Origin of the sequence: Streptomyces sp. PsTaAH-124, from assembly GCF_000373685.1 — a bacterium.
Taxonomy (GTDB): Bacteria; Actinomycetota; Actinomycetes; order Streptomycetales; family Streptomycetaceae; genus Streptomyces; species Streptomyces andamanensis.
This window is the reverse complement of the sequence record NZ_KB892208.1, coordinates 171,594-227,006: the sequence shown is the minus strand read 5'-3', so window position 1 is coordinate 227,006 and position 55,413 is coordinate 171,594. Positions and strand designations below refer to the sequence as shown.

Below are 55,413 nucleotides of genomic sequence, written 5' to 3'. Positions count from 1 at the left end.
AGCGCTCCAGGGTGCGCACGCCCGCCTCGCGGGTGTACTCGCCCGCCAGCCTGCGCAGCGCGCCCTCCTCGATGGTGACCTCGTCGGCGCCGAGACCGGCCCGCTCCAGCTGGCGCGGGAGCAGGTGGTCGCGGGCGATGACGACCTTCTCGTCCTCGGTGTAGCCGTCCAGGCGCACGATCTCCATCCGGTCGGCCAGCGCCTCCGGGATCGCCTCCAGGACGTTGGCCGTGGCCAGGAAGACCACGTCCGACAGGTCCAGCTCGACCTCCAGGTAGTGGTCCCGGAAGGTGTGGTTCTGCGCCGGGTCCAGGACCTCCAGCAGGGCCGCCGCCGGGTCGCCGCGGTAGTCGGAGCCGACCTTGTCGATCTCGTCGAGCAGGACCACCGGGTTCATCGAACCGGCCTCCTTGACGGCCCGCACGATCCGGCCGGGCAGCGCGCCGACGTAGGTGCGGCGGTGGCCGCGGATCTCCGCCTCGTCGCGGACGCCGCCGAGGGCGACGCGGACGAACTTGCGGCCCATCGCGTGCGCCACGGACTCGCCCAGGCTGGTCTTGCCGACCCCGGGCGGGCCGACGAGCGCGAGCACGGCACCGCCGCGCCGCCCGCCGATCACCCCGAGGCCGCGGTCGTCGCGCCGCTTGCGCACCGCCAGGTACTCGGTGATGCGCTCCTTCACGTCCTTCAGGCCCGCGTGCTCGGCGTCCAGCACGTCCTTGGCGCCCTCGATGTCGTAGGCGTCCTCGGTCCGCTCGTTCCACGGCATCTCCAGGACCGTGTCGAGCCAGGTGCGGATCCAGGAGCCCTCGGGCGACTGGTCGGAGGCGCGCTCCAGCTTGTCGACCTCCTTGAGCGCCGCCTCGCGCACCTTCTCGGGCAGGTCGGCGGCCTCGACGCGGGCCCGGTAGTCGTCGGACTCCTCGCCCTCGCCGCCGCTCTCGCCGTTCAGCTCGCGCAGCTCCTTGCGGACGGCTTCGAGCTGACGGCGCAGCAGGAACTCGCGCTGCTGCTTGTCGACGCCCTCCTGGACGTCCTTGGCGATGGTCTCGGCGACGTCCTGCTCGGCGAGGTGGTCGCGCAGCTGCCGGGTGGCGAGCCGCAACCGGGCCACCGGCTCGGCGGTCTCCAGCAGTTCGATCTTCTGTTCGGTGGTGAGGAACGGCGAGTAGCCGGAGTTGTCGGCGAGCGCGGAGACGTCGTCGATGGCCTGGACCCGGTCGACGACCTGCCAGGCGCCGCGCTTGCGCAGCCAGGCGGTGGCGAGGGCCTTGTACTCCTTCACCAGCTCCGCGACCTGGCCGGGCAGCGGCTCCGGGACGGTCTCGTCGATCCGGGTGCCCTCGACCCACAGCGCGGCGCCCGGCCCGGTGGTCCCGGCGCCGATGCTCACCCGGCCCCGGCCGCGGATCAGCGCGCCCGGGTCGCCGTCGGCCAGCCGTCCTACCTGCTCGACGGTGCCCAGCACACCGGTCTTGGCGTACGTCCCCTCGATGCGCGGCACCAGCAGCACCCTGGGCTTGCCCGGCTCCGACCGGGCGGCGGCCTGCGCGGCCTCCACCGCGGCCCGTACCTCGGCATCACTCAGGTCCAGCGGAACCACCATGCCGGGCAGCACGACCTCGTCATCGAGCGGCAGCACAGGCAGAGTGAGCGGTGTGAACGCCGTGGACTCAGCAGCCATGATCTCCCCTTCGGCAGTCAAGTTGAGCTATGCCGACTCAATGCTTGGGAGCGGGCGATTGTTCCCCGGTGCTTGTTCGCCGTCAGCGATCAGTCAGCGATCACGGGGAGCGGGATATTCCGCGGGGTGCGGCGCGGGCCGGTGCGCAGGCGCCGGACCAGGGAGATCCCGCGCGGCGGGCCCGATGTCAGTGGCACCTGTCACGCTGCCCGGACATCACCACAGCCGGGAGAGACACATGGGCACCTGGGACATCGGACCCTTCGACAACGACACCGCGGCGGACTGGAGCGGCGCCCTGGACGACGCCTCCGCCGACGCGCGGCGGGACCTGGTCCTCGCCGCGCTGACCCGCGCGGCCGACACGACCGGCTTCCTCGACTCGGAGATCGGCGAGGAGGCCGTCGCGGCGGCGGCCCTGGTCGCCGCCCAGTGCCCCGGCGGCGACCCCGCGGACTCCGCCTACGGCCCCCGGCAGCCCGTCCCCGACCTCACCGGCCTGCGCGCCCCCGCCCTGCGCGCCCTCGACCGCGTCCTCACCGAGGAGTCCGAACTCCTCGAACTGTGGGCAGAGTCGGACAGCGCCTCCTGGAAGGCGGCCATGGACCGGCTGCGCGCCGCCCTCGCGGGCCGCCCCGCGGCGGACAGCCCCACCCCGGCCTGACCGGCCCCACCGGACGGCTCGGCCGGAGCGGACGGCCGGTCAGTAGGCGCGGGGCCCGTTCTCGGTGGCGCGGACCGGGGTGCCGTACCCGAGCGGCTTCTTCCCCTTGTCGACCGGCTCGCAGGTGTAGGCGGACTTGGCGTTCAGCGGTGCGAGGACGGCCTCGGGGATGTCGTTGCACAGCAGATAATCGGGGCTGAAGTTGCCGTAGAAGAGACGGGCCACGCCGTCCCGGGTGAGGATTCCCGTACGGGGAAGCGCCTTGTAGGACACGTAGTCACCGGAGACCGACCAGGGGGCCTTGTCGCCGAGGGTCACGTCCCAGCGGACCTCCAGGCCCTTGTAGGTGGTGGTGCACGTGACCTTCGCGCCCTTCTTCGAGACCGCGGTCCTCGGGCACTTCCCGGTCGTGCTGCCGGGGGCGGCGGCCATTTCGAGCGTCCTGGAGCGCAGTTCGTACGCGAGCTGCTCGGCGAACGGCGCACTGGCGGCGGGCGAGGGGGACGGTTCCGGGTCCGGGCTCTCGCCCGGCCGCGCCAGCCGCTGCGCCATCGCCGCCGGACCGGGAGCCGACGCCGACGCCTTGGCACCGGCGTCCCCCGGACCGGAATTCCCGTTCCCGCCGCATCCCGTGGCCAGCAGACCGGCCACGGACAGGATGATGACAATCTTCGGTCGCATGATGATCACATTACGCAACCGGGGGCTGCTGCCTGTCATCGCTCCAGAGCCCCGGCCCGCGCCGCAGCACCGGCCAGCAGCCCACCCCCACCGCCAGCGCGATGAGGTGGCCGCAGGAGGTCATCGGGTCGGTGAAGGACGCCAGGTCGTCCAGCAGCATCCCGGCGAACACCGTCAGCGCGGGCCAGCGCAGCCAGGGGCGCAGCAGGCCGCAGAGCGCGCCGACGCTGGCGGCGACACCGAAGCTGATCCCGTAGTCCAGGCGGTGCAGCGACCCGGCCGGGAGCCGCCCGGCCAGCACCGCGAGCCCGACCGGCACCTCGGTGGCCAGGGTGGCGACCACATGCCCGAGCAGGAACACCCCGGCGGTGCGCCGCGCGCCGGTCCTGAGCTCCAGCGCGGTGAGCACCAGCAGGAAGCACAGGGAGTACGCCGACACGACCCCGCCCGCGATCCACAGCGCGCTCCCGGCCAGCACCCGCACCGGGTCCCGGACGAGGTGCGCGACATCCGTGCTGGAGCTGCGGTACAGCGCGTCCACCACGGCGGCGGGGGCGTACTCGGTGACGAGCGAGGTGAGGACCAGCACCAGCGCGTACCAGAACGTGAAAGGCGTACGGCGGGGGCCGGGCAGGACCCGGCGGAGCCCGCCCCACCGCACGCCCAGGGCAGCGGCGGCGGCACCCGGGCCCACGAGCGGCGGCGGGGCCGCCGGCGCGTCCGCGGGTGCCGCCGCCAGCCGGGGCCGTTGCCGCGGCACGCCCTCCAGAGGGCGCGGTGCGCCGTCCGGGCGGGGCGGGGCCGCGGCCTCGGGGTCCGCAGTCCGTTCCACGGTGGCGCTCCTTCCGTCGTGCCCCCAACCCTTCGCGTCCCGGGAGCGGCTGTCCATGACCGGCGCCACCGGGCAGCCGATTCACAGCAACCTATTAACTTCCTCCTGTGCACGGTTCTGTTCCCGGCCGGTGCGCGAACGGCCCGTCCTCGTACGGTGTTCGATCCGTGTCACCCGTAATCCAGGTGGCGGCAAGCCCCTGTTCGGGCAGGATGACCTCATGAACGCCTCGTACGAGACTCCCGTGGTGCTGGACCGCCGCGAGGGACCCCACGGAGAGGTCGTGCTGCGCCGGCACGGCGCGTTGCTTCAGATCATCGCCAACGGCTGCTTCCTGATGGACACCTCCGACGGCCGTTCCGAACGGCTGCTCGTGGACGCCGCCCTCGCCGCGCTGGACGGCCGCCCGGCACCGCGCGTGCTGATCGGCGGGCTGGGCGTCGGCTTCTCACTCGCGCACGCCGCGGCCGAGCCCCGCTGGGGCCGGATCACGGTCGTGGAGCGGGAGTCCGCGATCGTCGGCTGGCACCGCGGGGGACCGCTCGCCGCGCTCACCGCGCGGGCCCTCGCCGACGAGCGCACCGAGATCGTGGAGACCAACCTCGTCACTTACGTCAATGAGACTTCCGCCACGTTCGACGCGCTCTGCCTGGACATCGACAACGGCCCCGGCTGGACCGTCACCGAGGGCAACGGCGAGCTGTACGCACCGTCCGGACTGGCAAGCTGCGCACGGGTGTTGAGACCCGGCGGCGTCCTCGCGGTGTGGTCGGCGAAACCCTCTCCGGAATTTGAAGGAACCTTGTGGAATGTCGGGTTCCAGCAGGTGCGCACCGAAGAGATCCCGGTTGCCCGGGGCGTACCGGACGTCGTGCACCTCGCCGTCCGGGCTGGATAGCAAAGGCACCGTGACTCCCCGTACGCTGCTTCCCTGACGCCGATCATTCAAGCGTCGATCGCGACCACGCGCAGTCATGGAATCACCCCACATGATTCCGGAAAGCACACCTCAGGGGCGGGCGATGGAGCAGACACACACCGCGCAGGGCGGCACGACGGCCGGGCCGGGAGCCCAGCGCCGGGTCCTGGTGGTCGAGGACGACCAGACCATCATGGACGCCATCGCCACCCGTCTGCGCGCCGAGGGTTTCCTGGTGCAGACCGCGGGCGACGGGCCGAGCGCCGTCGACACCGCCGAGGCATGGCAGCCCGACCTGCTGATCCTCGACATCATGCTGCCCGGCTTCGACGGCCTGGAGGTCTGCCGCCGGGTGCAGGCCCAGCGGCCGGTGCCGGTGCTGATGCTCACCGCGCGCGACGACGAGACCGACATGCTGGTCGGGCTCGGGGTCGGCGCCGACGACTACATGACCAAGCCGTTCTCGATGCGGGAGCTGGCCGCCCGCGTGCACGTCCTGCTGCGCCGGGTGGAGCGGGCGGCGCTGGCCGCGGCGACCCCGCGCAGCGGCATCCTGCGCCTGGGCGAGCTGGAGATCGACCACGCGCAGCGCAGGGTCCGGGTGCGCAGCGAGGACGTCCACCTCACGCCGACCGAGTTCGACCTGCTGGTGTGCCTGGCCAACACCCCGCGCGCGGTGCTCTCCCGCGAGCAGCTGCTGGCGGAGGTGTGGGACTGGGCGGACGCCTCGGGCACCCGCACCGTCGACAGCCACATCAAGGCGCTGCGCCGGAAGATCGGCGCCGAGCGGATCCGTACCGTGCACGGCGTGGGCTACGCGCTGGAGACGCCCACCCCATGAGCGACGGGCCGGCGGCGCACGGGGACCAGCGGGACCCCTGGGGCGGTGGCGGGCGGGTCCGCCACCCCTTCTCGGTCAAGACCAAGCTGGGCGCGCTGGTCGTCATCGCGGTGCTGATCACCACCGGTCTGTCGATGATCGCGGTGCACACCAAGACCGAGCTGCGCTTCATCATGGTCTTCTCCATGATCGCCACGCTGCTGATCACCCAGTTCGTGGCGCACTCGCTGACCGCCCCGCTGGACGAGATGAACGCGGTGGCCCGGTCCATCTCGCACGGCGACTACACGCGCCGGGTGCGCGAGAACCGCCGCGACGAGCTGGGCGACCTGGCGCAGACGATCAACCGCATGGCGGACGAGCTGGCCGCCCAGGACCGCCAGCGCAAGGAGCTGGTGGCGAATGTCTCGCACGAGCTGCGCACGCCGATCGCGGGCCTGCGCGCGGTGCTGGAGAACATCGTCGACGGGGTCACCGAGGCCGACGCGGAGACCATGCGCACGGCCCTGAAGCAGACCGAGCGGCTGGGCCGCCTGGTGGAGACCCTGCTGGACCTGTCCCGCCTGGACAACGGCGTGGTGCCGCTGAAGAAGCGGCGCTTCGAGGTGTGGCCGTATCTGTCGGGCGTGCTGAAGGAGGCCAACATGGTGGCCTCCGCGCGCGCGGGCATGGCCTCGGGCTCGGGCAACCACACCCGCACCGACGTCCATCTGCGGCTCGACGTGTCCCCGCTGGACCTGACCGCGCACGCGGATCCGGAGCGGATCCACCAGGTGGTCGCCAACCTGATCGACAACGCGGTCAAGCACAGCCCGCCGCACGGCCGGGTGACGGTCAAGGCGCGGCGCGGGGCGCAGCCCCAGTCGCTGGACCTGGAGGTCATCGACGAGGGGCCGGGCATCCCCCGCTCCGAGTGGCACCGCGTCTTCGAGCGTTTCAACCGGGGCGCGGTGAGCCGGCCGCACGGCCCGGGGAGCGACGGCGGGACCGGGCTCGGCCTGGCGATCGCCCGCTGGGCGGTGGATCTGCACGGCGGCCGGATCGGGGTGGCCGAATCCGAGCGCGGTTGCCGGATCCGCATCACTCTTCCCGGGCTTCCCTCTCTGCCAAGTTGACGTAAAGTCGGAGCCGGAACCCCAAGATCCACGAGCATCCGCCCAGCCGGACACGTGTGATCAGGCAGGGGCCTGCCTCCGCGCCGGGTCAGGCCCGGATGGCCCCTTGCCCACGACAGGCGAACCACGCTTGTTTCCCGCCATTTCAAGCCCCGAAACACAGCTTTCGATGTGACTTACGCGACGATGAACCGGCTCGACCTGACCTTCACGGTCTTGGAGGCGTAGCCTTTATTCCCGCTGTCCATCACCTTGTGAAGCGGAAGAGGGCGGTTGCCGCCGTGTCGCCACAGTCCCCCAGTAACTCGAGCATCTCCACCGAGACCGACCAAGCCGGGAAGAACCCCGCGGCCGCGTTCGGTGCCAACGAGTGGCTCGTCGACGAGATCTATCAGCAGTACCTCCAGGACCCGAACTCGGTAGACCGTGCCTGGTGGGACTTCTTCGCCGATTACAAGCCGGGAGCCGCCGCCGCTGCCTCCACGGCTCCGGCGGGTACCGCGGCCGCGGGGGCCGCGGGCACCACCACGGCGCCCCAGGCGGCGCCCGCCGCCCCGGCGGCCCCGGCGAAGCCCGCGCAGGCCCCGGCCGCGCCCGCCGCCGCACACCCCGCCGCTCCGGCGCAGCCCGCCCCGGCCCCCGCCCCGGCGAAGCCCGCCGCGCAGGCCCCGGCCCCCGCGAAGGCCGCCCCGGCCCCCGCGAAGCCGGCGCCCGCCAAGGCGGAGCCCGCCGCCGAGGCACCGGCCGGTCCCGAGTTCGTGACGCTGCGCGGCCCCTCCGCCGCGGTCGCCAAGAACATGAACGCCTCCCTGGAGCTGCCCACGGCCACGTCCGTGCGCGCCGTCCCGGTGAAGCTGCTGTTCGACAACCGCATCGTCATCAACAACCACCTCAAGCGGGCCCGCGGCGGGAAGATCTCCTTCACGCACCTCATCGGCTACGCGATGGTCCAGGCCATCAAGGCCATGCCCTCGATGAACAACTCGTTCGCCGAGAAGGACGGCAAGCCGACCCTGGTCAAGCCGGACCACATCAACCTCGGTCTCGCCATCGACCTGGTCAAGCCCAACGGCGACCGCCAGCTCGTCGTCGCGGCGATCAAGAAGGCCGAGACGCTGAACTTCTTCGAGTTCTGGCAGGCCTACGAGGACATCGTCCGCCGCGCCCGCGACGGCAAGCTGACGATGGACGACTTCACCGGCGTCACCGTCTCCCTCACCAACCCCGGCGGCCTCGGCACGGTCCACTCCGTGCCGCGTCTGATGCCCGGCCAGTCGGTGATCATGGGCGTCGGCTCCATGGACTACCCGGCGGAGTTCCAGGGCACCAGCCAGGACACCCTGAACAAGCTCGGCATCTCCAAGGTCATGACGCTCACGTCGACCTACGACCACCGGGTGATCCAGGGCGCCGCCTCCGGCGAGTTCCTGCGTGTCGTCGCCAACCTGCTGCTCGGCGAGAACGGCTTCTACGACGAGATCTTCGAGGCACTGCGCATCCCCTACGAGCCGGTCCGCTGGCTCAAGGACATCGACGCCAGCCACGACGACGACGTCACCAAGGCCGCCCGCGTCTTCGAGCTGATCCACTCCTACCGGGTCCGCGGCCACGTCATGGCCGACACCGACCCGCTGGAGTACCAGCAGCGCAAGCACCCCGACCTGGACATCACCGAGCACGGGCTCACCCTGTGGGACCTGGAGCGCGAGTTCGCCGTCGGCGGCTTCGCCGGCAAGTCGATGATGAAGCTGCGCGACATCCTCGGCGTGCTGCGCGACTCGTACTGCCGCACGGTCGGCATCGAGTTCATGCACATCCAGGACCCCAAGCAGCGCAAGTGGATCCAGGACCGCGTGGAGCGCCCGCACTCCAAGCCGGAGCGCGAGGAGCAGCTGCGCATCCTGCGCCGGCTGAACGCCGCGGAGGCCTTCGAGACCTTCCTCCAGACGAAGTACGTCGGCCAGAAGCGCTTCTCCCTGGAGGGCGGCGAGTCCGTCATCCCGCTGCTCGACGCGGTCCTCGACTCGGCCGCCGAGTCGCGCCTGGACGAGGTCGTCATCGGCATGGCCCACCGCGGCCGGCTGAACGTGCTCGCCAACATCGTCGGCAAGTCGTACGCGCAGATCTTCCGCGAGTTCGAGGGCAACCTCGACCCGAAGTCGATGCACGGCTCCGGCGACGTGAAGTACCACCTGGGCGCCGGGGGCACCTTCACCGGCCTGGACGGCGAGCAGATCAAGGTCTCGCTGGCCGCGAACCCCTCCCACCTGGAGACGGTCGACCCGGTCATCGAGGGCATCTCCCGCGCCAAGCAGGACATCATCAACAAGGGCGGCACGGACTTCACCGTGCTGCCGGTGGCGATCCACGGCGACGCGGCCTTCGCGGGCCAGGGCGTGGTGGCCGAGACCCTGAACATGTCGCAGCTGCGCGGCTACCGCACCGGCGGCACGGTCCACATCGTCATCAACAACCAGGTCGGCTTCACCGCGGCGCCCGAGTCCTCGCGCTCCTCGATGTACGCCACCGACGTGGCCCGCATGATCGAGGCCCCGATCTTCCACGTCAACGGCGACGACCCCGAGGCCGTCGTGCGCGTGGCGCGGCTCGCCTTCGAGTTCCGCCAGGCGTTCAACAAGGACGTGGTGATCGACCTCATCTGCTACCGCCGCCGCGGTCACAACGAGTCGGACAACCCGGCCTTCACCCAGCCGCTGATGTACGACCTGATCGACAAGAAGCGCTCGGTGCGCAAGCTCTACACCGAGTCCCTGATCGGTCGCGGCGACATCACGCTGGAAGAGGCCGAGCAGGCGCTCCAGGACTACCAGGGGCAGCTGGAGAAGGTCTTCACCGAGGTCCGCGAGGCCACCTCGCAGCCGGCCGTCCCGCAGTCCCCGGACCCGCAGGCCGGCTTCCCGGTGCGGGTGAGCACCGCGATCTCCGCCGAGGTCGTCAAGCGGATCGCCGAGTCCCAGGTCAACATCCCCGACCACTTCACCGTCCACCCGCGCCTGCTGCCGCAGCTCCAGCGCAGGGCGGCGATGGTCGAGGACGGCACCATCGACTGGGGCATGGGCGAGACCCTGGCCATCGGCTCGCTGCTGCTGGAGGGCGTCCCGGTCCGGCTGTCCGGCCAGGACTCCCGCCGCGGCACCTTCGGCCAGCGCCACGCGGTGCTGATCGACCGCGAGACCGGCGAGGACTACACCCCGCTGCTGTACCTGGCCGACGAGCAGGCCCGCTACAACGTCTACGACTCGCTGCTCTCCGAGTACGCGGTCATGGGCTTCGAGTACGGCTACTCGCTGACCCGCCCGGACGCGCTGGTGATGTGGGAGGCCCAGTTCGGCGACTTCGCCAACGGCGCCCAGTCGGTCATCGACGAGTACATCTCGGCCGCCGAGCAGAAGTGGGGCCAGACCTCCGGCGTCACGCTGCTGCTGCCGCACGGCTACGAGGGCCAGGGCCCGGACCACTCCTCGGCCCGCATCGAGCGCTACCTCCAGCTGTGCGCGCAGAACAACATGACGGTCGCGATGCCGACCCTGCCGTCGAACTACTTCCACCTCCTGCGGTGGCAGGTGCACAACCCGCACCACAAGCCGCTGGTGGTCTTCACCCCGAAGTCGATGCTGCGCCTGAAGGCCGCCGCCTCGAAGACGGAGGAGTTCACGACGGGCGAGTTCCGCCCGGTCATCGGCGACGACTCGGTCGACCCGAGCGCCGTGAAGAAGGTCGTCTTCTGCGCGGGCAAGGTCTACTACGACCTCGACGCCGAGCGGAAGAAGCGCGGCGCGACGGACACGGCGATCATCCGCATCGAGCGCCTGTACCCGCTGCCGGGTGCCGAGCTCCAGGCGGAGATCAAGAAGTACCCGAACGCCGAGAAGTACCTGTGGACGCAGGAGGAGCCGGCGAACCAGGGTGCCTGGCCGTTCATCGCGCTCAACCTGATCGACCACCTGGACCTGGCGGTCGGCGCGGACGTGCCGCACAGCGAGCGGCTGCGCCGTATCTCGCGTCCGCACTCCTCCTCCCCGGCCGTGGGTTCCGCCAAGCGGCACCAGGCCGAGCAGGAGCAGCTGGTGCGCGAGGTGTTCGAGGCGTGAGCGCGTCCGCGGGGCCCCGCCGCCCCGCGGTTCGCGCCTGAGTGCCTGAGTGCCTGACCGGGCCGCATCCCCTCGCCGGGGGTGCGGCCCGGCCGTTTCCGCGGCCCCGCGGCGCCCTATCCTTGACCGCATGTACTTCACCGACCGTGGCATCGAAGAGCTGGAGAAGAGGCGGGGCGAGGAGGAGGTCACCTTCGAGTGGCTCGCCGAGCAGCTGCGGACCTTCGTCGACCTCAACCCGGACTTCGAGGTCCCGGTCGAGCGGCTGGCGACCTGGCTGGCGCGGCTGGACGACGACGAGGACGAGGAGTAGGTGCACAGCCTGCCCTGCCTCGCAGGCGCAGGCTTTCGAGCGGGGACCGGCTGTGGCCGGACCGGACGGGCGCCCCTTCGGGGGCGCCTTCCGCGTTTCCGGGAGGCCGCCTGTCGCGTTTCGGGGAGGCGCCCTGTCGCGTTTCCGGGAGGCGCCCTGTCGCGTTTCACGGTGTGTCTTGACTTTCCGTGTCCGCGATATATCGTGTCTAGGGAAGGACGCGATATGGCGTGTCGCGAGTCGCGCCGGTCGCGCCCGTCACGTCGTCGTTTCGGTCCCGTCTCCGGTCCTGCCGTCCCGCGTGGTCCGGTCCGTCCCAGGAGGTCTGCACCATGTCCGAGTGGTCCGTGGGCGAGCCCACCAAGCTCACCTTCGACGAGCCCCCGACCGAGCTGAACGTCCGCATCGTCCACGGCACGGTCAACGTCGTGGGCACGGACGACGGTTCCGCCCGCCTGGAGGTGTCCCGGATCGAGGGGCCGCCCCTGATCGTCACCCAGCGCGGCAACACCCTGACCGTGGCCTACGAGGACCTGCCCTGGAAGGGCTTCCTCAAGTGGCTCGACCGCAAGGGCTGGCAGCGCAGCGCCGAGATCTCCCTGGCCGTGCCGGCGAGCACCCGGGTCGAGGTCGGCGTGGTCGGCGCCGCCGCCATGGTCTCCGGCATCGACGGGCTCACCGAGGTGAAGGGCGTCACCGGCGACACCACGCTGGTCGGCGTCACCGGCCCGGTCCGCGCGGACACCGTCTCGGGGAACGTGGAGGCGCAGGCCCTCTCCGGTGACCTCCGCTTCAAGTCGGTCTCCGGCGACCTCACCCTGGTCGAGGGCTCCGGCTCCTCGGTCCGGGCGGACTCGGTGAGCGGGTCGATGATCGTCGACCTCGACCGGGTGGCCTCCCCGACCGACATCAGCCTGACCAACGTCTCCGGTGAGATCGCGATCCGCCTCCCCCACCCCGCGGACGCGGAGGTGGAGGCCAACACCGCGAGCGGCGCGGTCTCCAACGCCTTCGAGGACCTGCGCGTCAGCGGCCAGTGGGGTGCCAAGCGGATCACCGGCACGCTGGGCACGGGCCGGGGCCGGCTGAAGGCGACCACCGTCTCCGGTTCCATCGCCCTGCTGCGCCGCCCGCCCGCCGAGGAGGGCGCCTGGGACCCCGAGCCCGGCGACAGCGGCACACCCGACGGACCGACCGACGGACCGACCCCCGGCCCGACCGACAAGAAGGTGCTCTGACATGCCTCCCGTCTTCGCCCACGGCCGCCTTCGTCTGTATCTGCTCAAGCTCCTCGACGAGGCCCCCCGCCATGGATACGAGGTGATCCGCCTCCTGGAGGAGCGCTTCCAGGGGCTGTACGCGCCCTCGGCGGGCACCGTCTACCCCAGGCTGGCCAAGCTGGAGGCCGAGGGCCTGGTCACCCACACCACCGAGGGCGGCCGGAAGGTGTACGCGATCACCGACGCGGGCCGCGCCGAGCTGGCCGACCGCAGTGGCGAGCTGGCCGACCTGGAGCTGGAGATCCGCGAGTCGGTCGCCGAGCTGGCCGCCGAGATCCGGGCCGATGTGCGCGGTGCCGCGGGCGACCTGCGGCGCGAGATGCGCGCGGCGGCCTCCCAGGCCCGGCAGGGCGCGACAGGCGGCGCGTCCGCCCCGGGCGGCGACAGCGCGGCGGACGACAAGGAGTCCTGGCGGGCCGCCAAGGAGGAGATGCGCCGGGTCAAGCAGGAGTGGAAGGAGCAGGCACGGCGTGCCAAGGACGAGAGCCGCCGGGCGCGCGAGGAGGCGCAGCGGGCCAGGCGCCAGGCCAAGGAGGCCCAGGAGCGGGCGCGGGAGCAGGCGCAGGAGGAGTTCCAGCGCATCGCCCGCCGGGTCCAGGACCAGGTGCAGGACCACTTCGCGCGCGGCGACTGGCCGACCGGGGTGCGCGAGGGCCTGACCGAGCTGACCAAGGAGTTCGGCGACTTCGGCAAGGAGTTCGGCAAGGGGCTGGCCAAGGACTTCGGTTTCGGCGCCCCGGCCGGGGGCGGTCCGGCGCACCGCCCCGAGTACTCCGAGACCCCGAAGGAGTTCCCCGCCGTCTACGAGCCGTCCTGGGCGCACGACCACTCCACGGGCGATCCGGCCCGTGATCTGGACCGGCTCCTGGACCGCTTCCGCGACGACATCCGGGACGCGGCCCGCGACCACGGCGTCACCACCGACCAGGTCGACGCCGCCCGTCGCCATCTGTCGGCGGCGGCGGCGCACATCGGGGCGGTGCTGCGCGGCCCGAAGGTCTGAGACACCGGGCGCGCCCGCGCCGTGGAGGCGGGCGCGGGCGGCGGGCGCGGGCGGCGTGCGGCGGACGCGCGGCGCGGTCAGCCGGCCGCCCGCGCGCCGTCCTCCCCCTCGCCCTCGCCGTACAGCACCCGGGTCAGCGCCGTGTAGGTCACACCGTGGTCGGCGAGGAGCTCGCAGGGCACTCCGGGGCGGGCGGCCAGGGCGAGCAGGAGGTGCTCGTCGCCGATGCGCCGGTCACGGCGGGCCACCGCCATGCGCAGCGCCTTCTCCAGGGCCCTCTTGGCGTCGCGGCTGAAGGGGCGGCGCCCCGACCACCAGCCCTCGTCGTCCCGGTCCCCCGACATGGCCCCGACGCCGTGCGCCGCCTCCACCCGGGAGACGATCGCCAGGACGTCGATGCCCAGGTCGGCGAGGGCGTCGGTGTCGGCGCGGGAGAGACCGGCGCGCCGCCGGGCCTCGCCCAGTTCCCGGCGTACGTCCTCCTTGTGCGCGTCCAGTCCGAGCGCGGCGAGGGCGAAAGAGGCGCGGCTCCCCTCGCGGTCCAGCAGGGCGAGCAGCAGATGCTCGGCGTCCACGGACCGCGCGCCGCCGCTCTCGGCGTGTCCGACCGCCCCTCGCACGACGGCGCGGGCGTCCTCGGTGAACCGTTCGAACATCACTGCCTCCCGTACTTCTTGTGCACAGCCTGCCTGCTGACGCCGAGTTCGGCGGCGATCTCCTGCCACGACCAGCCCTGGTTGCGCGCGCTGCGCACCTGCACCGCCTCCAGCTGCTCCAGCAGCCGGCGCAGCGCGGCGACGGCCCGCAGCCCGACCCGCGGGTCGCGGTCACCGGCGCGTTCGGCGAGATCCGTTGCTTCGGTCATGATGTCAACGTACGTTGACAGCCGTGCCGTGTCAACCGCAGTTGACGGAAGGGGTCCGGGCACACGAACGGCGGGCCCGGAACCCGGACCCGCCGCCATGCCGCCCCCAGGGGCGGAAGGAACCACGGAAGGAACTCAGGAGGTGGTGAGCACGATCTTGCCGAACTGCCCGCCGGACTCCATCCGTTCGAAGCCCTCGCGGGCCCGCTCCAGCGGAAGCACCTCGTCGATGACCGGGCGCACGCCGGTGGTGGCGCAGAAGGAGAGCAGGTCCTCCAGCTCGTCCTTGGTGCCCATGGTCGAGCCGACCACCTTCAGCTCCAGGAAGAAGATGCGGGTCAGCTCGGCGTGCGAGGGACGGTCGCCGCTGGTGGCGCCGGAGATGACGAGGGTGCCGCCGGGCCGCAGCGACTTCACCGAGTGGGACCAGGTGGCCGCGCCGACGGTCTCGATCACCGCGTCCACCCGCTGCGGCAGCCGGGCGCCCGGCTCCAGCGCCTCCACGGCACCGAGCTCCAGCGCCCGCTTGCGCTTGCCCTCGTCACGGCTGGTCGCGAAGACCTTGAGCCCGGCCGCCCGGCCGAGCACGATCGCGGCCGTGGCGACCCCGCCGCCGGCGCCCTGCACCAGCACGGAGTCCCCAGGCCGCACCCCGGCGTTGGTGAAGAGCATCCGGTACGCGGTGAGCCAGGCCGTGGGCAGGCAGGCGGCCTCCTCGAAGGAGAGCCCCCTGGGCTTGGGCAGCAGGTTCCAGGTGGGCACGGAGACCTGTTCGGCGAAGGTGCCCGGGTAGCGCTCGGTCAGGATCGAGCGGGGCTCGGCCGGACCGACGCCGTGCCCGCTCTGGCCGATCACGGAGTGCAGGACGACCTCGTTGCCGTCCGCGTCGACCCCGGCGGCGTCACAGCCGAGGATCATGGGCAGCCTGTCCTCGGACAGGCCCACGCCCTTGAGGGACCAGAGGTCGTGATGGTTCAGGGAGGCGGCCCTGACGTCGACGGTGCTCCAGCCGGGGCGGGCCTCGGGGGCCGGGCGCTCCCCCGTCTCCAGACCGTTCAGCGGCCGGTCGCGGTCGATTCGGGCGGCGTAGACAGCGAACATGACCCTGACGATAGGGGCGGCCCGGACCCGGCGGAACCACGCGGTGCTGTGACACACGCCCTCTTGCCAACGGGCGCCGCCGGGCGGCGGACACCCGCGCGCCCACGGGAACGCGAAGCGGCCCCGCCCGGAAGGGGGCGGGGCCGCTTCGATCACGCCGGACCGCGGGCCCGGGTCGGATCGGCTGCCGGGCTCAGCGCCGGGCCACGCCCTCCGCGCGCGCCGCCGCCGCGACGGCCGCCGTCACGGCCGGGGCGACCCGCTCGTCGAACGGCGAGGGGATCACGTAGTCCGCGGCGAGGTCGTCGCCGACGACCCCGGCGAGCGCCTCGGCCGCCGCGATCTTCATGCCCTCGGTGATCCGCGACGCCCGCACCTGGAGCGCACCGGCGAAGATGCCGGGGAACGCCAGGACGTTGTTGATCTGGTTGGGGAAGTCGGACCGTCCGGTGGCCACGACCGCCGCGTACTTGCTCGCGACGTCCGGGTGGACCTCCGGGTTCGGGTTGGCCATGGCGAAGACGAAGGCGCCCTTCGCCATCGAGGCCACCGCGGTCTCGGACACCGTGCCGCCGGAGACGCCGATGAAGACGTCGGCGCCGGACAGCGCGTCCTCCAGGGAGCCGCTGAGGCCCGCCTTGTTGGTGAACTCGGCCAGCTCCCGCTTGACCGGGGTGAGGTCCGCCCGGTCCGCGGAGACGATGCCCTTGCGGTCGGCCACCGCGACATCGCCGATGCCGGCCTCCACCAGCATCTTGGCGATGGCGACACCGGCCGCGCCCGCGCCCGAGATCACGGCGCGCAGCTCACCGATGCCCCGGCCGCTGAGCCGGGCCGCGTTGCGCAGCGCGGCCAGCGTGACGACCGCGGTGCCGTGCTGGTCGTCGTGGAAGACCGGGATGTCCAGGCGCTCCTGGAGCTTGCGCTCGATCTCGAAGCACCGGGGCGCCGAGATGTCCTCCAGGTTCACCCCGCCGAAGGAGGGCGCGAGGCGCGCCACGGTCTCGACGATCTCGTCGGCGTCGGTGCAGTCCAGGGCGATCGGCACCGCGTCCACGCCGCCGAACTGCTTGAACAGGATCGCCTTCCCCTCCATCACCGGAAGGGAGGCTTCGGGGCCGATGTCCCCGAGACCGAGCACGGCCGTGCCGTCGGTCACGACGGCGACCACGGACGATTTCCACGTGTAGTCGTGGACCAGTTCCGGCTGCTCGGCGATCGCGGTGCACACCCGCGCCACGCCGGGCGTGTAAGCCAGGGACAGGTCGTCCTTGTCACGGACGGGAACGGTGGCCTGCACGGCCATCTTCCCGCCCCGGTGCAGCGCGAAAGCCGGGTCGAAGGAATCCAGCGGCTCTGCCCCGCCGTCCTGATCCGTACTGCTGTCGCTGCGAGGATTGACGATCTCCGCTGCCACTTGGTTTTACCCCTTAATTGTTCATGGTTTGAGGGTGGCCACTCCTGGTGAGGGGTGGGCGGGACCGCGCACAGCCCGTGAGTGATGCGTGCGTGCCGTACGCGACGGGCGCGCCGCACACGCACCCTGAGCCCCGGATGAGGGGTGTAAAGAACCTTCTTACCGGACGGATGGCGTCGGCGACGAGTCCATAACGCCAAGGTCACATGACGACGGCGTGACACGTGGCCCAATATGGGGACAAGTCCTCGCCGAACCCTTGACAAGACCTCGAATTCGCCCATAAGCCGTCCGCCGCCGAGGTGCCGGCCGGGCCGGGCCGGAGATTCTCCGGCCGGAAGAAGTCATTCCCGTCGAAGGTCCGGTCCAGCGGATCGGCCGGTCGGGCTCCGCGGATCACCCGTTATCCGATTTTGACATCGGGATTGCCCTGAACGGCGCAGTCCGAATGGCAAGATGCGTCAATCACACGAGGTCGCGACACCCGAAGGTGTGTGTTCTCGTCGACCCATCGGCATCTCCACCCATCCGCCGGAGGAATCCACCATGACCGCACGCTCCACCCGTCGTACGACCGCCGCGCACTCCCGTCTGGCCGCGGCGGGCGCGATCGCGGTCGCAGGCGCCCTGCTGCTCACCGGCTGCGGTGACCAGACCAAGGACAAGGACAAGGACACGTCCTCGGGGAACTCCTCCTCCGCGAACTCCGCGCCGCTCGCCGCCAAGCTCCCGGCGGCGATCCGCGACAAGGGTGTCGTCAAGGTCGGTTCGGACATCGCCTACGCGCCGGTCGAGTTCAAGGACAAGTCCGGCACGGTCGTCGGGCTCGACCCCGATGTCGCCGCGGCGCTCGGCAAGCAGCTCGGGGTGACCTTCGAGTTCGAGAACGGCACCTTCGACGCCCTGCTCACCGGCATCCGCTCCAGCCGCTACGACATCGCGATGTCGGCGATGACGGACAACAAGAGCCGCCAGGACGGTGTCGACCCGACCACGGGCAAGAAGGTCGGCGAAGGGGTCGACTTCGTCGACTACCTGACCGCCGGTGTCTCCATCTACACGCGTAAGGGCGACACGGAGAACATCACCTCCTGGTCCGACCTGTGCGGCAAGAAGATCGCGCTGGAGCGCGGCACCGTCTCGCAGGACCTCGCCAAGGCCGAGGCGAAGAAGTGTCCGAGCGGCAAGAAGCTCACCATCGAGGCGTTCGACGACGACCAGCAGGCCCAGACCCGCCTGCGCTCGGGCGGCGTGGACGCGGCCTCCTCCGACTTCCCGGTCGCCGCGTACGCGGTGAAGACCTCGGGCGGCGGCAAGGACTTCCAGGTCGTCGGCGAGCAGGTCGAGGCGGCCCCGTACGGCATCGCCGTCGGCAAGAGCAACACCCAGCTGCGCGACGCCCTCCAGGCCGCGATGAACGCGATCATCAAGAGCGGCGAGTACCAGAAGATCCTGGAGAAGTGGGGCGCCCAGGACGGCGCCGTCAAGGAGTCCGTCGTCAACGGCGGCAAGTGACCGCGCCGAGCGGCCGCTGAGAGGCGACATCCGTGACTGCTGACATCGACAAGACGGCCGGGCCCGGCGACGCGCCCGCCACCGGCCCCCAGCCCGTCAAGGCCATCCCCGTGAGGCACTACGGGCGCTACGTCACCGCGCTCGTCGCGATCGCCGCCCTGGCCGCGATCATCTACGCGTTCGGCCAGGGCAAGATCAACTGGCACGCCGTGCCGGACTACTTCTTCGACGACCGGATCACCACCGGCGTCGGCAAGACCCTCCTGCTGACGGTCCTGTCGATGCTCATCGGCATCGTCGGCGGCATCGTCCTCGCGGTGATGCGCCTTTCCAAGAACCCGGTGACCTCGGCGATCGCCTGGTTCTACATCTGGTTCTTCCGCGGCACCCCGGTCCTGGTCCAGCTGTTCCTCTGGTTCAACCTCGGCCTGGTCTTCGAGTACGTCAACCTGATGCCGTTCTACAAGGACTACTGGTCGAACTTCATGACGCCGCTGCTGACGGCGCTGCTCGGCCTGGGTCTGAACGAGGCGGCGTACATGGCGGAGATCTGCCGCGCCGGCCTGCTCGCCGTCGACGAGGGCCAGACCGAGGCGGCCCACGCGCTGGGCATGAGCCACGGCAAGACCCTGCGGCGCATCGTCATCCCGCAGGCGATGCGGGTGATCGTGCCGCCGACCGGCAACGAGGTCATCAACATGCTGAAGACGACCTCCCTGGTGGCGGCCGTCCAGTATCCGGAGCTGTTCCGCTACGCCCAGGACATCGGACAGGTCTCCGGCGCCCCGGTGGAGATGTACTTCCTCGCCGCGGCCTGGTACCTGATCATGACCTCGGTGCTGAGCGTGGGCCAGTACTACATCGAGCGGTACTACGCCCGCGGCTCCAGCCGCAGCCTGCCGGCCACGCCCTGGCAGAAGGTCCGAGCACATCTGACGTCCTTCTCCAGCAGGAAGGTCACGGCATGACCGACAAGCTCACCAAGCAGGACCTCGCCGCGCCCGGCACCGGCGTGGCGATGGTGAAGGCCGAGGGCGTGCACAAGTCCTTCGGCCAGGTCGAGGTGCTCAAGGGCATCGACCTGGAGGTCAGGGCGGGCGAGGTGTTCTGCCTCATCGGCCCCTCCGGCTCCGGCAAGTCGACGTTCCTGCGCTGCATCAACCACCTGGAGAAGATCAACGCGGGCCGGCTCTGGGTCGACGGCGAGCTGGTCGGCTACCGCCAGCACGGCGACAAGCTCTACGAGCTGCGCGACCGCGAGGTCGCCATGAAGCGCCGCGACATCGGCATGGTCTTCCAGCGCTTCAACCTGTTCCCGCACATGACCGCCCTGGAGAACGTCATCGAGGCGCCGGTCCAGGTCAGGGGCGTGAACCGGGGTGAGGCCCGGGACCGTGCGGTGCAGCTGCTGGAGCGGGTGGGCCTGGCCGACCGCGCGGGGCACTACCCCTCGCAGCTCTCCGGCGGCCAGCAGCAGCGCGTGGCCATCGCCCGCGCGCTGGCCATGGACCCCAAGCTGATGCTGTTCGACGAGCCGACCTCGGCGCTCGACCCCGAGCTGGTCGGCGACGTCCTCGACGTCATGCGCGACCTCGCCGAGTCCGGGATGACGATGGTCGTCGTCACCCACGAGATGGGCTTCGCCCGCGAGGTCGGCGACAGCCTGGTCTTCATGGACGAGGGCGTGGTGGTCGAGTCCGGGCATCCGCGCGAGGTGCTGACCGACCCGCAGCACGAGCGGACGCGCTCGTTCCTGTCGAAGGTGCTGTAGCCCCGCCGTACGGCGCACATGTGTGAGGGGCGGTACGGGTTCGTCCCGTACCGCCCCTCACACATGTGCGCGCCGCGGCCCGCGCTACTTCAGGGCCAGCAGCAGGGTGTCCGACGGCGAGCACCACACCGGGCGGGCCTCGGCGAAGCCCTTCTCGCGCAGCACGCGCGCGTGCCAGGCGGCGGAGGGCATGTCGCCGTCGGCGTGCTCCCCGTAGATCTCGAAGCGGCGGGCGGTCGGCCCGGCCAGCACCGGGTCCTCCGCGGCCACCTGCCACCAGGCCGCCCAGTCCAGGGCGCCCTCCTCCTTGGCGCGTTCCATGCGCTCGTGGCGCTGGGCGCGCTCGGCCGCGTTGATCCGGGGCGTCGACTCGTCGATCATGTGGTCCGCGTTCATGAAGACACCACCGTCGCGGACGAGTCCCGCGACCTGACCGTAGAGGGCGGCGAGGGGTTCGCTGTGCAGCCAGTGCAGGGCCGTGGCGGTCAGCACGGCGTCGTAGGAGCCGTACGGCAGCTTCGCCGTCCAGTCGGGGTCCTTCAGATCGGCGGTCACGAAGGAGACCCGCTCGTCACCCGCGAAGGTGCCCTCGGCGATGGCCAGGAGCGCCGGGTCGAGGTCGACGCCCGTGCTGGTGGCCGCCGGGAAGCGGTCGAGCAGGCGGGCGGTGATGGTGCCGGTGCCGCAGGCCAGGTCCAGGACCCGCGGCGCGGCGCCGACCAGGGCCTCCACCATGTCGAGCATGATGCGGAAGCGGTCCTCGCGGTCGGGCATGTACCACTCCTGCTGCCGGTCCCAGCTCTCCTGCCAGGCCCGCCAGTCGGTGCCCGCCGCCGTGACGTCCGTGCCCGTGCCGGTCATCGCCGTCTCCCTCACTCAGGTCGCGTAATACCCTGGAACCACGACCGGCTGTTACCGACCGCACCCAAGACCATAGAGTGCCCTCGTAAGGACTACAAGTGGAACTGGCCTATTACTCGGACTACGCCGTACGTCTCGTCAACAGCGAGGAACCGGGGCGCGGCAAGGACGTCCTGACCTCGGTGGAGGCGGTCCGCGACCTCTTCGGCGCCAACGGCTCGGCGGCCCGGCGCGCCACCGAGGCCGACGTCACGCGCTTCCGCTCGGTCCGGGGGCGGCTGCGGTCGGTCTTCGAGGCGGCCGACCAGGGCGACGAGACGCTGGCGGTGGCCCTGCTGAACTCACTGCTGCTGGAGTTCCCGGTGAGCCCGCAGATCTCCGGGCACGACCACCGCGACGAGGACGGCCGGCCGCTGTGGCACATGCACCTGGCCGACCACCCGTCCAACGCCACCGCCGGCTACGCGGCGATCGCGGCCATGGGCCTGGCCTTCCACCTCACCGAGTACGGCGTGGACCGCCTCGGCCTGTGCGAGGCCGCGCCCTGCCGCAACGCCTATCTGGACACCTCGACCAACCGCTCCCGCCGCTACTGCTCCGACCGCTGCGCCACCCGCGCCAACGTGGCCGCCTACCGGGCCCGCAAGCGCCTGGAGGCCGACCGGTCGGCGAGCACGGGCCTGACCGCCGACAGCGCCCAGCGCACCAGCGCCAGCGGCGAGCGCTGACCCTCCCGGCGCGGCCGGTAGCGCAGCCACACCCTGCCCAGCACCAGATCCTCGGGCACCGTGCCGTAGTCGGTGCTGTCCCCGCCCGCGTACGCGTTGTCGCCCAGCACCCACCAGCCGCCCTCGCGGCGCTCCGCCGCCCGCTTGACGACGAGCAGGTCCTGCTGGAACGGATGGCGCAGCACGATCACCTCCCCCGCGCGGACCCGGGCCCCGTACTGCACCACCAGCCGGTCCCCGTGGTGCAGCGTGGGCACCATGGACGGACCGGTCACCTCGGCCAGCCCGAAGGGCAGCACAGCGCCTCCGCGCTCGGTCTCCTGCAACAGCTCCGGCATCCCCGGCACCTCCCCGGTCCGTTCCTCCACCAGTCCCAGTCTGACCCTGGACTTTTGTCCTAAGCCCCTGGGGGCACCCGCGAAAACAGGCTTTGCAGGGAGTAATGTCCCCCCTGAGAAGACGATCACGAGGAAGGAATGCTCCATGCTTTCCCGCCTGTTTGCCCCCAAGGTCAAGGTCAGCGCGCACTGCGACCTGCCCTGCGGTGTGTACGACCCCGCCCAGGCCCGCATCGAGGCGGAGTCGGTGAAGGCCGTCCAGGAGAAGATGGCCGGCAACGACGACCCGCACTACCAGGCCCGCGCCACGGTCATCAAGGAGCAGCGCGCCGAGCTGGCCAAGCACCACGTCTCCGTGCTCTGGAGCGACTACTTCAAGGCCCCGCACTTCGAGAAGTACCCCGAACTGCACCAGCTGGTCAACGACACGCTGAAGGCCCTCTCCGCCGCCAAGGCCTCCACCGACCCGGCGACGGGCCAGAAGGCGCTGGACCACATCGCCCAGATCGACAAGATCTTCTGGGAGACGAAGAAGGCTTGATCTTGAATCATGCCGTCTGACCTGCGGTTTCCTTGATCGCACGGTCTTCCGGTCCGCACCCGGTCCGCAGGCCGCCGAGCACGGCGTCTATGACGGACCGGGTGCGGTCTTCTTCACCCGGCCACAGGTGGGCGTAGATCCGCAGCGTGATGACGGCGGACGCGTGGCCGAGGACCAGCTGGACCTGCTTGACGCTCGCTCCGCCGGCGATGAGCGCAGAGGCGAAGAAGTGCCGCAGGTCGTGGGTCACAATGTGCGGCAGCTCGACGGGCTTGCGGCCCTCGCGCTCGGCTGCCTCGTTCTCCGCTGCTTGGAGCGTCCTGCGAGCGCAGTTCCACTCCGTCTTCCAGCGGCGGTAGTTGAGCGGCTCTCCCTCCTCCATCGTGAACAGCCACTCCCTGGAGGGGCGTGCCGCGAGGTGCGTGAGGAGAGCGTCCGTGACGACCTCGCCGACCGGGACCGTACGCCGGGACTTGGCGGTCTTCGGCGGGCCAATCTTCCCCGACTGGAGGCGCTGACGGTCGACGCGGATAGCGCCCGCCTTGAAGTCGACATCCGACACCTTGAGGCCGAGCAACTCGCCTATTCGCAAGCCTGATCGGGCAAGTGTGACAATCGCCGCACGGATGTACGGCGGCATGACTCGGGCCATGGCCTCGACCTGGGCGACCGTGGGCGGGGTGACCTCCTCGTCCGGCATGGGCGGGAGGATGATCCGGCGGCACGGACTGGAGGCGATGACCTTGTCCTCCACGGCTGCGGTCATGAGGCGTACGAGGACGTCGTAGATGTTGCGCACGCTGCCGGGGCCAAGCAGCTCGGACAGGCTCTTGAAGAGCACCTGGAGGTCGTTGCGGCGTATCGCCGCCATGGCACGGGAGCCGAGCGCCGGGACGAGGTGGAGCCGGAGCGCGTTGTCGGTGATGCGCTCGCCCGCCTCGCTGGCGATGAGCGACTCCTCCCACTTCTTCGCGTACTTCTCGAACGTGATCCGTCCGGCACGGGGGTCGACGTACTGGCCCGTGACGATGCTGGCCGTGGCCTCGTCGAGCCAGCGCTGGGCGTCGATCTTGCGGTCGAAGTGGCGGGCGTGCTCCTTACCGTCAAGGTCTCGGTAGCGGGCCCGCCATTTGCCATTGGGGCGCTTCTGAATGTTCGCCAAGTGGCTTCTCCCTTGGGTTGGCTATCGGTGGTAGCCGCCGCCCTCGATGTGCTCGGTGAGGGTGCGGGCGTCGCGCTCGTCGCCCATGAGGCGAAGGCACTGTTCGTGGATGGCCCGTGAGCTGTCCGGGTGGGCCTGGATGTGCTCTGCGATGCCGACAACGGCGTGGTGCAGGCGGTCTTCTGCGTCGCGTGTCTCGTAGTACGCCTCGACGGCTTCCTGGACGAGCCGTCTGCTGTTGAGGTCCAGCCCTTCCAGCGGCGGGGACATCAGCTCTTCGAGGGGCAGCTCGAAGACGCGGGCGAAGGCGAGGGCTTCGTCGACGTTGATACGGCGGCGTGGGGTGCCGTTCTCGATGCGCCAGACGGCGGTCTGGTTCATCTTGACGCCGGCCTTGGACACCCGGTCCGCCAGCTCGATCGTGCTCCATCCCCTGACTTCGCGCTCCAGCGCCACCCGCGCGGCGATGTTGCCCTCGCTGTAGAGCAGCGGCACCTCACCGCCGTCGGCCTTGTCGCCTGCCATCGAACCTCCATCCCGACCGTTGCTTTCCCAATTGAAACACACGCTTGCCGATTTGGTTGACCGGCGATCGTTCGGGTACAACCTATGCAGATCGGATTGCCGACTAGTCGATTGGGAATGCATGCGATACCTGACCACCACCGAGGTCGCCGAGCGCTACCGCACAGCGGAGAGCACAGTCCGCTACTGGCGCCAGATCGAGAAGGGCCCGCGCGGCATCAAGATCGGCAAGCGGGTGCTGTACCCCGAGGCCGAGCTGCTGCGCTACGAGCGGGCGCTGATCGAGGGCCGAGACGAGTGGGGTCTGGCCTCCTGAGCCGCCGGAGGCCCGGGACACGGAAACGGCCCTCGGCGCGCCAACGCCGAAGGCCGGAGAGTCCCCCGCACACCGCCCATCCCTGAACGAACAAGCCGACGAGGGGCTGGACCTTGCCCGTCCTGCCCCTCGTCTGAGAGGAACGTCTATGGAGGACTCTACGTCCCCCACCAACCCGAACACGGTCCCCAAGGTCAACTGGCCCGAGGTCGCGGTCCCCGGCCAAGGTGTCCCCGGACGCCGCGAAGACGAGCATTCTGCTGCTGCGGCATCAGGGGACCGTCCCCGCGATACATCCGGTCCCCTGTCGGCGCGAACCACGGTCCCCATATCCAATTCCGTTGGAGACGTGCAGGTCAGTGGCATCGGCACGCCAACGGGGACCGGTCCCCAAGACTCTGGAGTTGCCCCAGGGGACCGCAGTGGGGACCGGGACAGCGGCCGTCACCTGCCGCTGGGGACCGACGTCCCCGGGGAGCCGGCCGAGCAACAAGAGATCGCAGCCACCGATGGCGGGACACGTACCGGCGGCCATGAAGGCGCCGGTGCTCAGGTAGCCGCTGACGGGGTCGCGCTGCTGGACGAGTTGCGGGCAGCGATCGGCAAGTACGTGGTGCTGCCCAGCGAGGAGGCGCTGACCGCTGTCACCCTGTGGGTGACGGCCACGCACATCCAGACGGCTCTGCAGCATGCTCCGCGTCTGGCGGTGGTGAGCCCGACGAAGGGGTGCGGCAAGTCCCGGGTTCTGGATGTGCTCCACGAGATCGTGCACCAGCCGATGATGACGGTGAACACCTCCCCGGCGGTCATCTTCCGGGTCATCGGCAAGAACCCGCCTACCCTGCTGGTGGACGAGGCGGACACCATCTTCGGCCCCAAGGCGAGCGGTGACAGTGAGATCCTGCGCGGCCTGCTGAATGCCGGGCACCAGCGCAACCGGCCCGCGTGGCGGATCTCCGGTCCGGATCACAAACCGACTCCGTTCCCCACCTTCGCCATGGCTGCCATCGCGGGGATCGGCGACCTGCCGGACACGGTCATGGATCGGGCGGTCGTTCTGCGGATGCAGAAGCGTAAGCCGGGCGAAAAGGTCACCCTGTTCCGCTCCCGGTATTCGGTGCCGGAACTCAACGCGCTGCGTGACCGGCTGACCGCCTGGCTGGGTCCCCTGCGCGGACAGGCTGCCCGAATGGTGCCGCAGATGCCGGTGGAAGACCGGGCAGCGGACACCTGGGAGCCGCTGGTCATCATCGCCGACCTGGCAGGCGGCCAGTGGCCCGCCCAGGCTCGTGCCGCCTGCCTGGCCATGACCCGCCACGAGGCGGCCCAGGACGAACAGAGCAGCCTGAAGACGCGGCTCCTGCGCGACATCCACCGCATCTTCGCGCAGGCGGACAACCCCGAGGCCCTGGCTACCCAGGATCTGGTCGCCGCTCTGATCCAGGACGCCGAGGCCCCGTGGGCGGAGCACGGCACCAAAGGGCTGAACGCCTACCACCTGAGCAACCTGCTGCGGGACTTCAACATCAGCCCGGCCAACTACCGGTTCGACAAGGGCAGGCAGGCCAAGGCGTACATGCGCAACCGGTTCCTGGACGCCTGGGCCCGCAACTGCCCGGACCTCGTCAGGGCCGCACCCGAGCCCGAACACGGCGCCGCCCCCGCCCGCATGCCGCAGGGCAGGCCGCCCGCCGCCCCGACCGGGACGCTGCCTGTCGGCCCGCCCGGTGGCCCCGCCGGGCCGACGCGCGCTCTCTGATCCCACCGGGGCCCGTATCACTTCGTCGCATCCGTCCCCGCGCAGGTCAGCGCGGGGACGGATTCTGTCGCCGGGACGGAGTTCTCCGTACCTGCCCGGGTGTCCGTACCAGCGCTGACCAGGCATGCGACGGATGCGACGGACGTGACACAGCCCGATCCCCCTCTCCTTCGGAGCACCACCATGCACACCGAGAACGACACGAACTCCTCTTCGTCCCGCCGCTGGGGTTGGTTCAGCCGGGACCGACGAACAGCAGCAAGCTGGAGCGAACGAGCCCCTAAAGGGGCTTCGTCCGCGCTTGCCCCCGCCTCTGGGGTGGCGGAGGGAGAGGGGGCCGGGCGCCAGCGGGCACCCGAGCCTGAGGAGGGGGTGAACGAGCCCCGCACCGCGTCTCCCGCCGACAGCGCCGAGCAGCCAGTCGCCGACTCCAACACCCCACTCGCCAAGCCGTCTGCCCGTCAAGCGCACGCCGCCGTTGAGCAGCCCTCGTGGCGTGAGCCCGACGCCCCCACACTGCCTGCGCGAATGAACCGCAAGCGCACCACCGAGAGACGCGACCAGGAGAAGAAGATCCGCTTTACCCCGACCGCCGTCCGCCTCATCGATGCCGAGGCCAGGCGGCGCCACCAGAAGTTCGCCGGCTTCGTCGGCGACGCCGCCCTCGCCGTCGCGCTCGGCAAGGCGGGCATGGTCGGCAGCCCAGAGGACGACCCCGTCCGCCCTCTGGTGGAGGCCATCGAAGCGCACACCAAGGCGTTGAACCGGATCGGCACCAATCTGAACCAGGTCACGGCAGCCATTCACTCCGGCGCCATACCCGAGCGCGCCGAGGCCGTCCTCGACCGCATTGAGCTGGCCGCCCAGGCCAGTTACGCACTAATGGACCAGCTCCTGGCGGAAACAGCCGGTCATGGTGCCTGACGTCTCCACAGGCTCCAGCACGCTCGGCCTGATCAACTACCTCTTCGGCAAGGGGCGGCGCGACGAGCACACCGACCCCCACATCGTGGCCGCCTGGGACATGGCCGGCGCCCCTGACCCCGGCCGCGACCCCGAGGCCACCTACACCCAGCTCGCCCGGCGCCTGGACCACCACGTCGACCTCCGCACCCGGGAGCTCGGCGGGAAGCAGCCTCCTCAGCATGTGTGGCACTGCCCCGTACGCACCGCGCCCGGCGACCGCTACCTCACCGACGCTGAGTGGGCCGAGGTTGCCCGCCGCGTCGTAGCCGCTACGGGCATCGCCCCCGAGGGAGACGACAAGCCGTGTCGCTGGATCGCAGTCCGGCACGCCGACGACCACATCCACATCCTCGCGACCACCGTCCGCGCCGACGGCCGCCGCCCCCGCACGAACCGGGACGGCTGGCGGGCCCAGCGGGAATGCCGCAAGATCGAGGCCGAGTTCGGGCTGCGCCGCCTGAAGTCCGGCGACCTGACCGCCCCGCGTACCCCGACCGGCGCCGAGCGGGCGAAGGCGGAACGCCAGGGCCGGGAGGAGACCGCGCGGGAGTGGCTGCGCGAGCAGGCATACGCGGTCGCCGCCGCCGTACGCAGCATCGACGAGTACTTCACCGTGCTGCGCTCCCTCGGCATCCAGGTCAAGCCGCGCATCGGCCCCGAGACCGGCGAGGTGACCGGCTACAGCCTGGCCGCGCCCGGCGATACGGCCAACGGCGAGCCGGTCTGGTACGGCGGCTCGAAGCTCGCCCCCGACCTGTCCTACAACCGGCTCTGCGAACGCCTGCCGACCCAGGACGTGGCCGACCGCCCTCAGCAGGTGGCGGACCCTGCCGAACCGTGGCATCGCGCCGAGACCGCCATCCGCGATGCCCAGACGGTCCTCGACTCGGGCGACGACGAGGTGGCCCAAGGCCATGTGGATGCCTTCGGCGACGCCCTCCACAACCTGGCCCTCGCCGCCAACGGCGAGCACCGGGCCGAACTGCAAGCCGCCGCAAAAGCGTTCAACCGCGCCCGCCGCTCGGCGATCCGGGCCGACCACCAGGCCGCCACGGCCTTCCGGGAAGCCGCCAAGGAACTCGCCTACGCCACACATGATCCGGGCGGACTCGCCATTGCCCTGTTCTTCGCCGCGCTCCATCTGGCGCGGGCAGCCGTCAAGTGGCACGAACAACGCGGCCACGAGCAGCAGGCGGCTGCAGCCGAGGCAGCCTTCCGCCATCTGCAGGCGGGTTACCAGCAGGCCGGCGAGCCGGTACTGGCGGATCTCACCCGCCGCGCCCCACGCAACGCCACCGTCCGCCGCTTCGAGCAGGACCTGCGCGCAGCCCTCCCCGACCACGCCGACCGCATCCTCGCCGACCCTGCCTGGTCGGCCCTGACCACAACCCTCGCCCGCGCCGAGACTGCCGGTCACAACCCCCGGCGTCTCTTGGCCGAAGTCGCTGCCCAGCGAGAACTCGACACTGCCGAACAGCCCGCCGAAGTCCTGAACTGGCGCATTGCCGTCCAACCGAACAAGCGAGCACAGGCGGCACGACAGCGAAGCAGCACCACCGGAGCATCCTTTGCGCCCATGACGCCCAAGCCCTCGGTCACGGCGCTGACCTCCAAGTCCGAGGAACGCGGACGGCATCGATAGATGAAGCAGTTGGCTGTCGGCCGGTGCTGACGTCTTGCTCTGTGATCGCGTCAGGCTGCTTCGGCTCCGGACGCAGGAGAGGGATCGCTGGCTCGCAGGTCGGAAAGTCGACCAACCCATCCCATGACCTCAGCCAGGTGCTCGGTTAACAACCCGACGTGGGGATCGGGCTGGACCAGGAGAGTCGCCGCTCCACGCGCCGTGCGCTCTGCTGCCCAGGCGTGGTCGAGGGCGGTGAAGTCATCGTCGACCCAAGCGACAGGTGTGTCGCCCAACCAGACATCGACCTGGTCTCGTTTCCAGAGATAGCCGTTGGGGTGGCTGGTCGTGATCTGTGGACGTGGGAGATCGACGTAGGGCAGAGGCGGGAGACCGAGGAGCGGCCCGATCAGCGTGGTGGCGTCCTGGCGCCAGCTGGTGCACCAGGCGGGGGCGACCAGGCCGGTTAGGATCACGTGCACGAGCAGGGGGCCGTGTGCGGGGTTGAGCCAGATGGTGACCGGGTTGTCGGCACTGCGGCCGGCAGGAACGACATCGTGGCGGTCGTGGGTGGCCGGGGTGCTCCCATCGGCGGCGGGGAAGGGTATGAGGACGCCGTCGACGTCGAGAAGCAAATAGGGCTGGCGCATGAGTTCTCCCTCTGGGTGGGGTGGGGGTCAGAGCTTGCGCGCGGTGATCAGCAGGGTGGTGGGCCAGAGGCCGCGACGGGCGTCATGGAACTCCTGTGCCGAGGTGAGCCAGAGGCCAGCGCGGTCGAGGTGTTTCTCCCAGCGGATGGCGTCGAAGTCCCAGCGGGCGATGGGTAGTCGGGTGCGGTCAGGGAGGGTGACGTAGTCCCGGCGGGGCCGGTCGTCGGTGGTGGGACGCAGGCCGCCGCGCTGGGGGTGGGGGACGGAGAAGGCGAGGGTGCGCCCGGGTTTGAGGTGCTGAGCGATGGCCGGGAGCAGAAGCTCGGGGGCTACCAGGCCGATGGCTCCGAAGACGGAGTAGACGGCGTCGAAGTGTTCGTCGGAGGCTTGCAGGTAGTGCAGGGCGTGTCCGGCGGCGAAGGTCAGGTTGTTGAGCCGGCCGTAGTGCGAGCGGGCTCGGCGAACCTGGAGGCCGACGAGGTCGACGCCGGTGACCTGGGCGCCGTAGCGGGTGGCGAGATGGGCGGCATTGTGGCCGGGGCCGCAGCCGAGTTCCAGCAGCCGCTTGCGGCGCAGGTCCATGCCGAGGATCTCGGCGCCGGGCCCGCTGCCCGGCCGTGTGGTCCATTCCATCCGCGCGGGTACCGACAGCGGCTCGGCGGGGCTGGCCGTGGTGCGCTGGAGGGCGTGGACGTACCAGGGGGATGCCTGGGCGAGCACGTCAGACCTCCAGGAGGTGGAGGACGTCGGTGAGATGGCGGCGTACGGCCTTGAGGTAGGCGGGGTCGGTGGCCGGGTCGTTGATCCAGCGGACGGACTGTTCCATGAACCACTCGACGGCCCACATGCGGTGCCAGCCCAGGGCCCAGTTCTCGGCGGTGAGTCCGCCGCGCGGGGTGAGGGCGTCGGGGGTGCCGCCGGCGGTGACGTACTGCTCCAGGAAGACCCGCAGGCGCAGGGGATCGGGGGTGTCGAGGGTGCCGTGCCAGCTGGCGAGGTCGAGCAGGCCGGGGCCGGTGAAGGCGCGGGCGAAGTCCAGCAGCCGCCAACCGTGTTGGCTGAGGTGGAGGCTGGTGGGGTGGAACTCGGAGTGCACCCATCCGAACGGGTCCACGGTCGTACCAGCCGAGCGTGCCTCGGCGGCCCGGGCAATCCGGTCGAGCGCGTCTTCGACGTCGTCCGTCTCCTGCCAGCGCTCGGCCTTGCGGAGCAGCGCGAGGTGTTCCAGGGCCCGGTTCGGCAGGGTGCAGAGGCGGGACTGGTCGAGAACTGGCAGGGCGGGAGCCGTCCGCGTGCCGTGCAGAACCACGGCCGCGGCGGTGCCGTCGAGGTCGTCGGCGTCACGGACGGCAAGGCCGAAATCCTCCATGAGGATGCCGAGCCAGCCATCGAGGACGGCGGAGGCATGCACCTGCGGCACTGGAACGCCGAGCGTGTGCGCGAGCCGAAGAGCCTGGTCCTCTCTGTCGAAGGGCCGTTTCGCGTACTTGAAGATCGCGGTGCTGGCGTCGGGGAAGGTCAGTCGCTCGACTCCGGACATGGACCACACGCGTACCTCCTCGCGCGCGGCGGTGGTGCAGCCAGCCAGGGTGAGCAGGTTGTCGAGGAGTTCGGCGCTGGGGTTCGTCACGTGGGGGCTCCAAGGAGGTTGAAGGCGTCCGGGGCGGGCGAGAGGTGTCTGCCCGCCCCGGAGCCTGGCGTGCGGTGTGGTGCTACGCGGCAGGGCTCACGCGGTGGGCGTAGACCTGCTCGATCCAGCCGGACTTGAAGGCCGCGAGGTCGTCGCGGAAGGCGGTCATCGACGCACCGTAGGGCGCGATGACGCCACCGGACTGATCTGGCACGGACTGGCAGCCATGAACGAGTCGGCCGCCGAGGGCGGCGTGGGCCTTGATGGACTCGATGCGGCGGTGCTCGTTGAACCAGCCGCCGTGGTAGACCTCGTCGAGCGTCCCGCCCATCTCGTCGTCCAGGTCGAAGACGACGGAGGTGGCGGCCGGGAAGAACCAGCACGGGCCGACGTTGGAGATGTGCCCGTCCAGCTCCACCTTGTTCAGCGCCATCAGCGTGGCCGCCTCGCGCAGCATCTGCAGGTGCTCGCTGGTGATCTGCGGCAGGCCCAGGCTGGCGAGGTGCTCGTCGCGGAAGAGGTACGCGTACACCTCGTATGCGGTGGCCAGCACCTGGGCGGCGTCCGAGGTGGAGGTGGCGTGGGCCTTGATGAAGTCCAGCGCCAGCTGCTCGACCGCGCTCTCTGTGGTCTCCTCCACATCCAGGAGCTGGGATTTGACCAGCTCCCAGTCGGCGACGAGCCAGCTGTTGGACTCGAAGCGGAAGAAGTACTCGGCCGGGTCGATGGTGATGCGCGGGCCGTCGACCTGGATGCCGGGCAGGCGGCTCCAGCGCTCGTCGAACGCCTCGGGCAGTACGACCGTGATGGCCGCGGTGTCGATGGTGGTCACCGTGTCTCCGTCTCTGATCGGCAGGGCACAGGCATGGGAATGCCCGAACCCGGTGTAGGCGTACAGATGTTCGGGGGCCGCCCGGCCGAAGGGGGGAGCCTGGTCACGATGTCGGACCGGGACCGGGCGGCTGATGTTTAGTGAACCCTCCGTCACGCACAGTGGGTACGGTGAGAGGCAGTTGAAGCGGTATACGCGGTTTACAGCTCCTGAGTGGAGGCGATCGTGGCAGCAGCGCCGAGGGGTCCCAACTCCCTTCTGCGTGACGTCATCGAGGCGATCGGCTGCACCTACGAGGCGCTGGCGAAGGACATCCGGCGCATCGCAGCCGAGAACGGCGAGATCCTCCAGACCAACAAGTCGGCCGTCTCCCACTGGGTGAACGGCACGCGCCAGCCGACCGGACGGACCGGCCAGTACCTCGCTGAGGCGCTGTCCCGACGAGCAGGCCGCACCATCACCTTGGCCGAAATCGGCCTCCGCGCACCGGAAGCATCGGTGGCTGATGAGCCCGATCCGGTTCTGGCCGCCACCGATCTGGGCCGTGCCGACGTCGAGCGCCGCCGTTTCCTTGCCGTGGCGGCCTTCACTACGGCCGGCGTGGCTATGCCGCTCTTCTACGATCACGAGGCCAGCGCTCGCATGTTGCGGGCCCGCACGGGCAGCGCGCTGGTCGGAATGGAGGACGTGGAGGTCGTACGGCAGATCACCGCAGCCTTCAGTGCGGCTGACGAACGCCTCGGCGGCGGCCATGGCCTGACCACGGTCACCGCCTACCTCGCCGACACCGCCGCTCCCATGCTCCGCGGTCGATTCCCGAACGAAGCCCTACGACAAGCGGCCTTCGGCGCGGTCGCTGAACTCGCCTACCTCGCTGGGTGGAAGCACCACGACCTCGGCCAGGAAGGCGCCGCCCAGCGCTACTACCAGGTCGGCTACCAACTCGCCTGCGAAGCAGACCCGTGCGGTCACGCCGCCTGGATGATGCGCGCCCTCGCCCATCAGTCCCTCAGCCTCAAACAGCCCCACCACTGCGTCGACCTGGTCGAAGGGGCGCTCACCCGCGGCCTGGGCCACGTCGACGGCCAGACCGAAGCGCTGCTGCACATCACCCACGCCCGCGCCTACGCCGCGGTCGGCGCGAAGCCCGCAGCGGCTCGTGCCCTGCTCGCCGCCGAAGACGCCCTCCTGCGCGACGACGGCCCCCAGCCCAGCTACTCCCGCGTCAGCGGCCCGGCAGCCGGCACCGTCGCCAGCCACACCGCCCGCACCCTGACCGACCTCGCCGACCACGTCGGCACCGAGCAACAACACCGCGACGCCCTGGTGCGCTGGGACCCCGAGAAGTACAAGCGCGTCCACGCCCTTACCCACGCCGACCTCGGCGACAGCCTCGCCGCCCAGGCCCGCGCCGACGAGGCCGTAGCCGCCTGGTCCCAGGCCCTGCCCCTGATGGAGGGCATGACCTCCGACCGCACCCGCAAGGCCATTACCTCGCTCCGCTCCACCCTCTCCGTCTACCAGCGCCGCAAAGTGCCCGGAGCCGCCGAACTCGCCCGCCGCGCACGCGAAGCACTGGCCTAAGCTGCCACCAACCGGCCGACGAAGGGACACCAGCCGTGGCTCAGCGGACAACCGACGACCAGCCCAAAGCCCTGCCGCCCGCCCTCGAATCCATGACCCTGCTGGTCGCCGCCGTCATCGTCCACGACAAGGCCACCAACCGCGTCGTCCTCCTCCAGCGCAGCCAGAACGCCAAGTTCGCCCAGGGCATGTGGGACCTCCCCGTCGGCAAAAGCGAACCCGGCGAACCCATCACGGAGACGGCAGTGCGGGAGTTGTACGAAGAGACCGGCCTGACCGTGAAGCCGGATTCCCTCAAGGTCGCCCACATCATCCACGGCGCCTGGGGCGTGGAGGCCCCCAACGGCTTCCTCACCGTCGTCTTCACGGCCCACGAATGGACCGGCGAACCCGAAAACCGCGAACCACGCAAGCACGCGCAGGTCCGCTGGGTCGACGCCGACGCCATCCCCGTGGAGTTCGTGGACACCACCTCGAGCGCTCTCCACCGATACCTCGAGGGAGGCCCGGGGGTCTCCCTCGACGGCTGGCAATAAAGGCGTCAACTGCGGCCCGACCAGTCGCCAGAGCATCCGCTGCTTTTGCTCGGCAACCGAGTACGGCCGCATGACGACCGCACCAACCAGTAGCCGGGACAGTCCACCTGGCCGGCTGAACCGCACTGCCCACCAGAGACGTGGAGCCCAACAGCCAGAGACTGTCGTGTAGTTGAGTTGCCAATCTGCCGCAAACGATCAAGGCTAAGATGTAGCATTCAGGAGTGACCGACGCCACATCAGGGCCATTCTGCGAGTACGGGACCGGGTTGAGCGAGCAGCCCCTCCAGCAGGGCGATGTTCTGGAATTCCTACAGAAGGAGGAATTCCCGACTGGATGGCGCGACACGATCGCCATCGTCGTAACTGGAAACTGTGACTTGTCCTTTGGGAAGCACTGGGGAACAGTCACCTACGTGCCGGCAATCCCCTTCGACATATATGTCCAGCAGTTCATTCTTCCAAAGATTATCGCCACGGAATCCGCAAAGCCCGAGAAGACACTACACGAGCTGTTCGACCAGGAAGTGGCCTCAGAGTCCGTAGAGCGCGCCTTGGAAATGCTGCAACTCGGATATCCAATGGAGGAAATCGCAACCCTACTACCCTCCGGCAGTAAGGAGCGTCCGCGTTTCGATACTGAACTGAAGACCCTTGGCCTTTACTGGGCCACACAGATCGCTCTGAAGCAGTGTTCGGACTCCGAGCAGTTTTGGCACCATATCGAAACACTCACTACCGATCTCGACAGGCTACGTAAACCGAGGACTGCGAGCATTGAAACCCTCCGCAAGGAGATAAGAAACAGGCTCAAGAGCTTTCCCGGCGATTCTCTCTATTTATCCGAGCCTGGCCCTGGGTATGGAGGAGGGTATGTCGTGATGCTGCGCCTGATTCGCAGTATCGAAGACTCTTCGGTTGCATTGCGGCCGACCGACGAGTACCACTCACCGGGACAGCATCGAGCACGGCGGATCGCTCGTCTAAAGACTCTCTACTGCCACCGCGTCGTCCAACAGATGGCCCAGGTTTTCACCGACATCGGTCTACCCACCGACTACGAAGAATCCCGGGACTCTCACCTTAAGAAATACGTGGAAAGCTGGGGAAAGCAATGTTGATCGTTTTTACGCGGAGCAGTCTTCCTGAATACATCGAATATGGCCGCGCCGAGGGATTCCAGTCAGGTAACGACCCGGGAACTCTGGGCAACAACCTCTTCATGTCGGATGCGAGGGGGTGTCGGTTCTTCGTTCACCGGGAAGACGACCAGGACAGTCGGCTGATCTTGGTGAACGACTGGTGCTGGGAATTGATCATCCAGAACTCTACAGAGGTCGCGACTCGCCTCTTGGAACGTATTGATCGAGCCTCCCGTGCCATGGCGCACCCACCGGTCTCCCTTCCGCATCAGTGGAGCAAGTTCTCTCACGAAAATTTGCTAGCCTTCTTTGCTCTGCCTCGCCCTATCAACCAGGAGGCGTTGCGATGGGTTGCGGAGTCACTCGAAGGAGGTCATGCGGCATTCTGGTGGTTTACCGATCGGAACGACCCCAAGCCCCTCCAGAGCTTCACCATCGACCACGCGCCCGTTAGTGATGCGACGCTCGGCTACCATCACGTGCTGGAGGAAGCAGCCGAGGCATTTGCTAATCTCAGGACGAGGCCCCAGCAACTTCAGCCGTCCATTGACCTGATGCGCGTAGGTGCCGGATCTGTTGCTCGGGAACGCTCGTACTCGGAATGGCTTCCGCACCTCACGGATGCCCAGCAGGCCATCCTCGAAAATGCGTTAACCGATCCGCTGAAAATCCGCGGTGTCGCTGGATCCGGCAAGACCCTCACGCTTGAGCTCAAAGCCCTACATGAACTCTACAAGGCATCCGAAATGGAGAGCGGCGGGCAAGGCACTGCACCGAGCAGTGCGATTCTGCCGCGCATCCTGTTCCTCACGCACAGCTGGTCGATGGCGGAACAAGTCGAGGAGGCATTTCGCCGGCTCGACGAGCGCGGACTCTCCTCCAAGATTGATGTCATGCCGCTCATCTACCTGAAAGAGTGGCTACAAGGCCCCCTGTCATCAGAGGTTGAGGTCCTCGGCGAAGACAGTTTGGACGGCAAGCAGCAACAAATGCGCCTGATCAGCGAGGCCATCGAGCACATCAAAGCCAGTACCTGGGCGAGCTATAAGGCGAACGTCAGCGAGTGGGTCCGGCAGGGTGTCGATTCGGACCGGGACGATACCGATCGACTCCGTCTGTGTTGGGCTTTGTTGCGTGAGTTCGCCGAGATCTTCGACTCGCGCGAGATCAAGACATTGCCCAATGCGCTGCAGAAATACATAGATCTCCCCCGCGAGGGATGGATGGTGCCCCTCGAAACGAAGGCAGATCGGGAACTCTCCTTCCGCGTGTACAAGTACTACGTCCGGCAACTGGTGGAGGAGGGCTTGGTCACTACCGACCAGGTAGTAGACGACTTGAGGAGGGACCTCGAGAAGTACGAATGGAACGCCATCCGGGCTGGCCGCGGATACGACATCATATTCGTCGATGAATTCCACCTCTTCAGCGATCCCGAACGCTATCTGCTGCATTTACTGACTCGTGAGGCAGAGAAGCCGCCGCGGCTGGTCATGGCAATGGACCCAAGCCAATCGGTATTCCTATTGCTTACCGGCCTCGCCGAGACGGAAATCAGCCGCACAACCAGTGGCATGATTCAGCGCGGGCAGACAAAGTCGATTGACTTGAAGACAACGCACCGCTTCACCGAACCCGTGTTCAATTTTCTCCGCTACCTGCACACACAGATGCCAAACGTGGTAGAGCTCGGGCACGACTGGGTGTACGACTCAATCCCCGACTCTGGCAAGGCGGGCCGGGATGTGCCCCGAGCGCGATTCGTCGACCGTCCGCAGTTGGCCGAGACCGGCGTAGCTGAAGCCTTTGCCTTGCAGAGTGCAGGCACACAGGAACAGAGGGTGGCCCTCATCGGTGTAGGCAACAGCGAACTAGAGGCAATCAGGAAGGTACTCAAGGAGAAGGGGCACGCCTCGTCCTCGTACGTCCTGATCGACGGACGAGACGAGATCGAACAGCTGCGCTACTCGCGGCGCGCACTGATCGTGACAGCAGCGGAGTACGCCGCTGGTCTCCAGTTCTCGCATGTCGTGGTGGTCGGGGGCACAAGCGGGAACCAAGAGTACGGTCACGGCACCAGCGCATTGCGGGCGTTGTACTCCCAGTTCTATTTGGCAGCGAGCCGTGCCGAGGAACATCTAACCGTTGTCGCTCCGCAGGAACAGGGAGGCTTCGGCGAAGTGTTGGGCAAGGCTGTCGAAGCCAACGTAGCTATCACCTGATCTGTTACGGCCTGAGCCGGGGCTCAGGCCGTAACAGAAAGGTCAGTCCGGACCAAGAGCAGGGTTCTCACTGGGAAGTGCGAGCTGCGGACGCTGCACGTGATCCGCCCGAAAGGCGGCCAGAACAAAGGGCCCCGCAGTCCGCACCCAGTCCGCAAGACACCCACTCAAGACCGTCGCCCCCCATCGCCACCAATCACCAAAAGGCCAGGTCAGCGCCCCACAGGAAACATCCCCGCAGGTCACCGACCTGGCCTATTACTAGGAGACCAAGAAGGCCTGAGCTTCGCTTGAGCCTTCCGACCTGCGGTTTCGCTGAACGCAGAGTCTCCTGCCCGCACCCGGACCGCAGGCCGCCGACAACGGCGGCCGTGCCGGTCCGGGTGCGGTCTTTTCCGCCCGGCGCCTGCCCCGATCCCTTCCCCGGACTCCGCGGCTCCGGCCCCGGCCTTCATGGCTCCGACCGCGGCTCCGGGCGCGGACGCGCCGCCGTGCTCACGCCGCCTCGGGCCGCCCGGCGACACGGGTCACGACGACCTCGACGGTGACCGGCTCCACGGCGCCGAGCGCGGTGAGGTGCGCGGCGGCGGCGGCCGCCACCCGGTCGTGGACGTCCCGGGCGACGTCCAGCGCCCGCCGTCCCCCGGACAGGACGCAGCGCACCTCGATGTGCCACCCCGTACCGTCCGGCGTCCGGTCGGCCCGGACGGCCGCCTCGGGCGGTACCCGTCGCGCGGTGGCGTCCGGGCGGGCGGGCGCGGCGGCTGCCGCGAGACGGCGGGTGAGCCGGGGGTCCAGGGCCGCCACGCCGGGCACCGCGAGGGCCGCCCCGGACGCGACGCCGGGCAGCGCCGTGGCCGCGGGGACGGCGGTCATCGCGTGCCGCCGTCGGTCAAGGGGCCGGAACCCGGGGGCTGTTCCGGTTCCAGGACGCCGGTCACGGTGATGTCGACGGCCGTCACGGCGAGGCCCAGGTCGTGCCGGGCCGAGTGAAGGACGGACCGGCGCACCTGGTGGACCCGGTCGGGCAGCGGGCGGTCGAGCGCGGCCGCCAGGGTCAGGGTGACGCGGACGTCCGCACCCTCCCCCTCGGGCCGGAGCCGGCAGGCCGCCGCCCTGGCGCCGGGCACCGTGTCCGCGGCCCGGCGCAGCACCTTCGCCGCGGCGCTCTCGGCGATCCGCAGGTCCCGTTCCGGGTCGGCCAGGGGCAGCAGCCGTCCGAGCCGCACCTCCGCCCTGACGACGTCCATGACGCGCTCGGTGAGCGCCCGGAGGGCGGAGGTGTCCTCGGCGGCGCACAGCGCCCGGGTGGCCTCGGTCAGCGCCGCCAGCCCCTCGACGGCCTCGCGGCAGTACGGACAGGAGGCGGTGTGCGGGTCCGCGCCCGCGTCGCGCGCCCGCTCCCACACCTCGCTGAGCAGGCGGCCGCAGGGCAGCACCTCGTCGCCCTCGAACGGGGACCCGTCGGCTCCGGGCGGTCCGGAAGGCCGTGCGTGCGGAGCGTCTAGCGCCATGGGCCCATCGCCTCCTGAAGGGAACGGCGGGCCCGGAACAGCCGTCCGCGCGCCGTCTGTTCGCTGGTCCGCGTCACGTGGGCGATCTCCTTGTAGGACAGGCCCTGCACCTCCCGGAGGATCCAGCACAGCCGCTGCCCGGCATCCAGTTCGGCGAGCGCGCGGGACAGGGCGGCGGTGGCCGCGTCCTGCTCGGCGGACCGGGCGGGCTGGCTCCAGGCGTCGCCCGCCGCGGGCTCGACGACGGCGTCCAGGGACAGGGACGGCGGTCTGCGCCGCCGCATGGTGAGGCAGCGGTTGACGGTGATCCGGTACATCCAGGTACGGAACTCCGCGCCGTGCCGGTACTCCGGCAGCCGCCGCCAGGCGCTGACGAAGGCGTCCTGGACGGCGTCCTCGGCATCCTGGGGGTTGCCGAGCATGCAGCGGGCCAGGGCGAGCAGGGACGAGCCGTGCCGCCGGACGAGGGCGGCGAAGGAGTCGTCGTCCCCCTCTGCCGCCCGGACGGCCAGCAGCCCGTCCGGCAGGTCACCTCCCCACAGGCCGCCTTCCGGCGGTGGGGACACAGAGCGTTCGATCATGGCGTTCCCGTACGAAGACTCGGACCACCGCCGCGTACCCGGAGAACGGCCTGTGATGCACATCACACCCCTCTGCGCGTGAGAGATGACCCGCCCGATATGTCCAACCTTGCGAGGGGCACCAACACCGGTGTCCGACCGACCGATCGAGGCGACCGCCATGACGGACAACATCACCAGCGTCGGCGGGGGCAGCCGGCCCGAGGCGGGTGTGAGCGCGCTCAAGGGCCGCACCGGGGCCGGGGCACCGGCCGAGACACGGGGGAAGACCACCATCGCGGACGGCGTGGTGGCGAAGATCGCGGGCATGGCCACCCGCGAGTCGCCGGGCATCCACAGCCTGGGCGCGGGGATGGCCCGTGCCCTCGGCGCCGTACGGGAGCGGGTACCCGGCGGAGGCGGAGGCGGCATCACGCGAGGAGTGAAGGTCGAGGTCGGCGAGCGCCAGGCCGCGGTGGACCTCGATGTCGTCGTCGAGTACGGCGTCTCCATCGTCGACGTCGCCGGCGGCGCCCGCGCCAATGTCATCAGCGCCGTGGAACGGATGACCGGACTGGAGGTCGTCGAGGTGAACATCACCGTCGACGACGTCCACCTCCCCGACGAGGAGGACGAGGACCAGCCGGACGAGGGCCGCGTGCGGTGAGCCGCCGCCACGCCCCGGAGGCGTGAGCGGGGATGAGCGGGTGACCGGGGACAGCCACCTACGTTCGTGAGACGGGTGAGTGCATGATGAACGCGGCAATGACAGGCCTCGTGGCGGGCATGGCGCTGGGCTTCGCCGGGTACTTCGGCGGCTTCTGGGCGTTTCTGCTGGTACTGGTCCTGGGCGCGGTGGGGCTGGTCGTCGGCCTCGCCGTGCAGGGCGACCTCGACGTCCGGACCCGGAGGCCGCGGTGAGGATCCGGCCCGGTCCGCCCCGCGAGGGGCCGGGCGCACCGGCTCCGCCCGCGGGCCTGCCGCCACCGGCCGAGCGGGGCGCCACCGTCATCCCGGACAGGGTGGTCGAGCGCATCGCCGCGCAGGCCGCGCGGACGGCCCAGGCCGGACGTGCCGCCGTACCGCCGGAGCGGGGCGGGGCGACGGCGCCCAGCGCCTCCGCCGCCGTCCGTACCGGATCGGTACGCCTGCATCTGGCCCTCGACCTGCCCTATCCCACCGACCTCCCCCGAGTCTGCGAGCGGATCCGGCAGGACGTCGCCGAGCAGGTGGCCACGCTGACCGGCCTGCGGGTGGGCGAGGTGACCCTCACCGTCCGGCGGCTGGTGACGGCCGCGGGAGCGGGCCGGGGGCGGGTCCGGTGAACGGCCGGGCGACGGCCCCGCGCACCGGGCGTGCCGTGCGGCACACCGGGCATGACCTGCGGCGCGCCGGGCGTGCCGGGCGGGAAGGGGTGGTGATCCGATGACATCCGAACCCGGCCTTCCGGGCCGCTCCGCTCCGTCGGCGAAGGAGTCCGCAGTGGAGGAGTCCGCGGCGAAGAAGGCCCCTCCGCCCGGTCGTGAGCCCGGGGACGGTGGCAGCGGGCGCCGGACCCGGCGGCCGTGGTCCGCGCGCCGCGTCCCGGCGGCCGTGGTCGCCCTGGTGCTGCTCGTGGCGGCGGTCGTGGCGCTGGTCGACGTGGTCGCCGTACGGGCGGGGCGTCCGGCGGCGGCCTGGCGGCGGCACCTGACCGACGAACTGGCCACCCGCCCGGTGGACGACGTGTGGATGCTCACGGGAGCCGCCGTGGCCGCCGCCCTCGGGGTCTGGCTGATCCTCCTGGCCCTCACCCCCGGCCTGCGCCACTGGCTGCCCCTGCGTTCGCCCGCCGACTGCCCCTGGCTGCGGGCCTCCCTGGACCGCGACGGGGCCGCCGGCCTGCTGCGGGACGCCGCGCTGCGGGTGCCCGGGGTCGGCGCGGCGCGCGTCCGGGTCCGCCGCCACCGCGTCAGAGCCCGCGCGGACGTCCGCTTCCGCGATTCCCGGCAGGTGAAGGACGACCTCACCGCGGTCCTCGACGAGGAATGCGGCCGCCTGGCCCTCGCCCGCCCGCCCCGCCTCGTCGTACGCGTACGACGGCGCGCCCACTGACCGGAACCCGCACCCACCGGAGACCCGCAGCACCGGGAGCCCGAACCATGACGCCGAGATCCGTACTCAACCGCAGTCTGCTGGCCCTCGCCGGACTGGTCCTGCTCGGCGGCGGGCTGCTGGTCCTCTTCGCCGGGCTCGACGTCTACCGGCCGCACGATCTGGTCCCGCCCGGCGGCTGGCCCCTGACGGCCCCCGGTGACGTACTGCTCGGCTCCGCCGACCGGAAGCGCTGGAGCAGCCAGGGCTGGTGGTGGTGGCCCGCGGTCATCGCCGCCCTCGCGCTCGCCTTCCTGCTCGCCCTGTGGTGGCTGCTCACCCAGCTGAGCCGCCGCCGCCCCGGCACCCTGCCCGTCGGCGGCACACCCCCGCAGGAGGGCGTCGAACTGCGCGACAGCGCACTCGCCGACGCGGTCGCCGCCGAGACCGGCGCCCTGCCGGGGGTCGACGGGGCGACCGTACGCATCACCGGCCGGGCCGCCCGCCACCGCACGCGCATCGGGCTCACCCTCACCCCGGAGGGCTCGCCCGGCGCCGCGCTGGGTGCCCTCTGCGAAGGACCGCTCCGTACCGCGCACCGGTCCACGGGCGCCCCGCCGACACCCACCGAGGTCCGCATGCGCGTCGTCCGCCACCGGCCGCACCGCGTGGACTGAACGCTCCGGTGGGCCGGCCCCGGGCACCGGCCCGTGGTGGAACCGGGGTACTCGTACCATCGGCCCCATGGAGATCCGCTGGACGTACGCCTTCGTCGACCGGCCCATGGAGAGTTTCGGGCGGGCCCTGGAGTTCTGGGCCGCCGTCACGGACAGCCGTGTGTCGCAGGTGCGGGGCGAGAACGGAGAGTTCGCCACGCTGGTGCCGGGGAGCGGGGACGCCTGCGGGAAGGTGCAGGCGGCCGGTTCCGGGGACGGTGGCGCGCATCTGGATCTGGCGGTCGACGATGTGCCGGGGCTGGCGGCGGCGGCCGTACGGCTCGGGGGCGCGGTGGCCGCCGAGCACGAGGGATGGGCCGTACTGCGGTCACCGGCGGGGCTGTTGTTCTGCGCGGTGCCCTGGGCCGGGGAGTCGGTGCGTCCGCCCGTCGTGCACGGCAGCCGGCTGGACCAGGTGTGCCTGGATGTGCCGCCGTCCGCCTTCGGCGCGGAGATCGCCTTCTGGAGCGGGCTGCTGACGGGCTGGACATCGCGGCCCGGCGCGCTGCCCGAGTTCCATGCGCTCGTGCCGCCGGCCGGTCTGCCGGTGCGGATCCTGCTCCAGCGCCTGGACGAGGAACGGGCGGCCGCCGCCCATCCGGACCTGGCCTGCGCGGACATCGCCGCCACCCGCGCCCGGCACGAGGATCTGGGCGCGACCCGGGTGGCCGACCACCCGCACTGGACGGTCATGCGCGACCCGGCCGGCGGCCTGTACTGCCTGACCGGCCGGGACCCGGAGACGGGCGGCCTGCCCCGGGCGGCGTCGTAGGGCGGGCCCTCACGTCCTCCGGTACGTCCGTACCAGCACTCCGCTGGCGAAGACGCGCACCTCGTCGAGGGTGAACGGGGCGACGGAGAAGTCCGACGCGAACATCGGCAGACCCGACCCGAGGACGACCGGGTAGGTCTTGACGACGATCTCGTCGATCTCGTCGGCCAGTTCCCCGGCGAGCCGCGAGCCGCCGCAGAGATAGATGCCGAACTCGCTCTCCTCCGCCTTCAGTTCGCGCACCCGTTGCACCAGGCCGGTGGAGATGATCTCCACGTCCGGGTCGGGCGACCGCCCCAGGGTGCGCGAGGCGACGTACTGGCGCAGATGGGCGTACGGGCTGGTGACGCCCTCCTTGAGGGCGAGGTCGTAGCTGACCCGGCCCTGGATCAGCGTGTCGAAGCGCTTGTTCTCCAGGTGGTCGATGCCGAGCGCGCGGCGGCCCTGGGTGGCCGCGGTCTCCGGGTACTCCTCCGCCAGGAAGCCGAGGAACTCCTGGTCGAGGTAGGCGAAGAACATCTGCGCGTCGCCGTCCGGGGCTCCGATGAAGCCGTCGATCGAGCAGGCGATGAAGTAGGTGAGCTTTCGCAATCCGGACTCTTTCCGTAGGCTGCGCGGCGTACCACTGTGCTTGTAGTGCTTCAGTTGTAGTACTTCATGCGTAGTGGTTGCAAGGGGATACGGCATGATCAGGCAAGTGAGAGAAGGGGTTCCGTATGGCCGGGAATCCGGAGCGGCGGGCGGCGCTGGTCGACGCGGGGGTCGAGGTGCTCGCACGCGAAGGCGCCCGCGGGCTGACGTTCCGCGCGGTCGACGCCGAAGCGGGGGTGCCGGTGGGCACCGCGTCCAACTACTTCACCGGCCGCGACGACCTGCTGCGCCAGATCGACACCCGGCTGCACATCCGTCTGGCGCCCGACCCGGAGGTGGTCGCCGGTCTGATGAACCGCCCCAGGGACCGCGCCCTGGTCACCGCGTTCATGCACGACCTGCTGCACCGCGCGACCCGGGACCGCAGCGGCTACCTGGGGCTGCTGGAGATGCGCCTCGAAGCCACCCGGCGCCCGGCACTGCGCGCCTCCTACACCCGGTCGGTCCGCGGTGATCTGGAGCAGGCCCTGGAGTTCCACCGGGCGGCCGCGCTGCCCGGCGGCGACGAGGCCGTGACCGTGCTCTACCTCGCCATGCTCGGCCTGCTCCTCGAACACCTGACCCTGCCGGGCGTCCTGGACGGCGTGCTGCCCGGAGTGAGCGTGCCTGACGGCCTGGTGGACCGTGTCGTCGCGGCTCTCGTACCGGAGACCGAAGAGGCTTAGCGCTCTTCGGCGGTCCGGTCGCCGGTGCCGGGTTCGCGCCACATCGGCCACATCCGCGGGCCGTCCGGCAGGTCGACCGTGGTACCGGTGTACGCGAAACCCAGGCGTTCGTAGAGCCTGGTGCTGCGCGGACTGCTGGCCTCCAGATAGGCGGGCAGGCCCTCGCGGTCGCAGCGGTCCAGGACGTGCCGGACGAGCGCGCCGCCCAGGCCCGCGCCCTGCCGGTCCGGGGCGACGGCGATCATCCAGAGGTACTCGTGGGCCCGGCCCACAGGGTGCGTCGCGTCCAGGAGCCGGACGATCTCCTCCACCCTCGGGTTCGCCGGGTCGACCGTCTCGCGCATCCACACCGCCGGGTCGGCCGGTTCCCCGCCGCGACCGCCAGGACCGTCAAGACCGCCGGGATCCGCGGGAGCGGCGGGATCGGCGGACCCGTGAGCGTCGTCGGACGCAGGCATCGACAGCCACAGCGCGCAGGCCGCGCCGTCCTCGGTCAGGTCGATACGGCCGTCGGCGAGCACCACGTCCGTGAAGGCGCCCATCAGCCGGTGGTGGGTCCGGCGGCGGTACTCCGCGTCCGGGAAGACCCAGCTGCTCACGGGGTCGTCCCGGAAGGACTCGTCCAGCAGCCGCACGACCAGTTCCCGGTCGTCTTCCCCGGCCGCCCGGATCGCCACGCCCATCGTCCGCCCCTCACCTCGACAAGCAGTGTCGGTACGGGCGTTGAGCGTACCGGGCGGCAGCCGGGGGTGCGGGGCGGGCCCCGCACACCGTGGGGCAGTGCGGGACCCGCCGAACCGGAGCCCCGGCAGCCGTACGGGGTCAGGAACCGTACGGCTGCCCGGGGCTCCGGAACCTGAGCGCGCGCCTCAGCTGGTACGACGGGTCACGAACTCGGCCAGCGCCAGCAGACCTCCCGCGTCGGCGGGATCCGGGACGGCACGGGAGAGTTCCTGGACGGCCTGGGCCATCCGGTCGGCCGCCTGGGACTGGGCCCAGTCCCGGCCGCCGGCCCGCTCCACCGCCAGCGCGGCGCGCTCCTCCTCTCCTTCCTGGTGGGGCCGGGCGTACAACTCGGCCAGCTCGCGGGCGGCCGGGGTGCCGGAGGTGAGCGCGGCGACCACGGGCAGCGACTTCTTGCGGGCGGCGAGGTCGGCACCGGCCGGTTTGCCCGTGCGGCCGGGGTCACCCCATATGCCGATCACGTCGTCGATGAGCTGGAACGCCAGCCCCGCCTGTCTGCCGAACGCGTCCAGCGCCTCCACCTCCTCCTCGGCCGCTCCCGCGTACAGCGCTCCGGCGGCGCAGGCGCAGCCGATCAGCGCTCCCGTCTTGGCCTCGGCCATGGCGAGCACCTCGGGCAGCGTCACCTCGCCGGGCGGGCGCTGCTCCAGTGCACTGTCCGCCTGCTGGCCCGCGCACAGTTCGACGACACAGGACGCGAGCCGGGCGGCGACCGCCCGGGACGCCGGATGCGGGTCCTCGGCGAGCATCCCCAGGGCCAGTGCCTGGAGGGCGTCCCCGGCGAGGATGGCATCGGTGTCGCCGAACACCGTCCAGGCCGTGGGCCGGTGGCGGCGGGTGGTGTCCCGGTCCATCACGTCGTCGTGCAGCAGTGTGAAGTTGTGGACCAGTTCCACCGCCGCCGCGGCTCGCGCGGCGCTCGCGCGTGCCCGCGGGCCGCCGAGTGCCTCGGCCGCGGTGAGGACCAGTGCCGGGCGGATCGCCTTGCCCGCGTGCCCGGCGGCCGGTGTGCCGTCCGCGTGCTCCCAGCCGAAGTGGTAGCCGGCGATGCGGCACATCGAGGCGGGCAACGAAGCGACCGCCGCACGCAGTTCGGGATCGAACGACGTCCGCGCCCGCTCCAGGATCACCGCCGCGTCCTGCCCGTCGGGCGCGCCCTCGGGGCCCTCGCCCTCGCCCTCGTCGGCACCGGCGGGCCGCGGCAGCGCCTCCACGGAGGCCGCCCCCGTCTGCCGTGCCGTCGCCCCGCCATGGCGGGCACCCGGCGGGCGCGGTGTCGTCCCCGTCATGAACTCGGCCATCCGCTCCCCCTCGGTGAGTCCGCGAACCGTGGCGTCGACGAGTCCGCGAACCGTGGCGCCTGCGCGTCCGGCGCCGGGCGTCCGCCCGGGTACCGGCCGGGGTGTACTACCCGGGCCCGCGGGCGCGGACACCGCGAGCCGGTGAAGCGGCTCAGTACCAACGGCCGACCTCGACGTTCTCCAGGACACCCACCGCGTCCGGTACCAGCACGGCTGCCGAGTAGTAGGCCGTCACCAGGTACTTGACGATGGCCTGTTCGTTGATGCCCATGAACCGCACGGACAGGCTCGGCTCGATCTCGTCCGGGATGCCCTTGGCGCGCAGCCCGATGACGCCCTGGTCCTCCTCGCCGGTACGCAGCGCGATGATCGAGCTGGTCCGGGCCTCGGTGACCGGGATCTTGTTGCACGGGAAGACCGGCACCCCGCGCCAGGTGGGGATGCGGTTGCCGCCCATGTCGATCGTCTCGGGGACCAGTCCCCGCCGGTTCAGCTCGCGGCCGAACGCGGCGATCGCGCGCGGGTGGGCGAGGAACAGCTTGGTGCCGCGGCGCCTGCTGAGCAGCTCGTCCATGTCGTCGGGGCTGGGCGCGCCGTCGTGCGGCTGGATCCGCTGGTCGTACTCGCAGTTGTGGAGCAGACCGAAGTCCCGGTTGTTGACCAGCTCGTGCTCCTGGCGCTCCTTCAGCGCCTCGACGGTGAGCCGGAGCTGCTGCTCCGTCTGGTTCATCGGCTGGTTGTAGAGGTCGGCCACGCGGGTGTGGATGCGCAGCACGGTCTGGGCGATGCTCAGCTCGTACTCGCGGGGGCTGGCCTCGTAGTCGACGAAGGTGTGCGGGATGTCCGGCTCGCCGCTGTGCCCGACGGCGAGGTCGACCTCCTTCTCGCCGTACTTGTTGGTGCGCTGGCCCGGGATCGAGCGCAGTTGCCGCAGGTGGGCGCGGAGCGAGTCGGCGCGCTCGGCGACCTGCTCGAAGTCGTGCCGGGACAGGACGAGGACGGTGCACGTGGTGTCGGCGCGGACCGTGTAGTCCCAGATGGCGTCCGGGTCCAGCAGTGCCTGCTCGCCGAAGTAGGCGCCGTCGGCGAGCACGCCGAGGACCTGGTCGTCGCCGTACGGGCCGGTGCCGACCTTCTCGGCCCTGCCGTGCGCGAGCAGATAGACGTCCTCGGACTGGTTGCCGAAGGAGGCGATCACCTGGCCGGCGGCGATCTCCCGCTGCCGGCAGCGCTGGGCCAGCTCGGAGAGTACGTCGGTGTCCTCGTACCCCCGCAGGGCGGGCAGTTCGCCGAGTTCGGCGGGGATCACCTCGACGCGGTCGCCCGTCTGCACGAAGGTGATCCGTCCGTCGCCGACGGCGTACGTGAGCCGCCGGTTCACCCGGTACGTGCCGCCCTGCACATCCACCCACGGCAGCATGCGCAGGAGCCAGCGCGAGCTGATCTCCTGCATCTGGGGTACGGACTTGGTGGTGGTGGCCAGGTTCCGCGCGGCCGCGGTGCCGAGGCTCTGCTGCGGCCGGTCCTGCTCCGTGCGGACCTCATCGCCTACCGACATAGAGAATTGCCCTCCCGGTCATGCCCGGTGCGATCGGCGCCGGGCATCGATTTGCAGGCCCCAGCCTTCCATCACGTAACGTGGCCGTGCTATTACACGAAAGAGCGGGAATGGATCACCCCCGGGCCGGGCACACATGGGGATCCCGTCCGGCGCGCGGGCCGGAATTCCGTACGGCACGGGCATTTCCCGCGCTCCGGCGGACACCGGGGACAATGGTCCGGTGCCTAGCTCCGCCGTCCCTGACCCCACCGGCCCCGCCACTCCCACCGGCCCCGCCGCCCTCTCCCCCGTGCTCCCGTCCCCCGTACAGGAGCTGAGCGACGAGCGGTTCGGCCGGCGCGGACTGCGCCTGCTGCTGAAGCGCGACGATCTGATCCACCCGGAGCTGACCGGCAACAAGTGGCGCAAGCTCGCGCCGAACCTGCGCGCGGCGGCGGGCCGGACGATCGTGACCTTCGGCGGTGCCTGGTCCAACCATCTGCGGGCGACCGCGGCGGCCGGACGGCTGCTGGGGGTGCCCACGGTGGGCGTGGTGCGCGGTCAGGAGCTGGCGGACCGGCCGCTCAACGACTCCCTGGCCCGGTGCGCCGCCGACGGCATGCGGCTGCACTTCGTCGAGCGGTCCGCGTACCGGCGCAAGGCGGAACCCGCGACGCTCGCCGCCGTACTCCGCGCGGTCGGTGCCGAGGACGCCCATGTGGTGCCCGAGGGCGGCAGCAACACCCTGGCGGTGCGCGGCTGCACCGCCCTGGGCGCGGAGCTGGCGGGCCGGGCCGGTGTCGTGGGTGTGGCCTGCGGCACCGGGGGCACCCTGGCCGGACTGGCCGCCGGGCTGCCCGACGGCTGCCGGGCACTGGGGATACCGGTCCTCAAGGGCGGCTTCCTGGCCGCCGAGGTGCTCGGCCTCCAGGAGAGGGCCTTCGGCGGCCGCCGCGGCGCCTGGTCCCTCGACGACCGCTTCCACTTCGGCGGCTACGCCCGCACCACCCCCGAACTCCACGCCTTCGCCGACGACTTCACCCACCGGCACGGCCTTCCCGTCGAGCGCCTGTACGTCGCCAAGCTGCTCTACGCCCTGGTCACCCTGGCCGAGGAGGGCGCCTTCGCGCGCGGGACGACGATCGCCGCCGTGGTGACAGGACGGCCGTTCCCGCCATAGCGGAGCGGCCGGTCGGACCGGGACAGCGCCCCGGGGCACCGCCCCGGGGAACGCTTCCCGCCGCTACGCGGCTTCCCGGTAGGCGGCGGCCTCCTCCAGGTCCAGCCTGCGCAGCAGGGTGCGCAGCATCTCGTCGTCGATGTAGCGGCCGTCGCGCAGGTGCACGAAGACGGCGCGCTCGGCGCCGATCATGTCCCGGGAGAGCCTGCGGTAGGTGTCGTCGACCGATTCACCGGTGACCGGGTTGGTCTGGCCGAGGCGCTCCCACACGGCGTTGCGGCGGCGTTCCAGGACCGAGCGGAGCCGGTCGGCGAGGGGCGGCGGCAGGGTGTTGCGCTCGTCGGCGAGCAGTTCCTCCAGGCGTTCCTCGGCGACCCGGGACGCCTGGGCCTGGGCGTTCGCCTCGGCGAGGGTGGCGGCCTGCGGGTCGGGGCCGGGGAACTTCAGCAGGTGGATGAGCGGCGGCAGGGTCAGGCCCTGCACCACCAGGGTGCCGATGACCGTCGTGAAGGTCAGGAAGAGCAGCAGGTTGCGCTGCGGGAAGGGCTCGCCGCCGTGCACCGTGAGGGGGATGGAGAAGGCGATGGCCAGGGACACCACGCCCCGCATCCCGGCCCAGGAGGTGATCACCGCCCCCTTCCAGGTGGGGTTCTCCTCCCGCTCGCGCACCCGCCGGGACAGCAGTCGCGGCAGGAACGTCGCCGGGAACACCCATACGAACCGGGCGGCCACCACCACCAGGAACACGGCGATCGCGTACCAGGCGGCCTCGGCCCCGGAGTACTTCTCCAGGCCGCGCAGGACGACGGGCAGTTGCAGTCCGATGAGGGCGAACACCGCCGACTCCAGGACGAAGGCGACCATCTTCCACACGGCCTCCTCCTGGAGGCGGGTCGCGAAGTCGACCTCCCAGGCGCGGTGGCCGAGGTAGAGGGCGACGGTGACCACCGCGAGGACACCGGAGGCGTGCACCTGTTCGGCGACGCCGTAGGCGACGAACGGGATCAGCAGGGAGAGGGTGTTCTGGAGCAGTGCCTCCTTCAGGTGGGTGCGCAGCCAGTGCAGCGGCGCCATCAGCACCAGTCCGATGCCGACCCCGCCGACCGCCGCCACGAGGAACTCCTCCGTCCCGCCCGACCAGGTCGCGCCCTCGCCGACGGCCGCGGCGAGGGCCACCTTGTAGGCGGTGATCGCGGTGGCGTCGTTGAGCAGGGACTCGCCCTGGAGGATGGTGGTGATCCGGGAGGGCAGTCCGACGCGGCGGGCCACCGCCGTCGCCGCGACCGCGTCCGGCGGGGCCACCACGGCACCCAGCACCAGCGCGGCCGTCAGCGGCAGCCCCGGCACGATCCGGTAGGCGGCCCAGCCGACCACGAAGGTCGCGAAGAGCACGTAGCCGACCGAGAGCAGGGCCACCGGTCTCAGCTGCGCCCGCAGGTCCAGGTAGGAGCTGTCCGCGGCGGACGTGTACAGCAGCGGGGGCAGCAGCAGCGGCAGGACCACCTCCGGGTCGAGCGTGTAGTCCGGCACGCCGGGCACGTAGGAGATCGCGAGTCCTGCGGCGACCAGCAGCAGCGGAGCCGGCACGGGGGTGCGCCGGGCGGCCCCGGCCACCGCGGCGCTGCCCGCCACCAGCAGAAGCAGCGGCATCACGTCCATCGTCCTCGCCCGCCCATCGTGTCGTCCCGCCCGGCTCTTCCGCGCGGTCCTCCGCGCGGAAGTCGTAATCTGGCAATCATGAAACAGTGCACGCACGCCGACGCGCTGCCGTATCCGGAGCCCGAGCCCCGAAGCGAGACGTGCCCCGAGTGCCTGCGGGACGGCACACACCCGGTGCAGTTGCGGCTCTGCCTGACCTGTGGCCACGTGGGATGCTGCGACTCGTCGCCGGGCCAGCACGCCACGACGCACCACAAGGACACCGGGCACCCGGTGATGCGGACCTTCGAACCCGGGGAGGACTGGCGCTGGTGCTTCGTGGACCACGTCCTGGTGTGACCGGGTTTCCCGACGGTTCGACCGTCTGACGTGTGGGTACGTCAACCCGGCGCGCGTTGTTCCTATTTGGATGCGCCCAACCCCTAGCCACGGAGCGTATCCGTATGTTTACTATGAGTGACAGGAAGGGGTCGGGGTCCCGGAACACGAGCGCCGTGAGCGCGGTAGCGTCACCGCTGGACCATGAATCGTGTGCCCCGGGGGGCGACCCTCGGCCCTAGAGAGCTTGTACCACCTTGGAGGTGAGGGTGTCCCAGATCGCAGGCGAGCCCGCGGCGAACCAGGACTTCGTGGAAGTCCGGCTGCCGGCTGCGGGTGCCTACCTGTCGGTGCTGCGGACGGCCACGGCCGGCCTGGCGGCCCGTTTGGACTTCACCCTCGACGAGATCGAGGACCTGCGCATCGCGGTGGACGAGGCCTGCGCGATCCTGCTCCAGCAGGCCGTGCCCGGCTCGGTGCTCAGCTGCGTCTTCCGGCTGGTCGACGACTCGCTGGAGGTCACCGTCTCGGCCCCGACCACGGACGGTCACGCCCCCTCGCGGGACACCTTCGCCTGGACCGTCCTGTCGGCCCTGGCGGGCAAGGTCTCCTCCGCCGTGGACGAGGACAAGACCGTTTCGATCAGCCTCTACAAACAGCGCGGCGCGGGACCCGGGCCGGCGTGAGGAACGGGGACGGGCCGGTGCGGGACGAAGAACGCGGCACACGGGGGCTGCCGACCGAGGGCGGGACCCCGCCTCGCGCCGACGCGGCCGGAAAGCGCAACAGGAGCGTCCAGGGCGCCCAGGGCGCTCCGGCGGAGCCCGCACGGCCGGCGGGCGGCATCGACGGCATCCCCGAGCAGGCCAGGCCGCACCCGGAGGACGGCACCGCGGAGACGGGGGCCCTGGACGCCGAGCCGCGGGAGCGGGACGGCGCCGCGCGGAGCGACGCCTCCGCGCGCGGGGACTCCTCCGCCCCGTCCGCCCGGTCCGCCCGGTCGCAGCGGCCGAGGGCGGGAGAGGAGGCACGGGCTCGGGGAAGGGCGACGGGCGGGACGATGAGCGAGCACGAGCGGGACTCCGAGGACACCGCGCAGGGCGCTCCGCGCGTGCGCGGGGCGCAGCACGACCCGCACGACCGCAGCGGCGCACGCGCGATGTTCATCGAGCTGCGCGCGCTGCCGGACGGCAGCCCGCAGTACGCGGAGCTGCGCAACCAGCTGGTCCGGATGCACCTGCCCCTCGTCGAGCACCTCGCGCGCCGCTTCCGCAACCGCGGCGAGCCGCTGGACGACCTCACCCAGGTCGCCACGATCGGGCTGATCAAGTCGGTCGACCGCTTCGACCCGGACCGCGGCGTGGAGTTCTCCACGTACGCGACCCCGACGGTCGTCGGCGAGATCAAGCGGCACTTCCGGGACAAGGGCTGGGCGGTGCGCGTGCCGCGCCGGCTCCAGGAGCTGCGGCTCTCGCTCACCACGGCGACGGCCGAGCTGTCCCAGCTGCACGGCCGCTCTCCCACAGTGCACGAACTGGCCGAGAAGCTGGCCATCTCCGAGGAGGAGGTCCTGGAGGGCCTGGAGTCGGCCAACGCCTACTCCACGCTGTCCCTGGACGTCCCCGACACCGACGACGAGTCCCCGGCGGTCGCCGACACACTCGGCGCCGAGGACGAGGCGCTGGAGGGCGTGGAGTACCGCGAGTCGCTGAAGCCGCTGCTGGAGGATCTGCCGCCGCGCGAGAAGCGCATCCTGCTGCTGCGCTTCTTCGGCAACATGACCCAGTCGCAGATCGCGCAGGAGGTCGGCATCTCGCAGATGCACGTCTCGCGGCTGCTGGCCCGCACGCTGGCCCAGCTCCGGGAGAAGCTGCTGGTGGAGGAGTGACCGGAGCTCGCCGGTGCGGCCCGCCGGGGCGCGCGGTTACCGCTGGCCGCTCTCCTGGGCACGGCCCGGTCCCCTGATGCCGAGGGCCCGGGTCGTCGCCGGGTGGACCAGCAGGACCAGGGAGGCCACGGCCACGGCGGCGAGGGCGACGCCCGCCGGGACGGCCACGCTGTCGGCCTGGAGCAGGCTGTAGGCGACGGGCAGCGCCATGATCTGAGTGATGAGCGCGGGCCCCCGGCTCCAGCTGCGCCGCAGCAGCAGCCCCCGGGCCGCCAGCAGCGGCAGCAGCGCGAGCGCCAGGACGGTGATCCCGCCCGTGACGGCCTGCTGCCGGTCGTGCCCGCCCGTGAGACCGAGGACCAGCATCCAGACGCCGCCGACGAGCAGGGCCAGGCCCTCCAGCGCGCACAGCGCCGCCGCGGCGGTCAGCCGTCGCGGGCGCGGGCCGGAGGGTGCGTCCGTGGTGCCGGTGGAGGGGTTCTGCTCGCTGCTCACCCCAGAAGGGTAGCCCTCGCCGCGCACCGGACCGTGTCCAGGCTCACGCCCTCCCCTCTTACCCGATCCCTACCTCGGCCTGGGCCGAGTACTCCTCAGTAGGTACGCTGCTGACCATGCGTGCACTTCTCGTGGTCAATCCGGCGGCTACCACCACAAGCGCACGTACGCGCGACGTCCTGATCCACGCGCTCGCCAGCGAGATGAAACTGGACGCGGTGACCACCGAGTACCGCGGCCACGCCCGCGACCTGGGCCGGCAGGCCGCCGACAGCGAGGACATCGACCTGGTCGTCGCCCTCGGCGGCGACGGCACCGTCAACGAGGTCGTGAACGGACTGCTGCACCGGGGCCCCGACCCCGAGCGCCTGCCCCGCCTCGCGGTGGTGCCCGGCGGGTCCACCAATGTCTTCGCCCGCGCCCTGGGACTGCCCAACGACGCCGTCGAGGCGACCGGCGCGATCCTGGACGCCCTGCGCGAGGGCAGCGAACGCACGGTCGGCCTGGGACTGGCGTCCGGGACGCCGGGCACCGACGACGCGGCGGTCCCCGAGCGCTGGTTCACCTTCAACGCCGGACTGGGCTTCGACGCGGGCGTGGTCGGCCGCGTCGAACAGCAGCGCGAGCGCGGCAAGAAGTCCACGCACGCGCTGTACGTACGGCAGGTGCTGCGCCAGTTCTTCGGCGAGCCGAACCGGCGGCACGGTGCGATCACCCTGGAGCGGCCCGGCGAGGACCCGGTCGCCGATCTGGTGGTGGCGATAGTGTCGAACACCTCGCCGTGGACCTACCTGGGCAATCGCCCGATGTACACCTCGCCCCGGGCGTCCTTCGACACCGGCCTCGACGTGCTCGGACTCAGCCGACTGTCCACGGCCGCGGTCGCCCGGTACGGCACCCAGTTGCTCACTTCGTCCCCCGAGCGCGGACCGCAGGGCAGGCACGCCCTGTCACTGCACGACCTGAGCAGCTTCACCTTGCATTCGAAGGCGCCGCTCCCCCTCCAGATGGACGGTGACCATCTGGGGCTGCGTACGAGCGTGACGTTCACAGGCGTACGCCGTGCACTGCGTGTGATTGTGTGAGTGGAAGGGCCCAAAGTCCTTTCACTCGAACGTTTAGGCCAGGATCCACCCCATGGAAGTACGGCTGTGACCTAGTCGACACCGAGGAATCCAAAAAAAGTTTCCGGAAGGGGTTGTATCCGCCGCCGAGGTTTGCGAATCTCTACATGGCGATCGGGACGGCCCAACACACCGGGCCCCGGAGATCGCCGGAACCCCTCTTCAATCCACAGGACCACGCCAGGGAAACCTGACGATCGGCCCTTCACTTGTTGAGGGATTCGTGAAAGCGTTCACATTCACAAGCAACTTGCACGTAATACCAAGGAGAGGTAGCAGCCATGGACTGGCGTCACAACGCCGTTTGCCGCGAGGAAGACCCCGAGCTCTTCTTCCCCATCGGCAACACCGGTCCTGCGCTGCTGCAGATCGAGGAAGCCAAGGCCGTCTGCCGTCGCTGCCCGGTTATGGAGCAGTGCCTGCAGTGGGCGCTCGAGTCCGGCCAGGACTCCGGCGTCTGGGGTGGTCTCAGCGAGGACGAGCGCCGCGCGATGAAGCGCCGCGCCGCTCGCAACCGGGCCCGTCAGGCCTCCGCCTGACCACAGCCACCCCGCTGACAGCCTGAGCTTGGCGGCGCGTACAGCGCGTACGCATCCCCCGCACCCGAGCCGCAGCGCGCAGTACCACCGATGCTCCCCGAGCTCTTCGAGCAGGGGTACCCCACCTGATGGGGCAGCAACGAGCGAC

Annotated in this window: 58 protein-coding genes (1 of these 58 cut by a window edge); 33 read left to right on the top strand and 25 right to left on the bottom strand. The window is 70.7% G+C overall.

Annotation, left to right across the window (positions count from 1 at the left end):
- A protein-coding gene (gene lon / locus B086_RS0136585) for an endopeptidase La (RefSeq protein WP_026253155.1) crosses the window boundary here: on the bottom strand, positions 1-1,684 show its 5' portion. The gene continues 746 nt to the left of window position 1, outside the view; 1,684 of the gene's 2,430 nt are visible here — the first part of the coding sequence; the start codon lies at positions 1,682-1,684; its stop codon lies off the left edge, out of view.
- A gap of 238 nt (positions 1,685-1,922) precedes the next feature.
- Here lon and B086_RS0136580 point away from each other — a divergent pair, with 238 nt between their 5' ends.
- On the top strand, positions 1,923-2,348 hold the full coding sequence (locus B086_RS0136580; RefSeq protein ID WP_018571407.1) for a DUF4259 domain-containing protein: 426 nt from the start codon (positions 1,923-1,925) through the stop codon (positions 2,346-2,348).
- 39 nt (positions 2,349-2,387) lie between these two features.
- On the opposite strand, the gene B086_RS0136575 is transcribed toward B086_RS0136580, so the two are convergent.
- The gene (locus tag B086_RS0136575; protein WP_026253154.1) at positions 2,388-3,029 is read right to left on the bottom strand and encodes a hypothetical protein; all 642 of its coding nucleotides are present in this window, start codon (positions 3,027-3,029) and stop codon (positions 2,388-2,390) included.
- A 10-nt stretch (positions 3,030-3,039) separates the two neighbouring features.
- Entirely contained in the window at positions 3,040-3,861 is an 822-nt protein-coding gene (locus B086_RS0136570; protein ID WP_234029435.1) for a rhomboid-like protein, read from the bottom strand.
- A 220-nt stretch (positions 3,862-4,081) separates the two neighbouring features.
- On the opposite strand from B086_RS0136570, the gene B086_RS0136565 reads away from it, so the two are divergent.
- The 7 genes from B086_RS0136565 (at position 4,082) to B086_RS0136535 (ending at position 13,444) form a co-directional block, all read left to right on the top strand.
- Entirely contained in the window at positions 4,082-4,759 is a 678-nt protein-coding gene (locus B086_RS0136565) for a spermidine synthase (protein WP_018571404.1), read from the top strand.
- Positions 4,760-4,883: 124 nt separating this feature from the next.
- Positions 4,884-5,621, top strand: coding sequence for a response regulator transcription factor (locus B086_RS0136560; RefSeq protein WP_018571403.1), 738 nt, complete (start codon positions 4,884-4,886; stop codon positions 5,619-5,621).
- Complete coding sequence (locus tag B086_RS0136555) at positions 5,618-6,736, top strand: sensor histidine kinase (RefSeq protein ID WP_018571402.1); 1,119 nt, start codon at positions 5,618-5,620, stop codon at positions 6,734-6,736. The genes B086_RS0136560 and B086_RS0136555 overlap by 4 nt, the downstream gene beginning before the upstream one ends.
- A gap of 281 nt (positions 6,737-7,017) precedes the next feature.
- A complete protein-coding gene (locus tag B086_RS0136550; RefSeq protein WP_018571401.1) occupies positions 7,018-10,848 on the top strand; it encodes a multifunctional oxoglutarate decarboxylase/oxoglutarate dehydrogenase thiamine pyrophosphate-binding subunit/dihydrolipoyllysine-residue succinyltransferase subunit in 3,831 nt (1,276 codons plus the stop codon).
- Between the two features lie 130 nt (positions 10,849-10,978).
- Positions 10,979-11,161 (top strand): DUF6104 family protein, encoded by a 183-nt coding sequence (locus B086_RS0136545; protein ID WP_018571400.1) that lies wholly within the window; start codon positions 10,979-10,981, stop codon positions 11,159-11,161.
- Between the two features lie 332 nt (positions 11,162-11,493).
- Positions 11,494-12,399 (top strand): DUF4097 family beta strand repeat-containing protein, encoded by a 906-nt coding sequence (locus B086_RS41610; protein ID WP_018571399.1) that lies wholly within the window; start codon positions 11,494-11,496, stop codon positions 12,397-12,399.
- A gap of 1 nt (position 12,400) precedes the next feature.
- Entirely contained in the window at positions 12,401-13,444 is a 1,044-nt protein-coding gene (locus B086_RS0136535; protein WP_018571398.1) for a PadR family transcriptional regulator, read from the top strand.
- Positions 13,445-13,521: 77 nt separating this feature from the next.
- Here B086_RS0136535 and B086_RS0136530 read toward each other — a convergent pair whose 3' ends face one another.
- From B086_RS0136530 to B086_RS0136515, 4 genes are all read right to left on the bottom strand, one after another.
- Complete coding sequence (locus B086_RS0136530; RefSeq protein WP_018571397.1) at positions 13,522-14,100, bottom strand: Clp protease N-terminal domain-containing protein; 579 nt, start codon at positions 14,098-14,100, stop codon at positions 13,522-13,524.
- Entirely contained in the window at positions 14,100-14,309 is a 210-nt protein-coding gene (locus B086_RS0136525) for a helix-turn-helix domain-containing protein (RefSeq protein ID WP_018571396.1), read from the bottom strand. Before B086_RS0136525 ends, B086_RS0136530 begins: the two co-directional genes overlap by 1 nt.
- A 135-nt stretch (positions 14,310-14,444) precedes the next feature.
- A complete protein-coding gene (locus B086_RS0136520) occupies positions 14,445-15,410 on the bottom strand; it encodes a zinc-binding dehydrogenase (protein ID WP_018571395.1) in 966 nt (321 codons plus the stop codon).
- A gap of 193 nt (positions 15,411-15,603) precedes the next feature.
- A complete protein-coding gene (locus B086_RS0136515) occupies positions 15,604-16,827 on the bottom strand; it encodes an NAD(P)-dependent malic enzyme (RefSeq protein ID WP_018571394.1) in 1,224 nt (407 codons plus the stop codon).
- Positions 16,828-17,373: 546 nt separating this feature from the next.
- On the opposite strand from B086_RS0136515, the gene B086_RS0136510 reads away from it, so the two are divergent.
- From B086_RS0136510 to B086_RS0136500, 3 genes are read left to right on the top strand one after another with little or no spacing between them, the layout of a single operon-like run.
- Positions 17,374-18,342, top strand: coding sequence for an ABC transporter substrate-binding protein (locus tag B086_RS0136510; RefSeq protein ID WP_018571393.1), 969 nt, complete (start codon positions 17,374-17,376; stop codon positions 18,340-18,342).
- A gap of 32 nt (positions 18,343-18,374) precedes the next feature.
- A complete protein-coding gene (locus B086_RS0136505; protein WP_018571392.1) occupies positions 18,375-19,310 on the top strand; it encodes an amino acid ABC transporter permease in 936 nt (311 codons plus the stop codon).
- Positions 19,311-19,360: 50 nt separating this feature from the next.
- On the top strand, positions 19,361-20,113 hold the full coding sequence (locus B086_RS0136500; RefSeq protein ID WP_026253153.1) for an amino acid ABC transporter ATP-binding protein: 753 nt from the start codon (positions 19,361-19,363) through the stop codon (positions 20,111-20,113).
- Between the two features lie 84 nt (positions 20,114-20,197).
- On the opposite strand, the gene B086_RS0136495 is transcribed toward B086_RS0136500, so the two are convergent.
- Entirely contained in the window at positions 20,198-20,974 is a 777-nt protein-coding gene (locus B086_RS0136495) for a class I SAM-dependent methyltransferase (protein ID WP_018571390.1), read from the bottom strand.
- 98 nt (positions 20,975-21,072) lie between these two features.
- On the opposite strand from B086_RS0136495, the gene B086_RS0136490 reads away from it, so the two are divergent.
- Complete coding sequence (locus B086_RS0136490) at positions 21,073-21,702, top strand: CGNR zinc finger domain-containing protein (RefSeq protein WP_018571389.1); 630 nt, start codon at positions 21,073-21,075, stop codon at positions 21,700-21,702.
- Here the strand turns inward: B086_RS0136490 and sodX are convergent.
- Positions 21,606-22,040: a nickel-type superoxide dismutase maturation protease gene (gene sodX, locus B086_RS0136485; protein WP_018571388.1), complete on the bottom strand. Its 435-nt coding sequence runs from the start codon at positions 22,038-22,040 to the stop codon at positions 21,606-21,608. The genes B086_RS0136490 and sodX overlap by 97 nt on opposite strands.
- Before the next feature lie 145 nt (positions 22,041-22,185).
- Between sodX and sodN the strand changes: the two genes are divergently transcribed.
- Positions 22,186-22,581 (top strand): superoxide dismutase, Ni, encoded by a 396-nt coding sequence (sodN, locus tag B086_RS0136480; protein WP_018571387.1) that lies wholly within the window; start codon positions 22,186-22,188, stop codon positions 22,579-22,581.
- 7 nt (positions 22,582-22,588) lie between these two features.
- Here sodN and B086_RS0136475 read toward each other — a convergent pair whose 3' ends face one another.
- Together B086_RS0136475 and B086_RS0136470 are read right to left on the bottom strand one after the other, a co-directional pair.
- Positions 22,589-23,743 carry a tyrosine-type recombinase/integrase gene (locus tag B086_RS0136475; RefSeq protein WP_018571386.1) on the bottom strand — a complete coding sequence of 385 codons (1,155 nt, stop codon included), beginning with the start codon at positions 23,741-23,743 and terminating at the stop codon, positions 22,589-22,591.
- Between the two features lie 21 nt (positions 23,744-23,764).
- Positions 23,765-24,268, bottom strand: coding sequence for a helix-turn-helix domain-containing protein (locus B086_RS0136470; protein ID WP_018571385.1), 504 nt, complete (start codon positions 24,266-24,268; stop codon positions 23,765-23,767).
- A 121-nt stretch (positions 24,269-24,389) separates the two neighbouring features.
- Here B086_RS0136470 and B086_RS0136465 point away from each other — a divergent pair, with 121 nt between their 5' ends.
- Complete coding sequence (locus tag B086_RS0136465; protein ID WP_018571384.1) at positions 24,390-24,584, top strand: helix-turn-helix transcriptional regulator; 195 nt, start codon at positions 24,390-24,392, stop codon at positions 24,582-24,584.
- Between the two features lie 966 nt (positions 24,585-25,550).
- Here the strand turns inward: B086_RS0136465 and B086_RS46310 are convergent.
- Positions 25,551-25,964, bottom strand: coding sequence for a DUF2378 family protein (locus tag B086_RS46310; RefSeq protein WP_420712618.1), 414 nt, complete (start codon positions 25,962-25,964; stop codon positions 25,551-25,553).
- A gap of 751 nt (positions 25,965-26,715) precedes the next feature.
- On the opposite strand from B086_RS46310, the gene B086_RS0136455 reads away from it, so the two are divergent.
- Together B086_RS0136455 and B086_RS0136450 are read left to right on the top strand one after the other, a co-directional pair.
- Entirely contained in the window at positions 26,716-27,267 is a 552-nt protein-coding gene (locus tag B086_RS0136455; protein WP_018571382.1) for a hypothetical protein, read from the top strand.
- On the top strand, positions 27,257-28,951 hold the full coding sequence (locus B086_RS0136450) for a relaxase/mobilization nuclease domain-containing protein (RefSeq protein WP_018571381.1): 1,695 nt from the start codon (positions 27,257-27,259) through the stop codon (positions 28,949-28,951). The genes B086_RS0136455 and B086_RS0136450 overlap by 11 nt, the downstream gene beginning before the upstream one ends.
- A 50-nt stretch (positions 28,952-29,001) precedes the next feature.
- Here the strand turns inward: B086_RS0136450 and B086_RS0136445 are convergent, their stop codons facing one another.
- The 4 genes from B086_RS0136445 to B086_RS0136430 all read right to left on the bottom strand — a co-directional run bounded on the left by B086_RS0136445 (position 29,002) and on the right by B086_RS0136430 (position 32,042).
- Entirely contained in the window at positions 29,002-29,580 is a 579-nt protein-coding gene (locus B086_RS0136445) for a hypothetical protein (RefSeq protein WP_018571380.1), read from the bottom strand.
- Between the two features lie 27 nt (positions 29,581-29,607).
- Complete coding sequence (locus B086_RS0136440) at positions 29,608-30,300, bottom strand: class I SAM-dependent methyltransferase (protein WP_018571379.1); 693 nt, start codon at positions 30,298-30,300, stop codon at positions 29,608-29,610.
- A 1-nt stretch (position 30,301) separates the two neighbouring features.
- The gene (locus tag B086_RS0136435) at positions 30,302-31,210 is read right to left on the bottom strand and encodes a phosphotransferase (RefSeq protein WP_018571378.1); all 909 of its coding nucleotides are present in this window, start codon (positions 31,208-31,210) and stop codon (positions 30,302-30,304) included.
- Between the two features lie 82 nt (positions 31,211-31,292).
- A complete protein-coding gene (locus tag B086_RS0136430; RefSeq protein WP_018571377.1) occupies positions 31,293-32,042 on the bottom strand; it encodes a hypothetical protein in 750 nt (249 codons plus the stop codon).
- A gap of 213 nt (positions 32,043-32,255) precedes the next feature.
- On the opposite strand from B086_RS0136430, the gene B086_RS0136425 reads away from it, so the two are divergent.
- The 4 genes from B086_RS0136425 to B086_RS0136415 all read left to right on the top strand — a co-directional run bounded on the left by B086_RS0136425 (position 32,256) and on the right by B086_RS0136415 (position 37,526).
- Positions 32,256-33,626, top strand: coding sequence for a hypothetical protein (locus tag B086_RS0136425; protein ID WP_018571376.1), 1,371 nt, complete (start codon positions 32,256-32,258; stop codon positions 33,624-33,626).
- A gap of 35 nt (positions 33,627-33,661) precedes the next feature.
- Complete coding sequence (locus tag B086_RS0136420) at positions 33,662-34,162, top strand: NUDIX domain-containing protein (protein ID WP_037874528.1); 501 nt, start codon at positions 33,662-33,664, stop codon at positions 34,160-34,162.
- 224 nt (positions 34,163-34,386) lie between these two features.
- Positions 34,387-35,283: a hypothetical protein gene (locus B086_RS44865; protein WP_158690451.1), complete on the top strand. Its 897-nt coding sequence runs from the start codon at positions 34,387-34,389 to the stop codon at positions 35,281-35,283.
- Positions 35,277-37,526, top strand: a complete 2,250-nt coding sequence (locus B086_RS0136415) for a UvrD-helicase domain-containing protein (RefSeq protein ID WP_018571374.1) — start codon at positions 35,277-35,279, stop codon at positions 37,524-37,526. Before B086_RS44865 ends, B086_RS0136415 begins: the two co-directional genes overlap by 7 nt.
- A gap of 495 nt (positions 37,527-38,021) precedes the next feature.
- On the opposite strand, the gene B086_RS0136410 is transcribed toward B086_RS0136415, so the two are convergent.
- Genes B086_RS0136410 through B086_RS0136400 form a run of 3 tightly spaced genes read right to left on the bottom strand, consistent with a single transcriptional unit; the run spans position 38,022 to position 39,621 of the window.
- Positions 38,022-38,402, bottom strand: coding sequence for a hypothetical protein (locus B086_RS0136410; protein WP_018571373.1), 381 nt, complete (start codon positions 38,400-38,402; stop codon positions 38,022-38,024).
- The gene (locus B086_RS0136405) at positions 38,399-39,040 is read right to left on the bottom strand and encodes an Asp23/Gls24 family envelope stress response protein (RefSeq protein WP_018571372.1); all 642 of its coding nucleotides are present in this window, start codon (positions 39,038-39,040) and stop codon (positions 38,399-38,401) included. Before B086_RS0136405 ends, B086_RS0136410 begins: the two co-directional genes overlap by 4 nt.
- The gene (locus tag B086_RS0136400; protein WP_018571371.1) at positions 39,031-39,621 is read right to left on the bottom strand and encodes an RNA polymerase sigma factor; all 591 of its coding nucleotides are present in this window, start codon (positions 39,619-39,621) and stop codon (positions 39,031-39,033) included. The genes B086_RS0136405 and B086_RS0136400 overlap by 10 nt, the downstream gene beginning before the upstream one ends.
- A 160-nt stretch (positions 39,622-39,781) precedes the next feature.
- Between B086_RS0136400 and B086_RS0136395 the strand changes: the two genes are divergently transcribed.
- From B086_RS0136395 to B086_RS0136370, 6 genes are all read left to right on the top strand, one after another.
- Complete coding sequence (locus B086_RS0136395) at positions 39,782-40,267, top strand: Asp23/Gls24 family envelope stress response protein (RefSeq protein WP_018571370.1); 486 nt, start codon at positions 39,782-39,784, stop codon at positions 40,265-40,267.
- A gap of 98 nt (positions 40,268-40,365) precedes the next feature.
- On the top strand, positions 40,366-40,521 hold the full coding sequence (locus B086_RS44860; RefSeq protein WP_018571369.1) for a hypothetical protein: 156 nt from the start codon (positions 40,366-40,368) through the stop codon (positions 40,519-40,521).
- Positions 40,518-40,925: an Asp23/Gls24 family envelope stress response protein gene (locus B086_RS0136385; RefSeq protein WP_018571368.1), complete on the top strand. Its 408-nt coding sequence runs from the start codon at positions 40,518-40,520 to the stop codon at positions 40,923-40,925. The genes B086_RS44860 and B086_RS0136385 overlap by 4 nt, the downstream gene beginning before the upstream one ends.
- Before the next feature lie 100 nt (positions 40,926-41,025).
- Entirely contained in the window at positions 41,026-41,694 is a 669-nt protein-coding gene (locus B086_RS0136380) for a DUF6286 domain-containing protein (protein WP_051115980.1), read from the top strand.
- Positions 41,695-41,741: 47 nt separating this feature from the next.
- On the top strand, positions 41,742-42,350 hold the full coding sequence (locus tag B086_RS0136375; protein ID WP_018571366.1) for an alkaline shock response membrane anchor protein AmaP: 609 nt from the start codon (positions 41,742-41,744) through the stop codon (positions 42,348-42,350).
- A gap of 67 nt (positions 42,351-42,417) precedes the next feature.
- Positions 42,418-43,161 (top strand): VOC family protein, encoded by a 744-nt coding sequence (locus tag B086_RS0136370; protein WP_018571365.1) that lies wholly within the window; start codon positions 42,418-42,420, stop codon positions 43,159-43,161.
- A 9-nt stretch (positions 43,162-43,170) separates the two neighbouring features.
- On the opposite strand, the gene B086_RS0136365 is transcribed toward B086_RS0136370, so the two are convergent.
- Complete coding sequence (locus tag B086_RS0136365) at positions 43,171-43,752, bottom strand: dihydrofolate reductase family protein (protein WP_018571364.1); 582 nt, start codon at positions 43,750-43,752, stop codon at positions 43,171-43,173.
- A 125-nt stretch (positions 43,753-43,877) separates the two neighbouring features.
- On the opposite strand from B086_RS0136365, the gene B086_RS0136360 reads away from it, so the two are divergent.
- Entirely contained in the window at positions 43,878-44,477 is a 600-nt protein-coding gene (locus tag B086_RS0136360) for a TetR/AcrR family transcriptional regulator (protein ID WP_018571363.1), read from the top strand.
- Here the strand turns inward: B086_RS0136360 and B086_RS0136355 are convergent.
- From B086_RS0136355 to B086_RS0136345, 3 genes are all read right to left on the bottom strand, one after another.
- A complete protein-coding gene (locus B086_RS0136355; protein WP_018571362.1) occupies positions 44,474-45,160 on the bottom strand; it encodes a GNAT family N-acetyltransferase in 687 nt (228 codons plus the stop codon). The genes B086_RS0136360 and B086_RS0136355 overlap by 4 nt on opposite strands.
- Before the next feature lie 186 nt (positions 45,161-45,346).
- On the bottom strand, positions 45,347-46,522 hold the full coding sequence (locus B086_RS0136350) for a family 2 encapsulin nanocompartment cargo protein polyprenyl transferase (protein WP_018571361.1): 1,176 nt from the start codon (positions 46,520-46,522) through the stop codon (positions 45,347-45,349).
- A 151-nt stretch (positions 46,523-46,673) separates the two neighbouring features.
- Complete coding sequence (locus tag B086_RS0136345) at positions 46,674-48,080, bottom strand: family 2B encapsulin nanocompartment shell protein (protein ID WP_018571360.1); 1,407 nt, start codon at positions 48,078-48,080, stop codon at positions 46,674-46,676.
- 223 nt (positions 48,081-48,303) lie between these two features.
- On the opposite strand from B086_RS0136345, the gene B086_RS0136340 reads away from it, so the two are divergent.
- The gene (locus tag B086_RS0136340) at positions 48,304-49,242 is read left to right on the top strand and encodes a 1-aminocyclopropane-1-carboxylate deaminase/D-cysteine desulfhydrase (protein ID WP_018571359.1); all 939 of its coding nucleotides are present in this window, start codon (positions 48,304-48,306) and stop codon (positions 49,240-49,242) included.
- A 63-nt stretch (positions 49,243-49,305) separates the two neighbouring features.
- On the opposite strand, the gene B086_RS0136335 is transcribed toward B086_RS0136340, so the two are convergent.
- A complete protein-coding gene (locus B086_RS0136335; protein WP_018571358.1) occupies positions 49,306-50,901 on the bottom strand; it encodes a Na+/H+ antiporter in 1,596 nt (531 codons plus the stop codon).
- A gap of 78 nt (positions 50,902-50,979) precedes the next feature.
- Between B086_RS0136335 and B086_RS0136330 the strand changes: the two genes are divergently transcribed.
- The 3 genes from B086_RS0136330 (at position 50,980) to B086_RS0136320 (ending at position 53,107) form a co-directional block, all read left to right on the top strand.
- Positions 50,980-51,240: a UBP-type zinc finger domain-containing protein gene (locus B086_RS0136330; RefSeq protein WP_018571357.1), complete on the top strand. Its 261-nt coding sequence runs from the start codon at positions 50,980-50,982 to the stop codon at positions 51,238-51,240.
- 248 nt (positions 51,241-51,488) lie between these two features.
- Complete coding sequence (locus tag B086_RS0136325; RefSeq protein ID WP_009190566.1) at positions 51,489-51,905, top strand: anti-sigma regulatory factor; 417 nt, start codon at positions 51,489-51,491, stop codon at positions 51,903-51,905.
- Between the two features lie 17 nt (positions 51,906-51,922).
- Positions 51,923-53,107, top strand: a complete 1,185-nt coding sequence (locus B086_RS0136320) for an RNA polymerase sigma factor SigF (RefSeq protein ID WP_018571356.1) — start codon at positions 51,923-51,925, stop codon at positions 53,105-53,107.
- Between the two features lie 36 nt (positions 53,108-53,143).
- Here B086_RS0136320 and B086_RS0136315 read toward each other — a convergent pair whose 3' ends face one another.
- On the bottom strand, positions 53,144-53,602 hold the full coding sequence (locus B086_RS0136315) for a hypothetical protein (protein ID WP_018571355.1): 459 nt from the start codon (positions 53,600-53,602) through the stop codon (positions 53,144-53,146).
- Positions 53,603-53,718: 116 nt separating this feature from the next.
- Between B086_RS0136315 and B086_RS0136310 the strand changes: the two genes are divergently transcribed.
- Positions 53,719-54,687, top strand: a complete 969-nt coding sequence (locus tag B086_RS0136310; protein ID WP_026253147.1) for a diacylglycerol/lipid kinase family protein — start codon at positions 53,719-53,721, stop codon at positions 54,685-54,687.
- Between the two features lie 320 nt (positions 54,688-55,007).
- Entirely contained in the window at positions 55,008-55,265 is a 258-nt protein-coding gene (locus B086_RS0136305; RefSeq protein WP_016639615.1) for a WhiB family transcriptional regulator, read from the top strand.
- Positions 55,266-55,413 lie beyond the last annotated feature (148 nt).

Bases quoted from the DNA above. Each gene is read 5' to 3' on its own strand.
- B086_RS0136330 (WP_018571357.1), top strand. From the start codon at position 50,980: ATGAAACAGTGCACGCACGCCGACGCGCTGCCGTATCCGGAGCCCGAG.
- sodN (WP_018571387.1), top strand. From the start codon at position 22,186: ATGCTTTCCCGCCTGTTTGCCCCCAAGGTCAAGGTCAGCGCGCACTGC.
- B086_RS0136355 (WP_018571362.1), bottom strand. From the start codon at position 45,160: ATGGGCGTGGCGATCCGGGCGGCCGGGGAAGACGACCGGGAACTGGTC.
- B086_RS0136305 (WP_016639615.1), top strand. From the start codon at position 55,008: ATGGACTGGCGTCACAACGCCGTTTGCCGCGAGGAAGACCCCGAGCTC.
- B086_RS0136370 (WP_018571365.1), top strand. From the start codon at position 42,418: ATGGAGATCCGCTGGACGTACGCCTTCGTCGACCGGCCCATGGAGAGT.
- B086_RS0136335 (WP_018571358.1), bottom strand. From the start codon at position 50,901: ATGGACGTGATGCCGCTGCTTCTGCTGGTGGCGGGCAGCGCCGCGGTG.
- B086_RS0136565 (WP_018571404.1), top strand. From the start codon at position 4,082: ATGAACGCCTCGTACGAGACTCCCGTGGTGCTGGACCGCCGCGAGGGA.
- B086_RS0136360 (WP_018571363.1), top strand. From the start codon at position 43,878: ATGGCCGGGAATCCGGAGCGGCGGGCGGCGCTGGTCGACGCGGGGGTC.
- B086_RS0136495 (WP_018571390.1), bottom strand. From the start codon at position 20,974: ATGACCGGCACGGGCACGGACGTCACGGCGGCGGGCACCGACTGGCGG.
- B086_RS0136545 (WP_018571400.1), top strand. From the start codon at position 10,979: ATGTACTTCACCGACCGTGGCATCGAAGAGCTGGAGAAGAGGCGGGGC.
- B086_RS0136375 (WP_018571366.1), top strand. From the start codon at position 41,742: ATGACGCCGAGATCCGTACTCAACCGCAGTCTGCTGGCCCTCGCCGGA.
- B086_RS0136445 (WP_018571380.1), bottom strand. From the start codon at position 29,580: ATGCGCCAGCCCTATTTGCTTCTCGACGTCGACGGCGTCCTCATACCC.
- B086_RS0136345 (WP_018571360.1), bottom strand. From the start codon at position 48,080: ATGTCGGTAGGCGATGAGGTCCGCACGGAGCAGGACCGGCCGCAGCAG.
- B086_RS0136560 (WP_018571403.1), top strand. From the start codon at position 4,884: ATGGAGCAGACACACACCGCGCAGGGCGGCACGACGGCCGGGCCGGGA.
- B086_RS0136450 (WP_018571381.1), top strand. From the start codon at position 27,257: ATGGTGCCTGACGTCTCCACAGGCTCCAGCACGCTCGGCCTGATCAAC.
- sodX (WP_018571388.1), bottom strand. From the start codon at position 22,040: ATGCCGGAGCTGTTGCAGGAGACCGAGCGCGGAGGCGCTGTGCTGCCC.
- B086_RS44860 (WP_018571369.1), top strand. From the start codon at position 40,366: ATGACAGGCCTCGTGGCGGGCATGGCGCTGGGCTTCGCCGGGTACTTC.
- B086_RS0136310 (WP_026253147.1), top strand. From the start codon at position 53,719: ATGCGTGCACTTCTCGTGGTCAATCCGGCGGCTACCACCACAAGCGCA.
- B086_RS0136395 (WP_018571370.1), top strand. From the start codon at position 39,782: ATGACGGACAACATCACCAGCGTCGGCGGGGGCAGCCGGCCCGAGGCG.
- B086_RS0136415 (WP_018571374.1), top strand. From the start codon at position 35,277: ATGTTGATCGTTTTTACGCGGAGCAGTCTTCCTGAATACATCGAATAT.
- B086_RS0136380 (WP_051115980.1), top strand. From the start codon at position 41,026: ATGACATCCGAACCCGGCCTTCCGGGCCGCTCCGCTCCGTCGGCGAAG.
- B086_RS0136535 (WP_018571398.1), top strand. From the start codon at position 12,401: ATGCCTCCCGTCTTCGCCCACGGCCGCCTTCGTCTGTATCTGCTCAAG.
- B086_RS0136575 (WP_026253154.1), bottom strand. From the start codon at position 3,029: ATGCGACCGAAGATTGTCATCATCCTGTCCGTGGCCGGTCTGCTGGCC.
- B086_RS0136405 (WP_018571372.1), bottom strand. From the start codon at position 39,040: ATGGCGCTAGACGCTCCGCACGCACGGCCTTCCGGACCGCCCGGAGCC.
- B086_RS0136400 (WP_018571371.1), bottom strand. From the start codon at position 39,621: ATGATCGAACGCTCTGTGTCCCCACCGCCGGAAGGCGGCCTGTGGGGA.
- B086_RS0136350 (WP_018571361.1), bottom strand. From the start codon at position 46,522: ATGGCCGAGTTCATGACGGGGACGACACCGCGCCCGCCGGGTGCCCGC.
- B086_RS0136525 (WP_018571396.1), bottom strand. From the start codon at position 14,309: ATGACCGAAGCAACGGATCTCGCCGAACGCGCCGGTGACCGCGACCCG.
- B086_RS46310 (WP_420712618.1), bottom strand. From the start codon at position 25,964: ATGCGGTGGATGTCGCGCAGGAGCCGCGTCTTCAGGCTGCTCTGTTCG.
- B086_RS41610 (WP_018571399.1), top strand. From the start codon at position 11,494: ATGTCCGAGTGGTCCGTGGGCGAGCCCACCAAGCTCACCTTCGACGAG.
- B086_RS0136510 (WP_018571393.1), top strand. From the start codon at position 17,374: ATGACCGCACGCTCCACCCGTCGTACGACCGCCGCGCACTCCCGTCTG.
- B086_RS0136555 (WP_018571402.1), top strand. From the start codon at position 5,618: ATGAGCGACGGGCCGGCGGCGCACGGGGACCAGCGGGACCCCTGGGGC.
- B086_RS0136500 (WP_026253153.1), top strand. From the start codon at position 19,361: ATGGTGAAGGCCGAGGGCGTGCACAAGTCCTTCGGCCAGGTCGAGGTG.
- B086_RS0136580 (WP_018571407.1), top strand. From the start codon at position 1,923: ATGGGCACCTGGGACATCGGACCCTTCGACAACGACACCGCGGCGGAC.
- B086_RS0136520 (WP_018571395.1), bottom strand. From the start codon at position 15,410: ATGTTCGCTGTCTACGCCGCCCGAATCGACCGCGACCGGCCGCTGAAC.
- B086_RS0136470 (WP_018571385.1), bottom strand. From the start codon at position 24,268: ATGGCAGGCGACAAGGCCGACGGCGGTGAGGTGCCGCTGCTCTACAGC.
- B086_RS0136530 (WP_018571397.1), bottom strand. From the start codon at position 14,100: ATGTTCGAACGGTTCACCGAGGACGCCCGCGCCGTCGTGCGAGGGGCG.
- B086_RS0136410 (WP_018571373.1), bottom strand. From the start codon at position 38,402: ATGACCGCCGTCCCCGCGGCCACGGCGCTGCCCGGCGTCGCGTCCGGG.
- B086_RS0136465 (WP_018571384.1), top strand. From the start codon at position 24,390: ATGCGATACCTGACCACCACCGAGGTCGCCGAGCGCTACCGCACAGCG.